Origin of the sequence: Methylobacterium sp. E-025, from assembly GCF_022829705.1 — a bacterium.
In the GTDB taxonomy this organism is placed as follows: domain Bacteria; phylum Pseudomonadota; class Alphaproteobacteria; order Rhizobiales; family Beijerinckiaceae; genus Methylobacterium.
In genome coordinates this window covers 1-53577 of sequence record NZ_JAKSYR010000152.1, presented here as the reverse complement: position 1 = coordinate 53577, position 53577 = coordinate 1, and the positions used below count along the sequence as shown (strand labels likewise).

The following is a 53577-nucleotide window of genomic DNA, read 5'->3' as shown; positions in this document are numbered from 1 at the left end:
AGGATCGCACGGCCCCTCGATCGATCCAATGTGAAAGTCCGCCGCGGCCCCGGCGGCGCGAGACCCGTGTCGCCCGGGCGTATACGATGGCGGCCCGCTGTCCCCAGCACCTTGCGTCGACGCGGGAACCGTTGCGGTCATCCTCGGCTTCCGGGATGGTCGGTGAATCAGCAATGTTGCATCCGTTCATCCTGCACACAGACAGGATATGCGATGTGCGACCACGGCCTCCGTCGCTGGAAAACGAGCTTCCGTGAAGATCGCTCTCATCGCCCACCTGAAGTTCCCCATCGCGCAGCCGTATCCGGGCGGTTTGGAGATGCACACGCATCTCCTCGCCGGCGCCCTGATGCGACGCGGGCACGACGTGACGTTGTTCGCCTCGGAGGGATCGGATCCGACACTTGCGCCGGTCTGCGTCTGCCCGCCGACCGGTGACGGGCTCGGCGATCCACTGCGTCATGCGTCCATCGATCGCGCCGAGAACGCGGCTTATGCGCGGATCATGGAGATGGTGCGGGCCGGCGACTTCGACATCGTGCACAACAACAGTCTTCACGACCTGCCGCTGCGCCGAAGCCGGGACCTCGCGGTGCCGATGGTGACGGCGCTTCACACGCCCCCGTTCGACTCGCTTGAGGCGGGCGTGCGCGCCGCTCCCGCCGGCATGCCGTTCGCCGCCGTCTCGAACCACACGGCCGACGCGTGGCGCGAGATCGTCGCCGAGCCGGTCGTCATCGGCAACGGCGTCGAGCTCACGGTCTTCGTCTACCGCCCGGCGCCGGACCCGGTGCCCTACGTGTTCTGGTCCGGCCGGATCGTGCCGGAGAAGGGGCTGCACCTGGCGATCGACGCCGCGCGCGCCGCCGGCCTCCCGCTGCACTTCGCCGGCCCGCGGCCCAATCCCGCCTACTGGGCGGAGTGGATCGCCCCGCGCCTCGGGGACGACCTCGTCGATCTCGGCCATCTCGGCCATGCCGAGCTCGCGCGTCACCTCGGCGGGGCGCGGGCGGCCCTGGTCACCCCGCGCTGGGAGGAGCCGTTCGGGCTGGTGGTCGCCGAGGCGCTGGCCTGCGGCACGCCGGTCGCCGGCTTCCGCCGCGGCGCGCTCCCCGACATCCTCGACGCCACCTGCGGCGCGCTGGCGGCGCCCGACGACGTCGCGAGTCTGTCGGACGCGATCGTCCGCGCCGTCGCCCTCGACCGCCGCGCCTGCCGGCAGCGTGCCGAGGACCTGTTCGACGCCGACGCGATGACCGCCGGCTACGAGGCGCTCTACGACGCGGCGCTCGCCGCGCACGACCTCTCGCTGCTGCCGGTGCCGCGCCTGCGCCGCGTCGCCGGCGCGCAGGCCTGACCATGCGCCCGTCCGAACAGGCGGTCGTCTGCGTGCCCGCCCGCGACGAGGTGCGCTGCCTGCCGCGCCTCCTCCGCTCGCTGGCCGCTCAGGACGGCCTCTCGGCCGGGACGCCCCTGCGCGTCCTGATCGTGGCCAACAACTGCACCGACGGCACGGTCGCCGCCGTGCGCGCGATGGAGGCGGCGGGCGAGGCGCCCGCGCTCGCGATCCGGGTGATCGAGGCGCATCTCGAGCCGGCGGAGGCCCATGTCGGCACCGCGCGGCGGATGGCGCTCGATGCCGGCGCCGCCTGGCTCGACGCCGACGGGCATCCCGACGGCATCCTGCTCACCACCGACGCCGACGCGCGGGTGCCGCGGACCTGGCTCGCCGCCAACCTCCGGGCGCTGGAGGGCGCCGAGATCGTCGGCGGCCGTCTCGTGATCGACCCGGAACAAGAAACCGATCCGGCGCTCGCCGACCTGCATGACCGGATCGAGCGCTACTGGGCCGCCGTCCGCCGGATCGAGGACGCGCTCGATCCGCCGCCGCACGATCCCGCCCCCCGCCACGGCGACCATACCGGCGCGAGCCTCGCGCTGCGCGCCGCGCTGTATCGCAGCGTCGGCGGCCTGCCGGCCCTGCCGCGCGGCGAGGACAACGCCCTCGTCGCCCGCGTCCGCGAGGCCGGCGGACGCCTGCGCCACTGTCCCGAGGTGTCGGTGATGGTCTCCGACCGCGCCGCCGGCCGGGCGCAAGGCGGCATGGCCACCGAGATGGTCCGGCGCGCCGTCACCGCCCGCGCCGGCCTCCCCTACCGCCTGCCCGCACCGAGCCACTGGGAAGCCGTGATCGCGCGGCGCGCGGCGCTGCGCAGCGTCTTCCGCGGCACGGCCGGACCCGAGCGCCTTGCCGCCCTCGCGGCGTTCGGCCTCACCGCCGCGGACCTCGCATCCATCAGCCCGGATGCCTGCGTCAACGACATCGCCTTCGTCGAGCGGGCGGGCCCGCTGTGCGAGGCCGCTGACGGACCGGCTCCGGAGATGGAGCTCGACGCAGCGCTCGCCGCCTTCGACACGATCCTCCGCCCGAGCGCGGCCGCGTGAAGCGGCCGGTCGGCTACTACGTCCACCATCAGGGCGCCGGCCATTGGCAGCGCGCCTGCGCGATCGCCCGGCACCTCGACCGGCCCTGCACCCTGATCGGCACGCTGGCCGGCCTCGATCGCGACGCGGCGCCGGGCAGCGTGCTCGACCTGCCCGACGACCGCTTGCCCGAGGCCCGTTCGCCCGAGGCCGCTTTCGACGGCCGTGACGGGGCGGCGACGCGCCCCGAGGCCTTCCACTACGCGCCGCTCGGGCTGGCGGGCCTGCGCGACCGCATGGCGGCGATCGCGGCCTGGATCGCGCGGGAGGACCCCGCCCTGATCGTGGTCGACGTCTCGGTCGAGGTCGCGCTGTTCGCGCGCCTGATGTCGGTGCCGGTGCTGATGGTGCGGCTCGCCGGCACCCGGACCGATCCACCCCATCTCGAGGCCTTCCGCAGCGCCGAGCGCCTGATCGCACCGTTCCCGCGCGCCCTCGACGGCGCGTCCGTCCCGGCCTGGGTGCGCGACAGGACCCATTACGCCGGCTTCCTCGGCGCGACCGCCCGCCCCGGCCCCGCCCCGGACCCCGACGGCCCGATCGTCGTGGTGTTCGGCCGCGGCGGCGCGGGCGGCGACGCCACCGAGCTTGCCGCCGCGGCGCGCGCGGTGCCGGATCGCGCCTGGCACGTCCTCGGTCCGGTCGCGGGCATGGTCGCCGATCCGCCCCCGAACCTGCACCTGCACGGATGGGTCGCCGAGATCGGCCCGCATCTCGCCCGCGCCGCCCTGGTCGTCGGGGGCGGCGGCGACGGCGTGGTCGCGGCGGTGGCGGCTGCGGGACGCCGCTTCGTCTGCCTGCCCGAACCGCGGGCCTTCGGCGAGCAGACCGAGAAGGCGGCGGCGCTCGAGCGCCTCGGCGCCGCCGTAGTGCGCCCGTCCTGGCCGGAGGCGTCCGCCTGGCCCGGCGTCGTCGCGGCCGGCCTCGCCCTCGACCCCGCGGCGATGTCCGCCCTGCACGATCCCGACGCCGTGCCGCGGCTGGCCGCGACGATCGAGCGGATCGCCGCCGGCCTCGACGCGCGCTGAGCCCGCGCTCAGAACGGCCGGTCGGCGGGGACCTGCGCCGCGGCGATCTCGGCCTCGGTCGGGGAACGCAGCACGGCGAGGCCGCCGGCGCGGTCGGCCGCCACCAGCCCGAGCCCGGCGAAGGCGTCGAGCCAGCCGTCCATCGGCCAGATCCCGTGGCGTCGGTGGAAGCGCCGGGCGTTGGCGACAATGTCGGTGAAGTGCTGCAGCGGCGGGTCGCAGGACAGGTGGTGCTGGTGGAAGGCGTGCATCCCGCCGGCGAACAGCACCGGCACCCCGGCCTGCGCCGCGCGGAAGGCGAGATCGGTGTCCTCGGCGCCGTAGCCCGTGAAGCCCTCGTCGAAGCCGCCGATGCGGTCGTAGGTGGCGGCCCGCACCGCGAAGGCGAGCGACCAGAACAGGCCCGGTTGCGGCGCCGGGATTACGCCGGCCTCCGGGAAGCGGCGCGCCGGATGGCGGTGGCCGACCCGGTCGAGGCCGGCTTCGGTCCAGCCGTCGGAGACCGCAGCGCCCGGAAGGTAGCGGATCTCGCAGCAGATCAGCCCGTCGTGCTCGGCGACGGATGCGGCGAGCCCGGACACCAGGGTCGCCGACGGGATGCAATCGACGTCGAGGTAGACCAGGACGTCGCCGGACGCCGCGCGGCGTCCGGCGTTGCGGGCCGCGGCGAGGGGCAGGCCGTCGCGCCGCAGATACGTGCGCCGCACCGGGAAGCCGAGATCCGGCAGCGGGCCGTCGTCGCCGCCCATCTCGACGATCACGGCCTCCGCCGGCGGCGCGCCGCGCCCGAGGCCTTCGAGCAGGCGCGCGAGATGGTGCCCGCGGCCCTTGTTCAGGGTGACGACGCTGACGCTCACGCCGAGACCTCGGCCGCGACCCCGTCCACGTGCAGCACGTCGAGGCGGTACTCGGCGGCGCGGATCCGATGCACCGGCCGCGCGAAGCGCGCATCCGCGATCAGGGCCTCGGCCGCGGCGTCGCCCGAGAGCGGATAGTCGGTCTCGCCGAGCCAGTGCACCAGCACGATGTCGCCGCCGGGCAGGATCGACGACCCGATCCGCGCCGCGATCCGCGCGACGTCCGCGCGCGAGAAGAAGTACGCCACCTCCGACAGCACGATCAGGTCGAACCGGCCCGCCGGCCAGGCATCCGGGATCGCGCAGGCCTCGAAGCGCACCCACGGCGTCACGGCGTTGCGGGCGCGGGCGGCGGCGAGCGCGGTCTCGACCACGTCGATGCCGAGCAGCGCCGCGCAGCGCGGCGCGAGCCGGTGGGTGAGGACGCCGATCGAGCAGCCGATCTCGAGGCCCGAGGCGTAGCGCTCGCGCGGCAGGGCTTCGAGCGTCGCGGCGTACTTGGCGGCCTCGTAGGCGCTGGTGGTGAAGCCCCACGGATCGGGGTCGGGGTCGGCGCCGTAGAGCCCGGCGAAGTAATCCGGCGTCAGCGAGTCGGCGCGGCGGCTCATCGCGGCAGCTCCACGAAGCGTTCGTAGGGGCCGCACAGGCGCTCGACCATCGCCTCCGATAGGCGGAAGCCGTCCGGATCGTCGGCGATCAGCCGCGTCGTCTGCGAGGCGTGCGCCGCGACCGCCCGGCGCTTGGCGGGGCGGTGCGCCGCGACGTCGAGCCGGAATCCGGTCGGCGCCGGCCCGACCTCGCGCTCCGGCGGCAGGGTCCAGCCCCAGACCGGGTAGGCGTAGGCGCGGATGCCGGGGATCAGCGGGCGGGCGAGCCCGACGATGTCGGCCGCCGCGGTGTGATCGCAATGCGGGTCGTGGCGCCAGGTGACGAAGACCGCATCGGCCCCGCTCTCGCGCACGGCGTCCGCGATTACTTCGGCCGCGGCCTGCGCCGTCGCGCCGGTGCTCGGCACGTGCGCGTCGGGCAGGCGCAGGAAGGCGACGTGCTCGGGCGCCATCCCGAGCTCGCCGACCGCCCGGCGGGTCTCGTCCTCGCGCAAGTCGCGCAGCCGCTCGGGCGGGTACAGGCGGGAATTCGGATGCGAGCCGCAACCGTCGCTGACGACGACGAGCCGGACGGGCAGGCCGCGCGCCCGCGCCTCGGCGATCAGGCCGCCGCAGCCGAGGCTCTCGTCGTCGGGATGGGGGGCGACCACGACGAGGCCGCGCGTCGCCATCGCCGAGAGGTCGGCAACGGGCAGGGTGTCGAGGAGGGGCAGGAAGGCGTCGGCGCGCATCGGGTCTCGGCGGTTCGCAGGGCTCGGCGCGACGGGGTCGTGCGTCGATGCGGCTGTCAGGTCGGTTCGGGGTCGTGCCAGAGCGCGTGGACCGGGGCGTCGGCCCCGGCGACGTAGGCCGCCGCGCTGACGAGGGCGCCGTCGGGGGCCGGCTGGCGCAGGTAGGTCGCGAGGTCGCGCACCAGCCGCTCGAGCGGGTGGGCTTCGAGGAAGCCGGAGAGGCCGACCGAGCGCTGGGCCAGCTCGATCGCGTCGAGGCCCGCCCGCTCGACCGCGCCGCGGGCGAGGGCGACGTAGGCGACCGCCCGGTCGCCCTCGACGGGCTCCGTCGTCGCCAGCCGGGCGGCGTGCTCCACGAATAGGCGCGCGGTCTCGGCGGCCGTGGCCGCCTGCCCGAGGCGGGCGCGCTGGTGCGGATCGCCGCCGCGGCCGGTCGCGGTCAGGTGGCCGCGATGCGCCTCCAGCACCGCTTCGATGCCGCCGCACTGGACCGCGAGGAAGCGCCACGCCCCGGCGGCGAAGAACGGCTGGCGATAATAGTCGTCCGGGGCGCCGATGCGGTCCAGGGGCTCGACCCGCAGGCCGGAGAAGTCGACGGTGCCGGTGGCGGAGGCGCGCATCCCGTGGGCGCGCCAGTCGGCGAGCTCGGCGCGGGCTTCCGGATCGAGCGGCACCACGAGCATCTGGCGGCGCCCGTCCGGCAGCCGCGCGGTCACCAGCGGGCGCGTGACGTGCCCGGCCCCCGAGGCGTAGGACTTCGCGCCGGTCAGCACCGCCGGATCCGCCTCCGTGCCGAGCGCGAGACCGCCCGGCTCCGCCGGCTCGGTGTTCCACACGCCGAACAGGTGCCCGGCACGGGCATCGGCCGCGAAGCGCGCGCGCACCGGATCGCTGCCGTAGCGCAGCACCAGCGCCAGCGCGTTGACGTGGCCCTCGTAGATCCGCCCGACCGCGAGGTTGCCGCGCCCGATTCCGCGCAGCACGTCGCGCAGGCGGTCGGCGCCGCCGGGCGTGCACAAGCCCGCTCCGCCCAACGCCTCGGGCAGCGGCGCGACGAGCAGCCCGGCGCCGCGCAGCGCCGCGATCGCCTCGACGGGGAAGGTGCCGTGCCGATCGGGCGCCGGCGCGCGCGCCACCGCGGAGGCGGCGAGCTCGGCGATGCCGACGGGGCGCGCGTTCACGAGCGCGATGGGGAGGGGAATCGTCATGTTCGGATCCGCAGAATGACGCGTGCGCGTGAACGCGCCATGTACGGACGCGCGAAGGTTCAATCAGCGGTAGGCGCGGCACGTTCCGGTCGCCCGGAAGGCTTGACCGTCGCACCAGCATGATCCTTGCTCCAGGTCCGAACCGGCCGAAACGAGTCCGGACCGGCCGAAATCCGAGAGGGCTCCTCGTGCTGCTGACGCCTCGCGAAAAAGACAAGCTCCTCGTGGCCATGGCCGCTCAGGTCGCGCGGAACCGCCTTGCCCGCGGCGTCAAGCTCAACCACCCGGAGGCGATCGCGCTGATCACCGACGTCGTGGTCGAGGGCGCCCGCGACGGGCGCTCGGTCGCCGAGCTGATGCAGGCGGGCGCCAACGTGCTCACCACGGACCAGGTGATGCCGGGCATCGCCGAGATGATCCACGACATCCAGGTCGAGGCGACCTTCCCCGACGGCACCAAGCTCGTCACCGTGCACCATCCGGTGCGCGGCGCGCCCTCCCCCGACGTGCCGGGCGCCGTCACCACGCCGCCGGGCGAGATCGTGTTCAACGAAGGCTGCGAGCGCACCGTGGTCGAGGTCGCCAACGTCGGCGACCGGCCGATCCAGGTCGGCTCGCATTACCATTTCTTCGAGGTCAACCCGGGGTTGCGCTTCGACCGGGAGAAGGCCCGCGGCCGGCGCCTCGACATCGCGCCGGGCACGGCGGTGCGGTTCGAGCCCGGCTCGACGCGGGAGGTGGCCCTGGTGCCGCTGTCCGGCGGGCGGACGGTGTACGGCTTCCGCGGCGACGTGATGGGGGCGCTCTAGCATGGCCAACACGCCCCCCCGCGCCGCCCTCCCCCGCGCCGCCTATGCCGACATGTTCGGGCCCACGACCGGCGACCGCATCCGGCTCGCCGACACCTGCCTGGAGATCGAGGTCGAGCGCGACTTCACCACCTACGGCGAGGAGGTGAAGTTCGGCGGCGGCAAGGTGATCCGCGACGGGATGGGGCAGAGCCAGGTCACCAACGCCGACGGCGCGGTGGACACGGTGATCACCAACGCGGTCGTGCTCGACCATTGGGGCGTGGTGAAGTGCGACGTCGGGATCGTGAAGGGGCGGATCGTCCGGCTCGGCAAGGCCGGCAACCCGGACATCCAGCCGGGCGTCGACATCGTCGTCGGCCCGGGCACAGAGGTGATCGCCGGGGAGGGCAAGATCCTCACCGCCGGCGGCTTCGACAGCCACATCCACTTCATCTGCCCGCAGCAGATCGACGAGGCCCTGTGCTCGGGGATCACCACCATGCTCGGCGGCGGCACCGGGCCGGCGCACGGCACCTTCGCCACCACCTGCACGCCGGGCCCCTGGCACATCGCCCGGATGATCGAGGCGGCCGACAGCTTTCCGATGAACCTGGCGTTTGCCGGCAAGGGCAACGCCTCGCGCCCCGACGCTCTCGTCGAGATGGTGCGGGCCGGCGCCTGCGCGCTCAAGCTGCACGAGGATTGGGGCACCACGCCGAAGGCGATCGACACCTGCCTGACGGTCGCCGACCAGCACGACGTGCAGGTGATGATCCACACCGACACGCTGAACGAGTCGGGCTTCGTCGAGGACACGATCGCGGCGTTCGCCGGCCGCACCATCCACGCCTTCCACACCGAGGGCGCCGGCGGCGGGCACGCGCCCGACATCATCAAGGTGGCGGGGCTCGCGCACGTGCTGCCCTCGTCCACCAACCCGACGCGGCCCTACACGAAAAACACCATCGACGAGCATCTCGACATGCTGATGGTGTGCCACCACCTCGACCCGTCGATCCCGGAGGATCTCGCCTTCGCCGAGAGCCGCATCCGCAAGGAGACGATCGCGGCCGAGGACATCCTGCACGACATCGGCGCGCTCTCGATGATGTCGTCGGACAGCCAGGCCATGGGCCGGGTCGGCGAGGTCGCGATCCGCACCTGGCAGACGGCGGACAAGATGAAGCGCCAGCGCGGCGCCCTCCCCGGCGACGCCTCGGGCAACGACAACCTGCGGGCGCGGCGCTACATCGCGAAATACACGATCAACCCGGCGATCGCGCACGGCGTGTCGGCCAATATCGGCTCGGTCGAGCCGGGCAAGCTCGCCGACCTCGTGTTGTGGTCGCCGGCCTTCTTCGGGGTGAAGCCCGACCTCGTGATCAAGGGCGGGATGATCGCGGTGGCGCCGATGGGCGATCCCAACGCCTCGATCCCGACGCCGCAGCCGGTGCATTACCGTCCGATGTTCGGCGCCTACGGCCGCGCGCCGTTCGCGACCGCGCTGACCTTCGTCTCGAAGGCCGCGATCGAGGACGGCCTGCGCGAGCGCCTGGGTGTCCAGAAGCAGCTCGTCGCGGTGGAGAACGTGCGCGGCGGCATCTCGAAGAAGAGCATGATCCTCAACGACGCGACGCCCGAGATCGAGGTCGACCCCGAGACCTACGACGTGCGCGCCGACGGCGAGCTGCTGGTCTGCGAGCCGGCCGACGTTCTGCCGATGGCGCAGCGGTACTTTTTGTTTTGAGGTAGGATCGGCACGTTCGAGGAGAGCCACGATGTCGAACGCCGCGCTGAGACCGCCTCCGGCGGCCGATCCCTATGAGACGGACTTCTATCTCTGGACGCAGGCCCAGGCCGAGCTGCTGCGGGCACGCCGGTTCGACGAGCTCGACCTGAGGAACCTGATCGACGAGGTGAGGAGCGTGGGCGCAAGCGAGAAGCGCGAGATCGGCAATCGCCTCGCCGTTCTGCTGGGGCACCTCCTCAAGTGGAAGTATCAGCCCGGTGCTCGCAAGAACGGATGGATGTCGACGATCGTCGAGCAGCGTACGCAGATCGCCGACATCATGACGGCAAGCCCGAGCTTGAAGCGGCATCCGGCGAGCGTCTTCACGAGATGCTACCTGTCCGGCCGCCTGCTGGCGTCGAAGGAGACTGGCATCGACTTCACGCTGTTTCCCGAGGTGCCGCCGTTCACGGTCGTTCAGGCGCTCGACCTCGACTACCTGCCCAAGGAGCCCGACCTGCTGGATCAGTCCTGACCCCATGATCCGCGCCACCCGCGTCATCCGCGCCGACGTTCTCGCCGGAGCCGAGATCGTCGACCGCATTGTGCTCGACCACGGCGACCGGCATCGCCGCCGCATGGCGATGCGCGGCGTCGGCGGGCTCGCCTTCCTGCTCGACCTGCCCGAGCCCATGGTGCTCGACGACGGCGACGCGCTGGCGCTGGAGGATGGGCGGCTCGTCTGGGTCGAGGCCGCGCCCGAGCGCCTGCTGGAGGTCCGGGCCGGGTCGGACCACGCCCTGAAGCGGCTGATCTGGCATATCGGCAACCGGCACATCCCGGCCGAGATCACTGCGGACGCGGTGTTCATCGCCTTCGACCATGTGCTGGCCGAGATGGTGCGGGGCCTCGGCGGCAGCGCCGAGCCGGTCGAGCGCCCGTTCCGGCCGGAAGGGGGCGCCTATGCCGGCGGCCACGCCCAGGCGCATGGCCATGATACCGGCGACCCTGGCGAGCCCGCGGGCGGCCGCGCCCATCATCACGGCGACGGGCGCTACCACACCCATGATTGAGCGCATCCGGCTGATGGCGTGGCTGTCGCCGACCTACCCGGTCGGCGCCTACGCCTACTCGCACGGGCTCGAATGGGCGGTGGAGGCGGGCGACGTCGCCGACGAGGCGGGCATCTCCGGCTGGCTCGGCGACGTGATGGAGCACGGGGCCGGCCGCAACGACCTGATCCTGGCGGCCCACGCCCACCGCGCCGCGGCGGCGGCGGCTCTGCCGGACCTCGCCGGGATCAACGATCTCGCCCTGGCGCTGGCGCCGTCGCGCGAGCTTCACCTCGAGACGAGCCAGCAGGGCCGCAGCTTCCTCGACGCGACCCTGGCGGCTTGGCCGTGCCCACCCCTCGACGGGGTCGCCGGGGCGCTGCCGGGGGCGGTCGCCTACCCGGTCGCGGTCGGGGCCGCCGCGGGCGCGCACGGCATGGACCGGCCGGGGATGCTGGCCGCCTACGGACTCGCCTTCGTCCAGAGTCTCGTCTCGGCCGCGTTGCGCGCCGCGCCGATCGGGCAGGCCGCGGGCACGCGGATCATCGCCGGCCTGAGCCCGCGCATCGCCGCGCTCGCCGAGCAGGCCGAGGCCTGCAGCCTCGACGACCTCGGCTCGGCGACGCTTCGCCTCGATCTCGGCTCGTTCCGGCACGAGACCCAGTATTCGCGGATCTTCCGCTCGTGATCCTCTGACGGAGCTTGCCCGCATGGCATCGAACAATGGACCCTTGCGCGTCGGCATCGGCGGGCCCGTCGGCTCGGGCAAGACCGCGCTGATGGAGCAGCTCTGCAAGCGCTTCCGCGACACCTACGAGATCTGCGCCATCACCAACGACATCTACACCAAGGAGGATGCCCGCATCCTCACGGTGGCCGGCGCGCTCCCCGAGGAGCGGATCATGGGGGTCGAGACCGGGGGCTGCCCGCATACGGCGATCCGCGAGGACGCCTCGATCAACCTGGCGGCGGTGGCCGAGATGCGCCGGCGCTTCCCGAAGCTCGACCTGATCCTGATCGAGTCGGGCGGCGACAACCTCGCGGCGACCTTCTCGCCGGAGCTCGCCGACATCACCCTCTACGTCATCGACGTGGCGGGCGGCGAGAAGATCCCGCGCAAGGGCGGCCCCGGCATCACCCGCTCGGACCTGCTCATCGTCAACAAGACCGACCTCGCGCCGCTGGTCGGCGCCGATCTCGGGGTGATGGAGGCGGACACCCGGCGCATGCGCGGGCCGCGGCCCTACGTGTTCGCATCCCTGCGGGAGGGCGCGGGAGCCGACGCGGTCGCGCGCTTCGTCGTCGAGGCCGGCGGCCTCGGTGGGATGCCGTCGCGTTAGTGCTCGGCGTTGGCCGAGCGGGAGCGGGCCGTCCCCGGGCTCTGCGGGACGCCGCCCATCAGCGCATCGAGGCGGCTCATGCGGGCGGAGAACTTCTGGGCGGTCTCGAGGGCGGCGCGGTCGCGCGAGCTCAGCGGCTTCGACCGGGTGTCGCCGGCGTGAGCCGAGGCGATCGGCAGGGCGGCGAGGACGAGGGCGGCGATGCGCAGGGACGATGTCATGATCATCACTCCATGCCGGCTCGGCCGTTCACGCGCGAGCACGGGTCGGCCTTCGGCAGGACTTCAACGTAGGGGTGAACGTGCGGCCAAGCTGTGCGCTGTCGCACCGCGGCCGGCGACCGCGCGCATCTCGACAGCCGGATTGATCGATGCAAGGTTTCGTTCGGGATAGCGCCGGCCTGAGGCATCGTGTCCGCCGGCTGTGATGGAGCGGGCATGTCGCCGGAATTGCAGGAATCGCGTGCGGCCCTGATCCTGATCGCCGTCGTGGTCGTATCCGTTCTGATCTTCGGGGCCGTGACCCTCTTCAGCCAGATCGGCTGATCGTCCCCCCTCGTCCGGTCTCGGGCCTCGCCCGAGCGTTGTCGGGAATCGAACGGGGCGACGTCTCGGCCTCGTCGGCCGGGCCTGCGCGCCTGCACTGGGCTCGAACAGCATTCCCAGCATCGGATAGCCCTGCATCCCCCAGGAATCGGTAGAATGCAGCGGTGTCGAGCCTGATCCGAGTGTTGAATTAACGCGTTGTTAATTCCATCTTGGGTTGTATATCGGCGGTTCCCAAGCGAAACTGCAACCGAACCGTGGAGGTCCTCCATGCGCTCAGAAACGATTGATCGGTCCCGCTCGCGGCCCGTCGACCTGACGGCGGCCCTGTCGGCCTCCGGCGTGGTCGGAACCTGGGCCTGGTCGGCCCAACCCGACCGCTGCATTCTGGATGCCGGGGCCGCCGACGTTCTGGCGGGAGACCATGCGATCGCCGGGCTGCCCGTACCGTTCGAGCGGGCCAAGGCCCGCGTCCATCCCGACGACTTGCCGAAGCTGTCGCGCCACTTCAAGCGCCTGCGCCGCAGCGGGGGCCTGTTCGTCGCGGAATACCGCACCGTCTCGACCGCCGGCCGCGTCCGCCGGATCCTCGATCGCGGCCGGCTCGTCCGCAACGAGTCGGGGACCGTGCTGCACGGCCACGGGATCATCATCGACGTCACCGAGGGCGATCTCGACCTCGGCGCCTTCGCCGAGATCGAGCGGAAGGACCCCTCGGCGATCCTCGACACCGCCGCCGCCCACGCCTTGGCCTGCCGCGAGACGATTGATCAACTCGACAACTCGGAGTTGCGTCTTCTCGTCGACGTGCTGCTCCTCAGCCTCGGCCAGCAGATCGCCGCCCTGTCGCGCGGGCCGGGGCGCGGGCACTGATCGTCGAACCGGCCGGTGCGGCGCGCGTGCCGCCGCGCCGCCGGCGAGGCTGGGCTTCGGCACATCGATCGTGCCGGGCCGGGCGTCCGGCAGGCGCCGGGCCGAAGCGGCGGCGTGCTACTGTACCAGCACGGCCTGGTTGCACATCGTGCCGTCGACGGTGACGTCGGCGTAGCCGAGGCGCAGCCCCAGGATGCGCAGCGTCGTGTCGAGCACCATGTCGAGGGCCGGGGTCACCGCCATCAGCGCGGTCGACAGCAGCGGCCCGAGCAGGGGCGGCACGATCAACCCGTTGATCGAGAGCGACAGGCCCTGGACCAGGCTTCCGGTCAGCGATTGCGTCAGGCCGGTGGTGGACACGGTCTTGGTGACCTGCCGCGTGATCTCGTCGTCGGAGAAGGTCAGGGTCTGCGGCGCCGGGCTGGCGATGGTCGTCCGCGCCGTTCCCTGCACCGTCAGCAGCGGCAGCGCGATGAGGTTCGCGAACCGGCTCAGGTCGGGCGTGCCGGCGCCGACCGCGATGCTGCTGCGCGGGACGTTGGCGACGGCGAGGGTCGCGAGGCCGGGCTGCGCATCCACCGTCGCCTGCCGCCGGGTCGAGGCGGTCCAGGGGCAGGCGACCCCGCGCAGGGTCGCCGAGGCCTGCGCCGCCTCGAGATAGATCGGCAGGGTCACGGTTCCGAGGCCGAGCGGCGCGGTCAGCGTCGTCTCGAGCAGCATCCGCACCTGCGCGGTGTGGACCGTCGCGTTCGGCGTGCCCGGCTGGACGTAGCCGGAATCCTGGCGCCGCTCGCCGATCGCCAGCGTCAGCCGCGTGTTGAGCAGGCCCGGGACCGTCGCGCCGAGGTCGAACGCGATCTGGTTCTGGCCGTTGGCGTTGGCGGCGATGTCGGAGATCACGTCCATCAGGCCGACGAGGGGGCCGGCCGCGCCCCGCGCCGGGGACAGGGCGGCCGCATCCCCGAGGTCGACGACCTGCGCCACGGGGATCAGCGCGCCGGCGTTGGGCAGCGCGCCCATCAGCTTCGTCAACGCCGTCACCGCGGCGCCCGCCCCCGACGTGCCCTGTGCCGCGACCTTGAGGGCGGCGGTGAGCTGCCCGACGCTGGCGTTGGCGGCGACGAGGTCGGTGTAGTCCGCCGCCTGGAGGTTCAGGTTGGTCGCCAGCGCGTCGAGGAAGCGGAAGGCGTCGACCTGCATCGACAGCAGCGCGTTGTAGTCGAGGACGGAGAGCGAGAGCTTCGTCCCCAGCATCGCCCCGAGCAGGGCGTTGGCGATGCCGCCATCGAGCGCGGCCACGCCGGAGCCGATCGAGATGGCGGCGAACTGCGCGCTCGCGGCCGTGCCCGTCACCTGGATCGGCACGGTCCTGGGCAGGCCGAGCACCTGGGCGAAATGCACCGGCACCCCCGTCCGCAGCCCGACGCGGACGGCATTGGCGGGGCTGGCGCCGGCCTGGAACCGGCTGGCGGGCGCGATCCTGGCGTTGCCGGCGTAGCTCCCGGGCGAGACCGTCACCGTGGCGGCGGCGTAGCCGTTGTCGGCCAGCGAGCGGCGGGCGAGCGCGTCGGCCCCGCCGCCGCCGGCGGCGGCCAGCATCGCGGCGATGTCGACGGCACCCTGCGCCTTGCGCTTGGCCTGCACCACCATGCCGAGATCAATCCCGACCGCGGCCGCGCCCATCAGCGCGGTGGCCCCGAGCGCCACCAGAACCGCGACCGAGCCGCCCCGGGCCGATCGCAGGTCGCGCGCCCGGCGGCTCACAGCCCGCCCCGGCGCACGCTGACCGTGCTGGTGAAGATGTCCGGCGGCAGCGGGACCAGCTTGCCGAGGGACTTCAGCCCGAGCCCGGAGGAATCGTAGGTGAGCGTGACCGTGTAGACGGTGGCGTCGCTCGGGCTGGTGCCGACCGAGACCCCGACGCTGCCGGCCTTGAACATCGCGCTGGCGGCGAGGCTGCGCTGCACCACCGCCTGGGCGAGGGAGGCGCGCTCGCCGTCGCTGACGCCGGCGACCGAGGCGCGTGCCGCCTCCGCCGCGATCTCGCGCAGGGTGTGCGTGGCGCCGAGATAGATGCCGAAGGCGGAGATGCCGGCGAACAGCAGCAGCAGGAGCGGCGTGACCAGCGCGAACTCGACCGCCGCGTTTCCGCCGCGGCAGGCCGCCAGCCTTCCGCCCCCGCGTCCCGCCCTCGTTCCCATCGCACGCGATCCCATGAGCTTGCATCGCAAACCGGCTATGCAACCTACCGTATGGGTTTCGGCTTAAGGAAAGATGTAAATACAATCCGGAGTTGTATATGCTGGTCTCAGGCTGCGGCGGCTTCGTCGCGCGCGGCCGTCAGCATCGCCGTGATCTCGTCGGCCGTGCGCGGCCGGCTGAACAGGAAGCCCTGCATCTCCTGGCAGCCCTCGGCCCGGACGGCGGCGAGCTGTTCCTCGGTCTCGATGCCCTCGACCAGTGTGGTGATGCCGAGGCTGGTGCCGAGGCTCACCAGGGCGCGGATGATCGCCCCGGCCTCGGTCGCCTTCCCGGCATCCTGGACGAAGGACCGGTCGATCTTGATCTTGTCGAAGGGGAAGCGGCGCAGGTAGGTCAGGCTCGAGTAGCCGGTCCCGAAATCGTCCATCGAGATGCGGATGCCGGTCCGGCGCAGCAGGTGAAGGGTCTCGAGGTTGGCCTCGGTGTCGTCGAGCAGGACGCTCTCGGTGATCTCGAGCTCCAGCCGGTCGGACCGCAACCCGCTCGCGGCCAGGGCGAGCAGCACCGTCTGCGCGAAGGTGCGGTGGCGCAGCTGCACGGCCGAGACGTTGACGGCGACGCTGATCCCGCCCGGCCAGGCGACGGCGTCGCGGCAGGCCCGGTTCAGCACCCATTCCCCGAGGGCGACGATCAGCCCGGTCTCCTCGGCCACCGGGATGAAGGTGGCCGGCGGGATCAGCCCGCGCTCCGGATGGCGCCAGCGGACCAGGGCCTCCAGGCCGGTGACCCGGTTGCTGTCGAGGTTGACCAGCGGCTGGTAATGCACCTCGAACATCCCGTGCTTCAGGGCGTCGGCGAGGTCGCGCTCGATCGCGCGGCGGACCTCGGCGGTCTCGTCCATCGCCGCCTCGAACAGGCAGGCGGTGCCGCGGCCCTTGCCCTTGGCGTGGTAGAGCGCCGTGTCGGCGTTCTTGAGCAGGCGGTCGATGTCGTCGGCCGCCTCGTCGGCGATGGCGATGCCGACGCTCATGCCGATCTCGACGGTGTAGCCGTCGAGATCGTAGGGCGTGCTCACCAGCTCGATCATCCGCTCGGCCAGGGCCAGCGCGCCGGCCGCGTCGGCGACGCGGTGCAGCACCGCGAACTCGTCCCCGCCGAGGCGCGCCACCAGGTCGCCGGTGCGGACCCGCGCGCAGAGCCGTTCGGACACCGCGCGCAGGAGCGCGTCGCCCGCGCCGTGCCCGTGCGTGTCGTTGACCGCCTTGAACCGGTCGAGGTCGAGGCAGAGGATCGCGAGCCGCGTGGTCTCGCCCGCACGCCGCGGCTTGCCGAGCATGCTGAGGCCGTGCTCGCGCAACGCCGTGCGGTTGGGCAGGTCGGTGAGCGCGTCGTGGCGCGCCATGTGCGCGATCCGCGCTTCGTTGCGGCGGCGCTCGGTGATGTCCTCGAAGGTCGAGACCCAGCCGCCGTCCTCGATCGTCCGATAGCACACGGCGAGGATCCGGCCGTCGGCGAGCTCGCGCTGGATCGGCTTCGGGTCCGGGTCGAGCAGGGCCTGGCGCGTGCCCTCGCACAGGGCGTCGACGGTGGTGCCTCCGCGATAGCAGCCGGCCCCCACCAGCATCGCGCAGATCTCGCGCTGGGACATCCCGATCCGCAGGGCCTCCGGTGCCAGGCCGAAGATCTCGCAATAGCGCTGGTTGTAGACGACGAGGCGTGCCGCCTCGTCGAACAGGCACAGGCCCTGGGTCATGTTGCTCAGCGCCGCCTCGAAGCGCTTGTTCTGCTCCACCAGGCTGGCGTGCGAGGTGCGCAGCTCCGCGAGCGCGTCGGCGAGGGCACTGCGCGCCTGGCCCTCGGAGCTGATGTCGGTGCCGGTGCCGCGATAGCCGCAGAAGGTCCCGTCCGGCGCGACGACGGGCTCGCCGCTGATGCGGAACCAGCGCACGTGGCCGTCGGGATGGGCGTAGGGATAGATGAAGCCGGTGAAGGCCTGCCGCCGGTCGAGCGCCGTGAAGTAGGGCTCCCAGAAGCTGCCGTCGCCGCCGTTCGCGGCGATCGTCATCCGCGACGTGCCGGTCAGCGCGCCGGCGGTTCGGCCGAGGAAGCGTTCCACCTCGGGAGACAGATAGGTGAAGTTCTGCGCGGCATCGGTCTGCCAGACCCAGTCGGAGTCGATCCTCGCGAGCTCTTCCAGGGTTTGAACGGGCATTCGGGCACCATCAGTCGTGATGCGACCCTCCACGACAGGGATTAAGATTTTATTCGCATTCCCTGCCGCGCGTGGGCGCATCGCCGCCGGAGCCCGACGCCCCTGAGCGCGTTTGACGCTGGCGCGCGACGCCGCCACCCGCGGGGCGCGATCGGCGAAGGTTGGAGCAAGGCCCATGTCGAGCGGTGGCGACGATCTGTTTCCCGGGTTCGAGGCGCTCTGGACCGAGGCGGCCTGGGGCAAGGCCTTCGCCCGCGTCGGCGGCCCGGCGGATGCGCCGCCGCTCCTGCTGCTCCACGGCTTCCCGCAGAGCCACGCGCTCTGGCACCGCATCGCCCCCGACCTCGCCCGCGACCACCGCGTGATCTGCCTCGACCTGCCGGGCTACGGCTGGTCGGCCGCTCCAGAGGGCGATCCGGCCCACGACGGCTACTCCAAGCGCCGGATCGGCGGGGCCATCGTCGCGCTGATGGAGCGGATCGGCCATGTCCGCTTTGCGCTCGCCGGGCACGATCGCGGCGCGCGGGTGGCCTACCGCCTCGCCCTGGACCAGCCCGCCCGCGTCTCGACGCTCGCGCTGCTCGACGTCGTGCCGACGGCGGTCCAGTGGGAGCGGATCGAGGCCGCGCCGGGCGCCAACCCGCACTGGCCGTTCCTCGCCGAGCCGGCCCCGAACCCGGAGACCGCGATCGGCAGGGATCCCGACGGCTATTTCCGGACGCTGATCGCCGGCTGGACGTCGGCCAAGGACCTCTCGGCGTTCGACCCGCGCGCGCTCGACCTCTATGCCCAGGCCTGGTCCGTGCCCGAGCGCATCCATGCGATGTGCGAGGATTACCGCGCGGGCGCCGGCCCCGACCGCGCGGCCGACCGGGCCGACATCGCCGCCGGGCGGACCTTGGCGATGCCGGTCCTCGTTCTCGCCAGCAGCCGCTACCTGGATCGCGACAAGCCGGAGACGGCGCTCGCGGCGTGGCGGCGGACGCTGGCCCCGAACGCGGTCGGCGCCGAGATCGAGTCCGGCCACTTCCTGGCCGAGGAGAACCCGGCCGCGACCCTCGCGGCGCTCCGCCCCTTCCTCGAGAATGAAGCTCCGCGCAAAGCGTAACACGGAGGGCGACGCCCGCCGTGGTTGCGCGGCCGCCCTTCGCCTAGCATGCGCCCCGGACCGCCCGAACGGCGGCCGATCGACAAGATCACGTCTTCCGGGAGGATACGCATGACCAAGGGACAGGTCCGTCTCGCGCTGGCGGTCGCGCTCGCCGCGCTCGCCGCACCCGCCGCCGCGCAGGGCTTCTCGGACGGCGTCGTGAAGATCGGCATCCTCAACGACCAGTCCGGCACCTACGCCGAGTTCGGCGGCCGCTCCTCGATCGAGGCGGCGCGGAAGGCGGTCGAGGATTTCGGCGGCCCGATGAACGGGACGCCGATCGAGCTCGTCGCCGCCGACCACCAGAACAAGCCCGACATCGCGTCGGGCATCGCGCGGCAATGGTACGACCGCGACAACGTCGACGCGATCATGGAGCTGACGACCTCGTCGGTGGCGCTCGCGGTCCAGGGCCTGTCGAAGGACAAGCGCAAGATCACCATCACCACCGGCGCGGCCACCGCCGACCTCACCGGCAAGGCCTGCACGCCCTACGGCTATCACTGGGCCTACGACACCCACGCGCTCGCGGTCGGCACCGGCGGCGCCCTGGTGCAGCAGGGCGGCGACACCTGGTTCATGCTGACCGCCGACTACGCCTTCGGATACTCGCTGGAAGCCGAGATCGCCCGCTACGTCACCTCGAAGGGCGGCAAGGTGCTGGGCAACGTCCGCCATCCGCTCTCGGCGCAGGACTTCTCCTCGTTCCTGCTCCAGGCGCAGGGCTCCGGCGCCAAGGTGATCGGGCTGGCCAATGCCGGCCTCGACACCTCCAACAGCATCAAGCAGGCCGCCGAGTTCGGCATCGTCGAGGGCGGGCAGCGGCTCGCGGCGCTGCTGTTCACCCTGGCGGAGGTGAAGGGTCTCGGCCTCAAGGTCGCGCAGGGCCTGACGCTCACCGAGGGCTGGTACTGGGACCTCACCGACGAGACCCGCGCCTTCGGGCAGCGCTTCATGAAGCGCACCGGCAAGATGCCCAACATGATCCACGTCGGCACCTATTCGGCGGTGCTGCAATACCTCAAGGCGGTGAAGGCCGCCGGGACCGACGAGACCGAGGCGGTCAACACGCTGCTGCACACGATGCCGGTCGACGACGTCTTCGCCAAGGGCGGCAAGGTGCTGCCGAACGGGCGCATGGTCCACGACATGTACCTGTTCGAGGTCAAGAAGCCCGCCGAATCCAAGGGCGAGTGGGACCTCTACAGGAAGCTCGCCACCGTGCCCGGACCGGAGGCCTTCGCCACCGCCGAGGCCAGCGGCTGCCCGCTGACGACGGCGGCGAAGTAGGACCGGAAAGCAGGGACGAAGCGGCCGACCCGTGGCGGCCGACCCGTGGCGGCCGACTCCCATCCCCCCCCCCTGATCCTGAGGTGCGGCGCGAGCCGCCGCGAAGGAGACCTCGAAGGAGACCTCGAAGGAGACCTTGAGGGATCGCGCGTCGGCGGGAGGCCTCCTTTGAGGGCCGCCGAGGCGGGCGCCTCAGGATGAGGCGGCGGGTGGGAGTGACCCTTGCCGAAGGCGCATCGGGGAGACTGTCGCGACGGCCGCCGCTCAGACGGCCATCAGGCGCAGAACGCCCTCGCCGCGGCGGTGGCCCACGGCGGTGACCGCGACCTCCGACAGGCGGCGATCGGCCACGAGCCCGGCGGCCAGGGCGGCCCCGAACGGCGCCGTCACCTCGAGGCCGTGGCCGATCAGGTCGCCCAGCGCATGGACCGGCCGGTCGGGCGCCAGGGCGGACAGGCGCGCGTGCTCTTCGCCGGTGATCGCCGCGACGCCGGTGGCGCCGGAGACGACCGCTTGCGCCTGCCCGATCCCGGCCTGCCGCCACAGGGCGTCGAGGCTGGTCGAGACGCTGCCGGGCGCGCGCCGGGTGCGGTCGCTCGCGACCGGTCCGAGGCGGGCGAGCGCCCGCGCCCCACGGGCCGCGGCGGTCTCGGCGGCTTCGAGCATCAGGAAGGCCGCGCAGCTGCCCAGGATGAACCCGGGTGCGTCGTCGCGGGCGAAGACCGCCGCGTAGTCGGGCTTGCGCAGGAAGCCGCCCATCTCGTGGACGACCATCACGTCCGGCCGCTCGGCGCTGTAGGACCCGCCGACCAGCATCGCGTCGATCTGGCCGGAGGCGATCCGCGCCTGGCCGATGCGCAGCGCGTCCACGCCGGCCGCCTCCTCGCCCATGAAGGTGCGCGACGCGCCGCTGACGCCGTGGACGATGGCGATGTTGCCGGCGAGCAGGTTCGAGAGCTGCGCCAGGAACAGCGTCGGCCGCAGGTCGTTCTGCAACCGTTCGTTGAGATAGGCGCCGGGATCGGCGGCATCGCGCAGGCCGGTGAGGATCGCCCCGTCGACCGCGTAGTCGCGCTCGCCGCCGCCGGCCGCGACCACGAGGTGGAGCGCCTGCTTGAAGGCGGCGTCGTCCTTCACGCCGGCCGAGTCGAGGGCGAGCCCGGCGGCGTAGACGCCGAGGCGCTGCCACGCCTCCATCTGCCGCTGGTCGGACTTCTTCGGGATCTGACCGTCCCAGGCGAGCGCCGGCGCCGGGTGGACGGGATAGGGCGCGAACGTCGTCGCGTCGGTCCGCGGCGGCGTGCCGGCCGCGAGCGCGTCGAGATGGGCGGCCAGGCCCTCGCCGGCACAGGAGACGAGGCCGATCCCGGTGACGACGACGGCGCGGCTCATGCGGGTTCTCCTGCCGGGGCCTCCGCCGGATCCCCGTCCATCACCAGGCCGATCTTCGCGGTGCGCGCGCGCATCAGCGCGTCGAGCCCGTCCGGGAACGGCATGGTGCGGAAGCGGAGCTCGGCATCGGCCAGGAGCTTGCCGTCGTGGCGGATCGCGGCCTTGGTCACGGCGTAGCCCGAGCCGTCATGCTCCAGGCTCGCGGTGACGCTGAGCGTCGCCCCGGGGCCGACGAAGGAGCGGAAGCGCGCCTTGTCCACCGCCATCAGGAACGGCATCTGCGCGAAGTTCAGGTGCGCGAGCACGAGGTAGCCCGAGGCCTGCGCCATCGTCTCGGTGAGCAGCACGCCCGGCACCAGCGGATGGCCGGGGAAGTGCCCTTCGAAGACCGGGCTCTCCATCGGCACCTGGGCCAGGGCCTCGATCCGGCCGGCGGCGCGGTCGAGGCTCACCACGGAATCGATCATCTCGAAATATTCGAGGCGCATGGGCTGCCGATCCGCAGGCTTTCGGAGGGTCGTTCGGTCCGGGCGTCGCCGCCCGGGTCTTGCCGGTGCCGGTCTCGGTGCCGAGACCCCGGGATCAGACCTTGGCGGCCTTCTCCGCGACCAGCGCGTCGATGCGGGCGCAGAGGTTCTTCAGCACGAAGTACTCCTCGGCCGGGACCTTGCCCTCGTTGACTTCCTGGGTCCAGCGCTCGAGCGGCAGCTTGATCCCGAAGGCCTTGTCGACGGCGAACGCGATGTCGAGGAAGGCGAGGCTGTCGATGCCGAGATCGTCGATCGCGTGGCTCTCGGGCGTGATCTTCTCGCGCGGGATGTCGGCGGTGTCGGCGATGATGTCGGCCACGCGCTCGAAGGTGGCGGTGCCGGTGCTGGGCTGGTCTGACATGCGTTCTCGCCGAATCGGGATTGGTGCGACGGGCCGCCGCCGGTGCTCGACGCGGCGCCCCCATCCGCACGGCCCAGTGGCGGAGGGCGCCGCGCGCCGCCCCGTCATGTGGCCGCGACCTCTACACGAGGGGGTCCGGCCCGGCAACCGTGCCGCCCCCGGGGCCCGGATTCCGCGTATGGCAAAGGTCCCGCGGCGGCCTACATGAGCGCGCGGCGGATCGCGCCGGAGGACCCGCCTGATGGACCAGACGCTTCGCACCGAACACGCGCCGCCGCTTCCGCCGGTGGAGAAGGCCAGGGGCCAGGGCGTCGCCCGCGTCGTGCTGGTGCTGGCGCTCGCCGCCCTCGGGCTCTGGATCCTGTCCGGCTTCCTGCCGGCGCTGGCCTGGGCGGTGGTGCTCGCGATCGCGCTGTGGCCGCTCTACGTGCGCGTCGAGCGGCGCTTCCCGCCGGGCGGACACAACGTCGTGCTTCCGCTCGTCGCGACGCTCCTCGTCGCCCTCGTCTTCCTCGCGCCGCTCGTCGTCCTCGGCATCCAGGCGGCGCGCGAGGCCCACGACGTCCTCGACTTCGTGCGCGCGGCCGAGAAGGACGGCATTCCGGTGCCGGACGTCGTCAACCACCTGCCCTACGGCGCGGCGCAGGCCTCGGCGTGGTGGAGCGCCAACCTCAGCCATCCGGATGCCGGGTCCGACATGCTGCGCAGGCTCGACAACGATTCGGTGATCGGGGTGTCGCGCAACGTCGGCAAGGAGGTGGTGCACCGCATCGTGCTGTTCGGCTTCAGCCTGGTCGCGCTGTTCTTCCTGTTCCGCGACGGCCGCACCATCCGCGATCAGGTCCTCGTCGCCTGCAACCGCCTGTTCGGGCCGCGCGGCGAGCGGGTCGGCCGGCAGATGGTCGCCTCGGTGCACGGCACGGTCGACGGCCTCGTCCTCGTCGGCCTCGGCGAGGGCGTCGTGCTGGGCATCGTCTACTACTTCGCCGGCGTGCCGCACCCGGTGCTGCTCGGCGCGTTCACCGCGGTCGCCGCGATGATCCCGTTCGGCGCCGCGCTCGCCATCGCCATCGCGGCGCTGCTGCTGGTGGCCGCCGGCTCGGTGAAGGCGGCGGTGATCGTGGCCGTGGCCGGCTTCGTCGTGACGTTCGTGGCCGACCACTTCGTGCGCCCGGCGCTCATCGGCGGCACCACCAAGCTGCCGTTCCTGTGGGTGCTGCTCGGCATCCTCGGCGGGGTCGAGACCTTCCACCTGCTCGGCCTGTTCCTCGGCCCGGCGGTGATGGCGGCGCTGATGCTGCTGTGGCGCGAGTTCACGGTCGGCGCGGACGCGAAGGCTCCCTGACATGCGAACGGCCGCGGGATCCGAGATCCCGCGGCCGTTCGGACATGATCAGTCAGGCGCGGCGGCACGGACCCGCGTGCCGCCGGCGCCCCGGGATCACATCGGCGGGGTGAGGCCGTCCTTGCCGACGGCGATCAGCTTGCCCTCGATCTTCGATCCGGCCTTGTCGACCACGGCGAAGATCTTCGATCCGGGCATCAGGATCGCCTTGTCGGCCGGCTCGAAGGCGACGATCGGCGCGGTCGGCGGCACCTCGATGGTCTTGGCCGCACCGTCCTTGCCGTAGCCGACGGTCAGCGTCTTGGTGCCGGAGGCGCCGGCCGTGTCGGCCTTCACCGTGCCGTTGGTCATCGCGCTCTTGACGCGCGGCGTGCCCGACTCGGCCTTGACGGTGCCGTTGGTCATCGAGCTCTTCACCGCCGTGCCGCCCGCGGCGGTGTGGTCGGTGATCGAATCCCAGCCGTAATGGCCCTCGCCGGTGCCGCGCATCGACTCGGGGAACAGCACCACCTCGAGCGCCGTCATCGGGTTCTCGCCCTTGGTCGCGGTGCCGATGAAGACGCCGTCCTTGATCTGGTCGAGGCTCGACTTCACCACCCAGGCGAACTTGGCGCCGCCGACGTCGACGGTCTCGGTCGCGCCGTCGACGGTCCTGATCGTCACCATGCCGCCGTCGGCCTTCTCGATCGTGCCGCGGACGCGCTCCAGCGCCTGGGCCGAGAAGGCGGCGCCGGACAGGGTCATCAGGCCGGCAAGGGCGAGGACATTCAGGGTCTTCATGGGGCATCTCCCGGTTGTGGTCGGGAGGTTATGGGGCGGCGGCGGCCGCAAAACACCCTTGCGCACAATCTATTCGCGGTCGCCGGCTCTTATTTGTGGCTCAGACGCGCATCGCCCGGCCGGCGCGCCCGGCCCGCATCATCCGCGGCGGCCGAGCTCGGCGACGTAGCTGCGCAGCAACGCCACCCGTCGCGGGCGGAAGCTGGTGCCGGCCGGTTCCGCCGCCGCGATGCGGTCGGCGCGGAACATGCGGAACGCCGCGCGCAGGCAGCACCAGGCCAGCACCGTCATCTTGTCGTCGAGGTAGACGATGGAGAGCGGCAGGATCGTCCGCACGGTCGTCGCTCCGTCCTTGTCGGCATAGCGGATGGTCACCGCCTCCTCGCGCCAGCACCCGGTGCGGATCGTCGTCATGTCGAAGGTCGCCGGGTAGCGCGTCCCGAAGCGGCGGACCTGCGACACCGCGTGGAGCAGGTGCTGCTCGCGCCGGTCGGACAGCGTCGCCGCGACCTTCGCCAGCACCGAGGCGGCGGCCTCCGCGAGCGCCGGGTCGCCCATGTGGCGGACCTCACCGAGACCCAGCACCAGGGCCTCGATCTCGATCCGGTCGAAGGTCTGCGGCGGCAGCGCGACGTCCTCGACGAGGCGATAGCCGTAGCCGCGCTCGCCCTCGATCCCGGCGCCGGCCGTGCGCAGGCTGTCGATGTCGCGATAGATCGATCGCAACGACACCCCGGTCTCCTCGGCCAGCCGGGCCGCCGTCACCGGCGCCGGCAGGACGCGCATCGCGTGGAGCAGTCGGAGAAGCCGGTCGGCTCGGGCCATCGTGCAACTGACGGAAACTGGCAGGAGACCTTGGCTAGACCATCCCCTGCCGACCCGCCAGCAGGAGATCGCCGTGATCACGCTCTACCATTCCCCCAACAGCCGCTCGACCCGCATCGTCGCCCTGCTCAAGGAGCTCGACGCCCTCGACGACGTCCGGATCGAGCGGGTGACCATCCCGCGCAGGGACGGGTCGGGGACCCGCGATTCCGGCAACCCGCATCCCGAGGGCAAGGTGCCGCTGCTCGACCACGACGGCACGCTGGTCCGCGAATCGAGCGCCATCGTGCAGTACCTCGCCGAGCTGTTCCCGAAGGCCGGGCTCGCCGTCCCCCACGGGCACAGGCAGCGCGGCGCCTATCTCGGGTGGCTCGCCTGGTACGCGGGCGTGCTGGAGCCGGTTCTGATCGTCGAGGCCGCCGGGCTGGATCACCCGTTCCTGACGCAGACGTTCCGGAACGGCGCGGAGGCCAGGGCACGCCTGGCCTCCGCACTCGCCGGCGGCCCGTTCCTGCTCGGGGACCGCTTCACCGCGGTCGACCTGCTGCTGCACTCGCCCTTCGCGTGGTTCGGCAAGCCCGGCGTGCCGGCCATCGATGCCTGGGTCGATCGTTGCACCGCGCGGCCCGGCGCCGCCTTCGCGGCGGCGTTCGACGCGGCGCAGGCGGCCGCCTGATCCGACCGGCACGCACCACATGAAAAGAGCCGCCGCGGGACGGACCCGCGGCGGCTCGACGACGTGTCGTGAGGCCGGGCGACCCGAGGGCCGCCCGAACCGAGCTTCAGGCTGCGAGCGAGCGCAGCACGTAGGGCAGGATCCCGCCGTTGCGGAAGTATTCCAGCTCGTCCAGCGTATCGATGCGGCAGGTCAGCGGCACCTCCTGCTTGGTGCCGTCGGCCGCGGTGATCTCGGCCGTCAGGGTCTGGCGCGGCTTCAGCTCGCCGGCGAGGCCCTTGATCGTGACGGTCTCGTCGCCCTTGAGCCCGAGCGAGGCCCACGAGGTCTCGCCCTGGAACACCAGCGGCACCACGCCCATGCCGACGAGGTTCGAGCGGTGGATGCGCTCGAAGCTCTCGGCCACGACCGCGCGCACGCCGAGCAGCTTCGTGCCCTTGGCCGCCCAGTCGCGCGACGAGCCGGTGCCGTACTCCTTGCCCGCGAAGACCACGAGCGGGGTGCCGGCTTCGGCGTATCTCTGCGCCGCGTCGTAGATGTACATCTGCTCGCCCGAGGGCTGGAACAGGGTCCAGCCGCCCTCGACCACCTGGCCGGCGGGATCGCGCACCATCTGGTTCTTGATGCGGATGTTGGCGAAGGTGCCGCGCATCATCACCTGGTGGTTGCCGCGGCGGGTGCCGTACTGGTTGAAGTCCTGCACCCGGACCTGATGCTCCTGCAGGTAGGCGCCGGCGGGCGAGGCCGCGCGGATGTTGCCGGCCGGCGAGATGTGGTCGGTGGTGATCGAGTCGAGGAACAGGCCGAGGATGCGGGCGTCCTGGATGTCGGTGATCGGCGCCGGCTCCTTCTGCATCCCCTCGAAGTAGGGCGGGTTCTGCACGTAGGTGGAGCCGCCGTTCCAGGCGAAGGTCTCGGCCTCGGTGACCTCGACCCCCTGCCAGTTCGCGTCGCCGGTGAAGACGTCGGCGTAGCGCGACTTGAACAGCGCCGAGGTGATGTTCGCCTCGATGAACTGCGCCACCTCGGCCGTCGTCGGCCAGATGTCCTTGAGGTAGACCGGCTGGCCGTCCGAGCCGGTGCCGAGCGGCTCGGTGGTGATGTCGATCTGCATCGAGCCGGCGAGGGCGTAGGCGACGACGAGCGGCGGCGAGGCGAGGTAGTTCGCCCGCACGTCGGGGTTCACGCGGCCCTCGAAGTTGCGGTTGCCCGAGAGCACCGCCGCGGCCACCACGTCGTTGTCGTTGATCGCCTTCGAGATCGCGGCCGGCAGCGGGCCGGAATTGCCGATGCAGGTGGTGCAGCCGAAGCCGACGAGGTTGAAGCCCAGCGCATCGAGCGGCTGCTGCAGCCCGGCCTTCTCGAGGTACTCGGCGACGACCTGCGAGCCGGGCGCCAGCGAGGTCTTCACCCAGGGCTTCGAGCGCAGGCCCTTGGCCACCGCGTTGCGGGCCAGCAGCCCGGCGCCGATCATCACCGACGGGTTCGAGGTGTTGGTGCAGCTCGTGATCGCCGCGATCACCACGTCGCCGTGGCCGATGTCGTAGTTCGCGCCCTCCACCGGGTAGCGCTTGGCGATGTCGGCCGCCTTGCGGAACTCGGTCTCCATCGAGCCGGCGAAGCCGGGCTTGGCGGCGTCGAGCAGCACCCGGTCCTGCGGGCGCTTGGGGCCGGCGAGCGAGGGCCGCACGTCGCCCATGTCGAGCGCGAGCGTGTCGGTGAAGACCGGGTCGGGGGTCTGGGCGTCGCGCCACATGCCCTGCGCCTTGGCGTAGGCCTCGACCAGCGCGATGCGCTCGTCGGTGCGGCCGGTGACCTTCAGGAAGTCGATGGTCTTGCTGTCGATCGGGAAGAAGCCGCAGGTCGCGCCGTATTCGGGCGCCATGTTCGAGATCGTGGCGCGGTCGGCGACCGCCATCTCGTCGAGGCCGGGGCCGTAGAACTCCACGAACTTGCCGACCACGCCCTTCTTGCGCAGCATCTGCGTGACGGTGAGCACGAGGTCGGTGGCGGTGGTGCCCTCGGGCAGCTTGCCGGAGAGCTTGAAGCCGACGACCTCGGGGATCAGCATGGACAGCGGCTGGCCGAGCATCGCGGCTTCCGCCTCGATGCCGCCGACGCCCCAGCCGAGCACGGCCATGCCGTTGACCATGGTGGTGTGCGAATCGGTGCCGACGAGCGAGTCGGGATAGGCGATCTCGGAGCCGTCCGAGGCGTCGGGGTCCCGCTTCGTCCACACGGTCTGCGACAGGTACTCGAGGTTGACCTGGTGGCAGATGCCGGTGCCGGGCGGGACCACGGAGAAGTTGTCGAACGCCGACTGGCCCCACTTGAGGAAGGTGTAGCGCTCGCCGTTGCGCTCGTATTCCAGCGCGACGTTGTCGGCCAGCGCCTTCGGCGTGCCGAACTCGTCGACGATCACCGAATGGTCGATCACGAGGTCGACCGGCACCAGCGGGTTGATCTTCTGCGGGTCGCCGCCGAGGGCCACCATCGCGTCGCGCATCGCGGCGAGGTCGACGACGGCGGGCACGCCGGTGAAGTCCTGCATCAGCACGCGGGAGGGGCGGAAGGCGATCTCGGTCTCGGTCTTGCCGCGGTTGTCGACCCAGGCGACCGTCGCCTCGATGTCGCCCTTCCTGACCGAACGGTCGTCCTCGTAGCGCAGGAGGTTCTCGAGGATCACCTTCATCGAGAACGGCAGCGCCGTGGAGTTGGCGAGCCCGTTCTTCTCGGCCTCGGGGATCGAGTAGTAGGTGTAGGTCTTGCCCGCCGCCTGAAGCGTCTGTCGGGACTTGAAGCTGTCGATGGAAGCCACGGCTGGTCTGATCCTCGCTGGCGTTTGTCGAACACGCGCAGGCATAACCCGCGCCACGAAACCGGTGTTCGGCCTGACTGCGCTCGCAGGGAGCGCGCGCCGCCCCGGGGGTGCCCGGGCAGGAGGGTGCGCGAGGAGCGAATTGGACGCTCGAAGGTCGCGCGGCGCAGCCTGGGGACCGTATAGAACGATTCGAATCTGCCCGCTACCGGGTCGCGGGTGACAGTGCCGCGAGGCTGTCCGCCCGTGTCCTCGGTCCCGTCCGGCTCAGGCGGCGGCTTCCGGCGCCGGGCCGCCGAAGCAGCGCCGCACCGCCGCCCAGAACGCGGCCTGCTCGTCCGCGGTGCAGCGCGCGACCCGCGCCTCCACCATCGCGCGGCCGGCGAGCGCGTCGGGATCCCGGGCCATCTCGGCTTCCGTGCGGACCCGCGGGTCGTTCACGCGCAGCTTCGCGGATTGCGACGGCTTGGTCATGGCGACATCCTCCGTGTCGGCGGTGCGTCCCGGCGTCCCACGATCGCGGAACGCCGCTTGCCCGATGACGGTGAGGTTGCGCGGCTCCTTCGTCTTGCGCAATCGGGCAAGGCGGCGAGGGTGCCGTGGGCTCGTCGTGCAAGAGGGCTTGGTGCCGAGAATGGACGGATGCGCGCCGCCATCGTAAGCCTGACGCACCTCGGAGACTTCCATGCTCGCCCTCGACCTGCCGCCGGAGATCGAACGCCGCCTCGACGCCCTGGCCCGACGCACCGGCCGCAGCGCGGACGATCACGTGCGTGAGGCGATCCAGGACCACCTCGACGAGATCGAGGACGTCGAGCTCGCGGAGAGCCGGGTCGCAGCCCTGAAAAGCGGCGAGAGCCGGACCGTCACGCTGCAGGCGGTGATGGATCGGCATGGCTTGCCGGATTGAGTTCGAACGGTCCGCGGAACGCGAACTCGATAGGCTCGATCGTGAGGCCGCCGCGCGGATTCTCGGTTTCCTGCGGGATCGCCTGTCGCCCCTGGACGATCCGAGAAGCCTCGGTGAGGCGCTCAAAGGTTCGCGGCTGGGCGGCCTCTGGAAATATCGGGTCGGCGATTACCGGATCATCGCTGCGATCGACGACGCGACCGTCAGGGTCGTCGTGGTACGGATCGGCCACCGGCGCGCGATCTACCGGTAGATCGAAGCGTTTCATTCTCTGAACAGGCAACCTTCGTGCGGCTGACCGTCGATGCCCTCTGCTGTCGCCGCTCGGGGCGAAAAATCTTCTCCGGGCTGACCTTCGCCATCGGCCCGGGCGAGGCGATCACCGTCACCGGCCGCAACGGCGCGGGCAAGTCGAGCCTGCTCGCGATCCTGTCCGGGCGGCTGCGGCCGGATTCGGGCCGGCTCACCGTCCACGACATGGGCGAGGCGGCCCTGCCCGAGTGCCTGCACGCCGTCGGCCATCGCGACGGGCTGAAGAGCAGCCTGACGGCGGCCGAGAACCTCGCCTTCGCGCAAAGCCTTCTCGGGACGAAGCGGCTGAGCCCGCGGGCGGCGCTCGACCGGCTCGGCCTCGCCCACGCGCTCGACCTGCCGGTCGCCTACCTGTCCGCCGGGCAGCGGCGGCGGGTGGCGCTGGCGCGGCTCCTCGTCTGCGCGCGCCCGCTCTGGCTCCTCGACGAGCCGACGGCCGCCCTCGACACCGCCTCGCAGGGCGTGCTCGCCGGTCTGATGGCCGAGCACCGGGCGGCCGGCGGCCTCGTCATCGCCGCCACCCACCAGGCCCTCGGGCTCGAGGACACGCGCAACCTCCACATCGCGCAGGCCGCCCCGCGGGCGCCCGAGCCGGCGGACGACGCGGAGGAGGCATGGGCGTGATCCGCATCCTCGCAGCCCTCGTCGCCCGCGACCTGACGCTGGCCTCCCGCGTCGGCGGGTCGGGCATGCTGTCGCTGGTCTTCTTCCTGATGATCGTGGCGCTGGTGCCGTTCGCCCTCGGACCGGACCTCAACCTGCTTTCGCGGATTGGCCCGGCCATCCTCTGGCTCTCGGCGGTGCTGGCGACGCTGATCGGCCTCGACCGGCTGTTTCAGGCCGACGAGGAGGACGGCTCGCTGGACCTGATGACCGCCGCGCCGGTGCCGCTCGAGCTCGTGGTGCTGGCCAAGGTGATCGCGCACTGGATCACCACCGGGCTGCCCCTGGCGCTGGCCTCGCCGCTGTTCGGCCTGCTCGTCGCGCTCGACGGGACCGCCATGGCCGCGACCGCCCTGACGCTGCTCGTCGGCACGCCGGCGCTGACCTTCGTCGGCGCGGTCGGCGCGGCGCTCACCGCCTCGATCCGCCGGGGCGGCTTGATCCTCGCCGTGCTGGTGCTGCCCTTGATGATCCCGACGCTGATCTTCGGCGTCTCGGCCGCGCAGTCGGCCCTCGGCGGCACCGTCCCCTTCGCCACCCCGCTGATGATCCTGTCCGGCCTCAGCCTGATCGCCGCGCTGGTCGGCACCTTCGCGGCGGCGGCGGCCCTGCGCTGGTCGGAATAGAGGGCGGGACGCTCGCGCAAGAGATCGGAACGGTCGTGCAATTTCCTTTGCGCCGCACTGCCTTATCAGACGGCTGGCAGCGGCGGCGCGAAGGGTTCGGCCGCCCTGTCAAGCTCGATGGGGACGTAACGATGAAGACCCTGATGTCCGCGCTGCTCCTGGCGCTCCTCGCGACCGCTCCCGCCGCCGCGGCCGGCGCCTTCGCCGTGGACACCGAGGAGGGCCAGAAGGCCGGCGACGAGGGCTACGGCATCGGCTGGGGCGATTCGCGCGAGGCCGCGGGCGCCGCCGCGATGCGCCAATGCGCCAAGATGGGCAACGACAACTGCAAGGTCGTCGCCCGCTTCGACGCCTGCGGCGCCTACGTCTCCAATCGCACCACCTACGGCGTGGGCTGGGGCCGGACCGAGGCCGCCGCCAAGGAGATGGCCTTCGACAAGTGCCCCAGCTGCAAGCTCGTCCTCTCCGAGTGCGAATGACCGTTCCACCCTGCGACGCCGCACGACGGATCGGCGGCTTGCCGAGGTGATCGATCGCCGCGTCCGCCGACCGGGCTCACCGGACGGCGCATGCGGCGACATCGACGCCTGCGCGCGTCGAGGGCTCATGCCGCCGGTGCCCGCGCCGAGCGAGGCTGCGCCAGACGTGCGCATTGCCGCTGCACCGCACCCCGGGCTAAGACATCGCCCATGTCGACGCCCCTGTGGACGCGCCTGTCCAACCCGAGTCACTTCATGCGCTGGTCCGGCACGCTGGTGCCGTGGCTCGCCGCGATCTCGACCGCGATCCTCGCGCTCGGGCTCTACCTGTCCTGGTTCGTCGCCCCGCCCGACTACCAGCAGGGCGAGACCGTGCGGATCATGTTCATCCACGTGCCGGCGGCCTGGCTCGGGGTGTTCTTCTACGCGTCGATGAGCCTGTCGGCGATCGGCACCCTGGTCTGGCGCCATCCGCTCGCCGACGTGGCGCAGCGCGCCGCCGCGCCGATCGGGGCGGCCTTCACCCTGATCTGCCTCGTCACCGGCTCGCTCTGGGGCAAGCCGATGTGGGGCACCTACTGGGTCTGGGACGCGCGGCTCACCTCGATGCTGATCCTGTTCCTGATCTACTGCGGCATCATCGCCCTGTGGCGGACGATGGAGGACCCGAACCGGGCCGCCCGCTCCGTCGCGATCCTGACGCTCGTCGGCGCGATCAACCTGCCGATCATCAAGTTCTCGGTGAACTGGTGGTCGACCCTGCACCAGCCGGCCTCGATCCTGCGCATGGGCGGCTCGACCATCGACCCGTCGATGCTCTACCCGCTGCTGGTGATGATCGGCGCCGCCACCCTCGGCGGCACCACCCTGCACCTCTATGCCATGCGGACCGAGATCATGCGCCGGCGCGTGCGGACCCTGACGATCCGCGAGGCCGAGCGCCTCGATGCCGGTTCGACCGTGACGACCTCGGACGCCGGGCGCGACCTGCCGCTCGGCCAGGCCGTCTGATCGCGAGACGCGTCCGCGTGCGGCGCGCCCCGCATCCCGGAAGGAGACGCGGCCCATGAAGACGGTGAGAACCTGCCTCTGGTTCGGCACCGATGCGGAGGCGGCAATGCGCCGCTATGTCGGGCTCGTGCCCGATTCCCGCATCGACCACATCCAGCGCGCGCCGAGCGCGTGGCCGGGCGGCGCCGCGGGCGACGTGATCCTCGTCGCGTTCACCCTCGGCGGCCAGAGCTTCCAGGCGCTGAACGGCGGCACGCCGGTCGAGTACGGCACGGCGGCGTCGATCTCCGTCTCCTGCGCCGATCAGGCTGAGGTCGACCGGCTCTGGGCGGGCCTGACCGCCGACGGCGGCACCGCGATCATGTGCGGCTGGCTCCGCGACCGCTGGGGCATTCCCTGGCAGGTCGTGCCGGAGGTGCTTCCCCGCCTCCTGGCCGACCCGGACCCCGCCGTGTCGGCCCGGGTCTTCTCGGCCATGCAGGGCATGATCAAGCTGGACGTCGCCGCCCTCGAGCGGGCGGCCCACGCATGAAACCGATCCGGATCGCCTGAACCCATGACCTTCGACCTCGGCAGCCACGGCGGCTTCATCCTCGCCTCCTACGCGTTCACCGCCCTGGTGATGGCGGCCCTCGTCCTCAACGCGATCCGCGACCGGCGGGCGCAGAGGCGGGCGTTGGCCCAGCTCCAGCCGGAGGATCGCCGGTGAGCGTCGAGGCCCCTCCGGAGCCGGTCCGCCGCTCGCTCCTCGTCGTCGTCCCGGTGCTGGCCTTCGCGGTGCTGGCCGGCGTGTTCTTCCTGCGCCTGCGCTCCGGCGTCGATCCGGCCGCCCTCCCCTCCGCGCTGATCGGCAAGCCGGTGCCGAGCTTCGCGCTCCCGGCGGTGCCCGGCCTGACCGCGGACGGCAAGCCGGTGCCGGGCCTGTCGAGCGCCGACCTGAAGGGCGGCGTCACGGTGCTCAACGTCTGGGCCTCGTGGTGCGCGCCGTGCCAGGTCGAGCATCCGATGCTGATGCGGCTGGCGCGCGAGCCCGGCATCCGGCTCGTCGGGATCGACTACAAGGACGCGGCCGAGAACGGGCGCCGCTTCCTCGCCAAGAACGGCGTCCCGTTCCAGGCGGTGGGCCACGACGAAACCGGCCGCGTCGGCATCGATTTCGGGGTCTACGGCGTGCCCGAGACCTTCATCATCGGCCCGGACGGCGTGATCCGCGACAAGCTCGTCGGCATCGTCACGCCGGAGAACCTCGCGGACGTGATCGCCAAGATCCGGGCGGCCGGGAAGGTGGCCGCGAAGTAGGAAGGGACGGTCCTCACCGGCCCGGGCGGGCCGTCCGCCGAGCCGGCGGCGCCGGTTCGGCTTGCGCCCGATTCACGCGTCGGTCTTCTTGCGCTCGTAGCGCGTGAGCAGGGGCGTCTGGGCCAGCGCGAACACCACGGTCAGCGGCATGATGCCGAAGACCTTGAAGTTCACCCAGAAATCCTCGCTTTGGGTCCGCCACACCACCTCGTTGATCAGTGCCAGCGCGAGGAAGAACAGGCCCCAGCGGAAGGTCAGCTTCCGCCATCCCTCCTCGGTGAGCGAGAACACCGAGTCGAGCACCACCGAGAGCAGGGACTTGCCGAAGGCGAGCCCGCCGAGCAGCACCAGGCCGAACAGGGTGTTCACGATGGTGGGCTTCACCATGATGAAGGTCTTGTCCTGCAGATAGAGGGTCAACCCGCCGAACACGACCACCACCACGCCCGAGACCATCGGCATGATCGGCAGCCGGCGCACCAGGGCGAAGTGCACGGCGAGCGCCAGCACCGTCGCCGCGATGAACACCCCGGTCGCCACGAACAGCTTCTGATCGGCGGCGACGCCGAAGCGCTCGGCATAGGCGTTGCCGAGGAAGAAGATCACCAGCGGCCCCATCTCCAGGGCGAGCTTCAGGGCCGGCGGCAGGTGGCGGTGCGGGGGGACGGATTCGATCTGCATGCGTCTGGCCACGGAATCCGAGCGGTCCGTCACGTCCCCGAACGGTCCGTCACGTCAGGGCGTCTCTACCGACGGGGAATGGTGAGGTCTACCGGAGGCGATCGGCCTCAGCCCTTCTCCAGCCCCGCGATCGCCCGCGCGAAGTCCCGTGCCGCGAACGGCTCCAGGTCGTCGACGCCCTCGCCGACGCCGATGAAGTGGACGGGCAGGCCGAACTTCGCGGCGAGCGCGATCAGGATGCCGCCGCGCGCGGTGCCGTCGAGCTTGGTCATCACCAGGCCCGAGACCGGCGCGGCCTTGGAGAACAGCTCGACCTGCGACAGCGCGTTCTGGCCGACGGTGGCGTCGAGCACCAGCAGCGTGGCGTGCGGCGCTTCCGGGTCGCTCTTGCGCAGCACGCGGATGATCTTCTCGAGTTCCGCCATCAGGCCGGCCTTGTTCTGGAGCCGGCCGGCGGTGTCGATCAGGAGCACGTCGGTGCCCTCGGCCTTGGCGCGCTTCAGGGCGTCGAAGGCCAGGCCCGCCGCGTCCGCGCCCTGCGCCCCGCTCACCACCGGCGTGCCGGTGCGCGCACCCCAGACCTTGAGCTGCTCGATCGCGGCCGCGCGGAAGGTGTCGCCCGCCGCAAGCATCACCGAGCGCCCTTCCGCCTTGAGGCTGAGGGAAAGCTTGCCCAGCGTCGTGGTCTTGCCGGCGCCGTTCACGCCGATCATCAGGACCACGAACGGCTTCTTGGCGGCGTCGATCACCAGGGGCTTGGCCACCGGCTCCAGCGCGCGCTCGACCTCGGTCGCCAGGATCGCCCGGACTTCGTCGGGGGAGATGCCCTTCTCGTAGCGGCCCTTGCCGACCGCCTCCGAGATCCGCGTCGCGGTCTCGACGCCGAAATCCGCCTGGATCAGCGCGTCCTCCAGGTCCTCCAGGGTGTTGGCGTCGAGCTTGCGCTTGGTGAACAACCCGGTGACACGGTCGGACAGGGCCGAGGAGGTCCGCTTCATGCCCGAGGTCAGCCGGGTCCACCAGCCGCGCTTCTCCGGCTCCGCCTCGGCCGGCGCCGCGTCGTTGACGGCGTCGTGGGCGAGGGAGGCGGCGACGTCGACCGGCTGGATGTCGGGCGCGCTGGCCGCCGCACCGGTCTCGGTCTCGGTCTCGGTCCCGGTCGCCGGTTCCCGGGCGACGGTGGTGGCGTCGGCCGGCCCCGCGCCGTGGGCCGGGTCGTCGCCCGCGGTGCCCGCCGGCGGCGTCTCGGGCTCGCCCTCGATCGGTTGCAGGTCGGCGCCCTCGGTCGCGTCGGGCACCGCGTTGCGGTCGGGGTCGACCGGCGACGGCTCGGCCGGCGGCAGCGGCACGTGCGCCACGTCGTCGGCGCCGGTGGCGAAGTCCGGCTGGCCCTCCGCCGGCGAGGCGGGCGAGTCCGCCGGCGGCTCGGGGGCTTCGGTCGCGCCCTTGCGCCCGAACAGGCGGCCGAACCAGCCCGGCTTCTCGTCTTGACTCATGTCGTCCTTGCTCCCGCGCCCCGGCACCGTTAGCCGGGAGGCATGTCGTCGCCCGCCGCTATCCACCCTGACATAGGCGCGCGCCTGCTCTACCGCGATGCCCTGGTCCTCGTCATCGACAAGCCTGCGGGTTTGCCGGTGCATCCGGGGCCGAAGGGCGGCGAGACCCTGACCGACCACCTCGACGGGCTGCGCTTCGGCCTGCCGCGGCGCCCGGAGGCCGCGCACCGGCTCGACCGCGACACCTCCGGCTGCCTCGCGCTCGGGCGCCACGCGCAGGCGCTCGCCCGCCTGAACAAGCTGTTCGCCGACGGGCGGGCCCGGAAGGCGTACTGGGCCTTGGTCGAGGGCGGCCCGACGGAGGAGACCGGCAGCGTCGACCTGCCGCTCGCCCGGCGCTCGAGCGATCCGCGCTCGTGGTGGATGAAGGCGGATCCCGCCGGCGATCCGTCGCTGACGCATTGGCGCGTGCTCGGCCGGTCCGGGAGCCAGGCCTGGCTCGAGCTCGTGCCGGTCACCGGCCGCACCCATCAGCTTCGCGTCCACTGCGCCGCATCGGGGTTTCCGATCGTCGGGGACCCGATCTACGGCACCGCGCCGCGCCACGGCGGACCCGGCCTGCAGCTCCATGCCCGGCAGCTCGCCCTGCCGCTCTACCCGAAGAAGCCGCCGGTCGTCGCCGAGGCGCCGGCGCCGGAGCACATGCGGAGCGGGCTCCTCGCCTGCGGCTGGACCGCCTGAGCGGGCGGGGTGCGCAGCCGACGGCCTGCGATCAAGCGGCGAGCAGCGCCCGGCCGTCGTGGCCCAGGATCGCTACCGTCCGGATCGTGCCCGGCTCCGCCGTGAGCCGCACCGGCGTGAAGCCTTCCGTGCGGCCGATGCCGCCGCGCTCGGCTAGCACCCGGTGCGAGCGCCCGACCTCGCCGTCGAGGTGGCGGACGAGGGCCGCCGCGCCCGCCGCGCGCAGGCGGGCGGCGCGCCCCCGGACGATCTCGGGGGCCACGGGCGGCATCCGCGCGGCCGGGGTGCCTGGCCGGGGCGAATACGGGAAGACGTGGAGATGCGTCAGGCCGCATTCCGCGACGAGGTCGAGGGAGCGGGCGAACTGGTCCTCGGTCTCGGTCGGGAAGCCGGCGATCAGGTCGGCGCCGAACACCGCGTCCGGCCGCAACCGCCGCACCTCCCGGCAGAAGCGGATCGCGTCGGACCGCGCATGGCGCCGCTTCATCCGCTTCAGCACGAGGTCGTCGCCGGCCTGCAGCGACAGGTGCAGGTGCGGCATCAGCCGGGGCTCGTCGGCGAGCGCGCGCATCAGGGCGTCGTCGGCCTCGATCGAGTCGATCGAGGACAGGCGCAGGCGCGCGAGGTCCGGCACCGCGGCGAGGATCGCCAGCACCAGCGTGCCGAGGCTTTCGGACGCGCCGGCGAGGTCGCGGCCGTAGGCGGTGAGGTCGACGCCGGTGAGCACGACCTCGCGGCCGCCATGGGCGACGATGCGCGCCACCTGATCGATCACCGCCGCGGGCGCCACCGAGCGCGAGTGCCCGCGCCCGAACGGGATGACGCAGAAGGTGCAGCGGTGGTCGCAGCCGTTCTGCACGGGGACGAAGGCGCGGGTGTGCCCGGCCACGCCCGCGATCCGCGTCGGCGCGGCGTGGCGGGCGGCGAACACGTCGCCCACGGCATCGCGCGGACGGTCGGGGTCCGGCCCCCATGCGGCGGGGGAGAGCTTGTCGCCGTTGCCGACGAGGCGGGCGACCTCGGGCATCGCGGCGTAGGCCGCGGTCTCGATCTGCGCGCCGCAGCCGGTGACGACGATCTCGGCGCCCGGCCGCTCGCGGTGCAGGCGGCGGATCGCCTTGCGCGCCTGCCGCCCGGCTTCCGTGGTGACGGCGCAGGTGTTGACCACGACGAGGTCGCGGTCGCGCGATGCCGCCTCGGCATGGCCGCGCATCACCTCGGCCTCGACGGTGTTCAGCCGGCAGCCGAAGGTCAGCGTCTCGACCGCCATCAGGCGGCGTCCTGCGCGAACAATTCGGGGGCGAAGCGGCCTTCGGCGACGAGGCAGACCGGGCCGGTCATCAGCACGTGGTCGTCGGCGCGCCACTCCACGAACAGCTCGCCGCCGGGCAGGCTCACGGTGGCCTGCCGGCCGATCATCCGCAGGCGCGAGGCGGCGACCACGGCGGCGCAGGCGGCCGTCCCGCAGGCGAGCGTCAGCCCGGCGCCGCGCTCCCAGACCCGGAGCTTGATCGCTTCCCGCCCCCGGACCTGCGCGATCGAGATGTTGGCGCGCTCGGGGAAGATCGGGTGGTTCTCCAGCATCGGGCCGATCTGCCCGAGGTCGAACGTGTCCGGGTCGCGGTCGGTGAAGAACACCGCGTGCGGGTTGCCCATGTTCACCGCGCCCGGCGAATGCAGGATCGGGTCGTCGATCGGCCCGATCTGCAGCTCGATCCGCCGCGTGTCGGGAAAGGGGTCGCGCAGCGGGATCTCGTTCCAGGCGAGCCGGGGGCGGCCCATGTCGACGGTGAAGGAGCGCTCGGCGACGCGCTTCACCTCGACGCGGCCGGCATCGGTCTCCAGGACCAGCCGCCCGGTCTCGACGGGGCGCGCCATGGCCGGGTCGTCGAGCATCGCGTAGGCGACGCAGCGTGTGCCGTTGCCGCAGGCGCCGGATTCCGAGCCGTCGGTGTTGTAGATCCGCATGAACGCGTCGGTGCCGCGGCTTCGCGGATCGTGCAGCACCATCAGCTGGTCGAAGCTCGAGGACGGGTCGGCCGCGATGGCGCGCGCCTCGGCGGCGGCGACGCGGACGCCGCTGCCGCGCAGGTCCAGCACCACGATCGCGTTGCCGGCGCCGTGCATCTTCAGGAAGCGTCTGTGGGCGAGTGCGCTCATGCGGCCATGGTGGTTCGAGCTGCGTCGTCGCGGGATGCGGGGTCGGGCCTCCGAACGGCCCGTCGTCGAGGCCCCGTATATGGCAAGTCCGGCGTCCGACGCGAGGGGCGGCTCCGCGCGCGCCGGAGCGTGGCAGATCCGCCGCGCCCGCCCGCCGCGCTTCAGAACCTGCATCGACGGCCTCGCGAAGACCGGTGTTCGTCACTACGTTCGGGCGTGACGGGACCGTGCCGATTCGGTCCGCGGCGGCCTTCGGTCGTCGCCTCGATGCCTTTGCCGGAGCGCTGCCTTGACCCGCCCTCGCCTCACGCTCGCCGCCGGCCTTCTCGGCGCCGCCGTCCTTCCCGTCCTGGCCTTGCCGGTCCTGGCCGAGCAGCCCCCGCCGCCGGCCTCGACGGCGCCCTCGCCCGCGGTGACGGACCCGCTCCCGACCACGACCGCGCCGAACCCGCCCGCCGATCCGAACAAGTCGTCCGCGCCCGCGCCCGAGAAGGCGATCACGTCGCCGACCCTGCCGTCGGCGCCCGCTTCCGCGCCGGCGCCGCCCCCGGCACCGCCTCAGGCGCAGGCACCGTCCCCGGCTCAGGCCTCCGGGCGGAAGACCCTGGTGGAGACCCCGGCCAACGCCGACGACGTCGACGCGGTGACGCTGCCGGCCAAGCCCGCCGCGATCCTGTCCGGCAAGGCGAAGTGGGAGGAGGCTGTGCCGAGCCTGAAGGAGGCCTTCGCCAAGATCGAGGCGGACCTCGCCAAGGCCGGCATCGCCGCGACCGGGCGCCCGCTCGCGGTCTTCACCCGCACCGACGACGACGGCTTCGTCTACGAGGCGATGATCCCGGTGGCCTCCGCCCCCGAGCCCGCGCCGAGCGCCGCCGACGGCCTGCACTTCGGCACGACGCCCTCCGGCAAGGCCCTGCGCTTCCCGCACAAGGGCTCCTACGACGACATCGACGGCACCTACGAGACCCTGACGACCTACCTCGACGCCAAGGACATCGTCGTCCAGGACCGCTTCATCGAGGAGTACGTCACCGACCTGAACGACAAGGCCGACGACAAGCTCGACGTGAACATCTACGCGCTGACGCGGTAACGTCGACGCGCCGACGCGGGGGACCTGCGACGTCGCGCGGGCGGAACCGGTGGGAATCCTCGCGGATTCCGCCCTCATGCCCAGCGCGAACCGCCACGACCTCTTCGCCGCCGAACGGCCGCCGCGCCCCACCGCCGCGGTCCCGGAGGACGCGCCCGCCGACCTCGCGGCGAAGGCGCTCGAGATTCACCGCAGGCTGTGCCCGGTCTACGGCTGCCCGATCCCGTATTTCCACAGCCTCGACCCGCTCTCGGAGCTGGTGTCGTCGCTGCTCTCGCACCGCACCCGCAACGCCGATTCGGGCCGCGCGTTCAAGGCGCTGCGCGCCCGCTATCCCGACTGGGCGGACATGCTCGTCGCGCCGGTGGAGGCGATCGAGGACACCATCCGCGGCGTGACCTGGCCGGAGCTGAAGGCGCCGCGCATCCAGGCCGTGCTCCGGGCGGTCGAGGCGCGCCGCGGCAGCCTGTCCCTCGCCTTCCTGGCCGACATGCCGGTCGAGGCGGCGCGCACCTGGCTCGAGGCGATCCCCGGGGTCGGGCCGAAGACCAGCGCGGCGGTGCTGTCGTTCTCGGTGCTGCGCATGGCGGCGCTGCCGGTGGACAGCCACCACCACCGCGTCACCCAGCGCCTCGGGCTGATCGGCGCGAAGGTGGATGTCGGCCCCTCGCACCCGATCCTGCGGGCGCAGCTTCCGGCCGACTGGTCGGCGCAGGACCTCTACGACAACCACGAGATCCTGATGCTGCACGGCCAGCAGGTCTGCCACCACCGCAAGCCCGCCTGCGGCCGCTGCGTGCTGCTCGACCTCTGCCCGAGCGCGCAAGGCGCCTATCGCGAGCCCTAGCAGCCCTCGCCTTGACCGGTTCGTCCCCCGGGTGCCAGAAACCCGGCCTTCCAGGGACGCGAGATCGCCTCGGCCCGGCATTCGAGGGACCGCGCCGATGGCCGCGTTCAAGGAACTGGTGTTCTCGGGCGTGCAGCCGACGGGCAACCTGCATCTCGGCAACTACCTCGGCGCGATCAAGCGCTTCGTCGAGATGCAGGCGCGCGAGGCGCAGTGCCTGTACTGCGTCGTCGACCTGCACGCGATCACCCTGTGGCAGGACCCGGAGGCGCTCAAAGGCCAGATCCGCGAGGTCACGGCCGCCTTCCTGGCCGCCGGCATCGATCCGAACCGCTCGATCGTGTTCAACCAGAGCCAGGTGCCGCAGCACGCCGAGCTCGCCTGGGTGTTCAACTGCGTCGCGCGGCTCGGCTGGCTCAACCGGATGACCCAGTTCAAGGACAAGGCCGGCAAGGACCGCGAGGCGGCCTCGATCGGCCTGTACGACTATCCCGTGCTGATGGCGGCCGACATCCTGGCCTACCGCGCGACGCACGTGCCGGTGGGCGAGGACCAGAAGCAGCACCTCGAATTGACCCGCGACATCGCGCAGAAGTTCAACACCGACTTCGCCGGCTCGATCGCCGCGCACGGGCACGATGCGGGCGCCGGGTTCTTCCCGATCACCGAGCCGCTGATCGGGGGACCTGCCGCCCGCGTGATGAGCCTGCGCGACGGCACCAAGAAGATGTCGAAGTCCGATGCCTCGGACAATTCGCGCATCAACCTCACCGACGATGCCGACGCGATCGCCAGCAAGGTGCGCCGGGCCAAGACCGACCCGGACGCCCTCCCCTCGGAGGTCGCGGGCCTCGCCGGCCGGCCGGAGGCCGACAACCTCGTCGGCATCTTCGCCGGGCTCAAGGGCACGACGCGCGACGCGGTGCTGGCCGATCACGGCGGCGCGCAGTTCTCCGCCTTCAAGGGCGCGCTGGTCGAGCTCGCCGTCGAGACGCTGGCGCCGATCGCCACCGAGATGAAGCGCCTGACCGCCGACACCGCCCACATCGACGCGGTGCTGGCCGACGGCGCCGAGCGCGCCGAGGCGATCGCCGCGCCGACCCTCGACGCGGTCAAGGACATCGTCGGCTTCGTCCGCCGCACCCGGCTGCGGAGCGTGTGATGGCGATCCGGGCGCTGGTCTTCGACGTCTTCGGCACGCTCGTCGATTGGCGCTCGGGCGTGGCGCGGGAGGCGGAGCGGCTGCTCGCGCCCTACGCGGCGGCGCTCGACGGCGGCGCCTTCGCCGATGCGTGGCGGGCGCGCTACGGGCCGTCGATGGAGACGGTGCGGTCGGGCGCCCGCGCCTACGTCGACCTCGACGCGCTGCAGGGCGAGTCGCTGCCGGAGGTGCTCGCCGCCTTCGGCATCGCCGGGGTTCCCGAGGCCGTCCGGGCCGAGCTCGTCCAGGCCTGGCACCGGCTTGATGCCTGGCCGGAGGTGCCGGAGGCGCTGGCGCGCCTGCGGCTCGGCCACCTGCTCGCGCCGGTCTCGAACGGGCCTGTCCGGCTGATGGTCGACCTGGCGCGGCGCAACGGGCTGGGGTTCGATGCGATCCTCGGCGCAGGCTATTCCCGCGACTACAAGCCGAAGCCGGCCCTTTATCGCGACGCCGTCGCGGCTTTCGGCTTCGCGGCCTCCGAGACCCTGATGGTCGCGGCGCATTCGAGCGATCTCGCGGCGGCCGCGCAGCACGGGCTGGCGACCGCCCACGTCGCCCGTCCGCGCGAGCACGGGCCGGCCGGCGGCGAGACGGCGCCGAGCGTGCCGGTGACCTTCGCGGCCGCCGACCTCGCCGACCTCGCGCGCCGGCTCGGCGCCTGAGGCCTAAGCCTCGCCGCGGGCGACCAGCGCCTGGTATTCCGGAACCTCCAGGCGGCCTTCCTTGGCGACGCGGGCCTTGTCCGCGTCGGAGATCACGTCGCCGGCGAGATCGAGGCGCTTCCACGCGGCCAGCGGCGTCTCCCTGCCGGGGGTCGGGACGTACTTGTTCTGCGCGACCTTCTCGTACTTGTGGATGTAGCGCGGGCAGTTGACCCAGATCTTCACCACGTCGACGCGCACGAGGTACTTGGCCTCGGTGTAGCGCGCCATCAGCGGGTCGTCGCGCAGCAGCGTGGCGGTGCCCTGAACGCGGATGCGGTGCGGCGTCTCGAAGTCGATGAAGAGCAGCCCGACCTTGGCCTGCCCCTCGATGTTGCCCATCGAGTAGAACATCCCGTTGCCGTCGAAGCCGGGGAACACCAGCGTGTGGTCGTCCGGCACCTTCACGAAGCCGGGGCTGCCGCCCTTGTACGAGACGGTCGGCATGCCGTCGGGATCGACGGTCGACAGGAAGAACATGTCGCGCGAGCCGATGAAGGCCGCCTCGTCGTCCTGGATCGTCTCGTGCACCCATTGGGTGTCGAGGCGGTCGGCGAGCTTGGTGGTCTTGAATTCCTGCTGGAGCGCGCGGTGCGCGTCCGAATAGAGCGAGGCCATGGTTTCCTCCTGAGCCGGCCGAGCCTCCGCGATCCTTGCGTCGCCGAGTTGTCCCGGAATTTCGCGGCGGCACTGTCCCCTCAAACGTCCGCGCGGGCAATTGCCGCGTTTGGCCGGCGCATGAAAAAGGCCGGCCCCGCTTCCACGGGGCCGGCCTTCCTCGTCGACGGTCGTCGGGAACGGCGCGACCGAAGGTCCGAAGAGAATCAGTTCTTGGTCTTGTCGACCAGCGCCTTCTCGGAGATCCACGGCATCATCCCGCGGAGCTTGGCGCCGACCTCCTCGATCGGGTGACGGGCGAGCTTGGCGCGAGTGGCCTTGAACGAGGTCTGGCCGACCTTGTTCTCCAGCATCCAGTTGCGGGTGAAGATGCCCGACTGGATGTCGTCCAGGACGCGCTTCATCTCGGCCTTGGTCTCGGACGTGACGATGCGCGGGCCGGTGACGTACTCGCCGTACTCGGCGGTGTTCGAGATCGAGTAGTTCATGTTGGCGATGCCGCCCTCGTAGATAAGGTCGACGATGAGCTTCACCTCGTGCAGGCACTCGAAATAGGCCATCTCGGGGGCGTAGCCCGCCTCGACCAGGGTCTCGAAGCCGGCCTTGATCAGCTCGACGAGGCCGCCGCACAGCACGGCCTGCTCGCCGAAGAGATCGGTCTCGCACTCTTCCTTGAAGGTGGTCTCGATGATGCCGGCACGTCCTCCGCCGTTGGCCGAGGCGTAGGACAGGCCGAGGTCGTGGGCGTTGCCCGAGGCGTCCTGGGCGATGGCGATCAGGGTCGGCACGCCGCCGCCTTTGAGGTACTCGCCGCGGACCGTGTGGCCGGGGCCCTTCGGGGCGACCATCAGCACGTCGAGGTCGGGACGCGGCTCGATCAGGTTGAAGTGCACGTTGAGGCCGTGGGCGAACAGGAGGGCGGCGCCCTGCTTCATGTTCGGCTCCAGCGACTCCTTGTAGATATCGCCCTGCAGCTCGTCGGGGGTGAGCATCATCACGACGTCGGCCCACTTGGCCGCGTCGGCGACCGACATCACCTTGAAGCCCTGGCCTTCCGCCTTCTTGGCGGTGGCCGAGCCCTCGCGCAGCGCGATGGCGATGTCGTTCACGCCGGAATCGCGCAGGTTGAGCGCGTGGGCATGGCCCTGGCTGCCGTAGCCGACGATGACGACCTTCTTGCCCTTGATCAGGTTCAGGTCGGCGTCGCGATCGTAGTAGACCCGCATGATGTGTGTCCTCTCTCGTGAAGGGGGTGTGGTTAGCGCTTGGGCTGGCCGTAGAGGGCCAGGAACTGCTCCACCGCCCGGGCGGCGTCGCGTCTGATCTCGGCGGCGTCGAAGACGATCGCATCGCCGAGCAGAAGTCTGATCTGCACGTCGCGGCCGACGAGGCCGAAGAAGGTCCGGAAGGCGGTCTCGCTGTCGTCGAAGGCGAGAAGCCCCGCCGCGCGGCCGGCCTCCAGCACCGGCTTCAGGCGGTCGCCGATCGCGAAGCGCCCGTTGGCGAGCACGATGCTGCCGAGGTTGCTCTTCCGAGACGCCGCGTCGCCGATGGCGATGCGGTTCAGGGCGATCGAGGCCCGGCTCGAGATCACGCCGAGCCAGGTCGTCGCGAAATCGCGAAGGCTCTCGCTCAGGGCGGCGACGTCGAGCGCGCGGGCCTCGTACTGCCCGGCACGCACGCGCGAGGCCTGCCATTGCACCGTCGCGGTCAGCAGGCCGTCGCGGTCCCGGAACCACTTGTACAGCGTCTCCTTCGAGCAGCTCGCCCGGCGCGCGACCGCATCCATGGTGAGCTGGTCGCCCTCCTCCACCATCAGGTCCAGGACCGCATCGAGCACGGCCTGCTGGCGGATCGAGGGGGTCGCGTCGTGGATCGCCGAGCCTGCTGCCATCGGGTGCCGAGCCGTACCGTACCGTACGGTTCGCCTGATAGGGCGATTCGGCGGCGGCCGCAAGGTGTCCAGTCGCAGGCGCGCGTCAGGCGGGAAGCGGCAGGCCCTCTCGGGCGAAGACGGCCTGCACGGCCGGCCGCTCGGCCATCGCGCGGGCATGGGCGGTCCAGGACGGGAACCGCGCCGGCATGTCGAACCGCAGCGTCGGGCCGCGGGCCCAGACCCAGAAGACCATCAGGTAGGCGTCGACCACGCTGTAGCGATCCTGCACAGCCCAGCCGCCGTTCGAGAGCCGGACCTCGGTCATCGTGCACAGGTCGCCGAACGTGTCGGCCGCCTTGGCGCGGATGCCGGGCAGCGCCGCCTCGTCGTTGCTGTAGCGCTCCGGCCGGCGGATATGGGCGTAGGCCGGGTGATGGTTGATCGAGAGCCAGCACAGCCACTCGTCGGCCACCGCCTGCGCCTTCAGGTCCTCGGGCCAGAGCCTCGCCTCCGGGTGCGCGCGGGCGACGTGGCGCAGGATCGCCGAATTCTCGGTGAGGACCCAGTCGCCCGCGACCAGGGCCGGCACCCGGCCGCGCTCGTTGATCGCGAGGTATTCCGGCGCGCGCTGGTCGCCGGCGGCGAGGTCGAGGCGCACGGTGTCGTAGGGCGCGCCCGCCTCCTCCAGCGCGATGTGCGCGGCGAGCGAGCAGGCGCCGGGGGCGTAGTAGAGGGTGGTCATGGGCGCGTACCATCGTCTGTCATGAGGCTGAGAAGTGCCGCGAGCCTGCCGCGGACCTCGGCGAGGACGACGTCCGGAACGAAGCCGAGGGATCGCAGGATGCGCGCATCCCGATCGATCGAACGGACCTGATCGACCAGCACCGCTCCCTCCACCGCGAGACCCGCGGGCAACATCACCTTTGTCGGCCAGGCATCGCGGTTGCGCGTGATCGGGCAGATGATCACGCGGCGCGCCAGCAGGTGCATGTCGTCGTTCGAGACCACCAGGGCCGGACGGCGGCCGTTCTGCTCGGTTCCGCGGACGGGCTCCAGATCCACGAGAACCAATTCGCCGGGACGCGTCCGCCGCTCAACGGGGGTCGTCATCGTCGATGATTTCGGACCCGCGGTCCGGTCCCCAGTCGACGGTGGGAGGCTCGAAGGCTGGTCCGAGTCTGCGCGCTTCCGCGACCATCTCGGCCATCGTGAAGACCGGGATCCCGTTCACGTATCGGCGGACCTGAACCGAAGATGTTGCATCGATGGTATTGGGCAGCGGGTCTTTCGCCGTCACCTCCACGGTCTGGCCCTCACTCAAGCCGAGCGAGCGGACATCCTCCGCGGACAACCGAACGGCGAACGCCTCCCCGGATCGCTCCAGCTTCCCTTCCATCGCGACACTCCTTTCGCGGGCCGACACCATCATAGCGTCGGCCGTGCGAAATCACATCGGGTCGGCGCCGCGGCCCATCGCGGCGATGCCGGTGCGGGAGATTTCGACGAGGCCGAGCACGGTCATCAGGCGGATGAAGCGGTCGATCTCCTCGGTCGCGCCGGTCAGCTCGAACACGAAGGAGGTCAGCGTCGCGTCGAGCGTCTTGGCGCCGAAGGCGGCGGCGAGCCGGAGCGCCTCGCCGCGATGCTCGCCCTGCCCCGCCACCTTCACCAGGCAGAGCTCGCGCTCAAGCGCGCTGCCCTGGAGGGTCAGGTCGACGACCCGGTGCACCGGCACGAGGCGGTCGAGCTGCGCCTTGATCTGATCGATCACCGCGTTGGTGCCGGCGGTGACGATGGTGATGCGCGAGAGGTGGCGCGCCTCCTCCGTCTCCGACACCGTCAGGCTCTCGATGTTGTAGCCGCGCCCCGAGAACATCCCGGAGATGCGCGCGAGCACGCCCGGCTCGTTGTCGACGATCACGGCGAGGGTGTGCCGGTTGACGGCCTCGATCCGGCCGGCATCGGGGTAGTGGGTGTTCATGGCGTTCATCGCGGGGCGCGTCCTCGTCGTTCAGTTCGTTCGATCCGCGGTCTCGCACCCCTGGCGCGAGGCAAGCGCGGCTGCGCGTCGCCGCCGAGGCGGCGGACCGCAGCCCGACCCCGGGGTCGGGCTGCCACCAAGGGGCTACACCAGCATCTTGCCTTCCTCGGAGATCACGTCGCCGATCTCCATGCCGGTCTCGCCGAGATAGTCGGAGAGCAGCATCTCGTTGTGCGCCTTGCCCGACGGGATCATCGGGAAGCAGTTCTCCTTCTTGTCGACGATGCAGTCGAACACGACCGGCCCGTCGTAGTCGAGCATCGCGGCGATCGACGCGTCGAGGTCGCCCGGCTTGTCGCAGCGGATGCCCTTGGCGCCGTAGGCCTCCGCCAGCTTGACGAAGTCCGGCAGGCTCTCCGAGTAGCTCTGCGAGTAGCGCGAGCCGTGCAGCAGCTCCTGCCACTGGCGCACCATGCCCATGTACTCGTTGTTCAGGATGAAGATCTTGACCGGCAGGCGGTACTGCACCGCGGTCGAGAGCTCCTGCATGTTCATCAGGATCGAGGCTTCGCCCGCGATGTCGATGACCAGGCCCTTGGGATGGGCCAACTGCGTGCCGATGGCCGCGGGCAGGCCGTAGCCCATGGTGCCGAGGCCGCCCGACGTCATCCAGCGGTTCGGCTCCTCGAACTTGAAGTACTGCGCCGCCCACATCTGGTGCTGGCCGACCTCGGTGGTGATGTAGGTCTCGCGGTCCTTGCACGCCTCGTAGAGGCGCTGCACCGCGTGCTGCGGCTTGATGATCGTGCCCGAGGGCCAGTAGGCGAGGCACTCGCGCGCCCGCCAGGTGCGGATCTTGGCGAACCACCCGTCGAGGTTGGACTTCTCGGGCTGCGACGGCAGGGCGCGCCATGCCTCCAGCATGTCGGCGAGCACGGATCCGCAATCGCCGACGATGCCGACGTCGACCTTGACCACCTTGTTGATGGAGGAGGCGTCGACGTCGATGTGGATCTTCTTCGAGAACGGCGAGAACGCGTCGAGCCGGCCGGTGATGCGGTCGTCGAACCGCGCGCCGACGCAGATCATCACGTCGCACTCGTGCATCGCGAGGTTGGCCTCGTAGGTGCCGTGCATCCCCAGCATCCCGAGGAACCTGTCGTCGGAGGCCGGGAAGGCGCCCAGGCCCATCAGGGTCGAGGTGACCGGATAGCCCGTCTCGGCGACGAGCTCGCGCAGCAGGCGCGAGGCCTCGGGGCCGGAATTGATCACGCCGCCGCCGGTGTAGAAGACCGGGCGGCGCGCCTGCGCCATCAGCTCGACGGCGGCGCGGATCTTGTCCGCATCGCCCTTCACCGCCGGCTTGTAGGTCTTGTGCCCGTCGACCGAGGGACGCTCGTAGAGCCCGCTCGCGAACTGGATGTCCTTCGGCAGGTCGACGACGACGGGGCCGGGGCGGCCGTGAGAGGCGACGTAGAAGGCCTCGTGCAGGATGCGCGGCAGGTCGTCGATCGATTTGACCAGGTAGTTGTGCTTGGTGCAGTGGCGCGTGATGCCGACCGTGTCGCATTCCTGGAACGCGTCGGTGCCGATCAGGTGCGTCGGGACCTGGCCCGTGATGCAGACGAGCGGGATCGAGTCGAGCAGCGCGTCGGTCAACCCGGTGACGATGTTGGTGGCGCCGGGACCCGAGGTGACGAGCACGCAGCCGACCTTGCCCGACGAGCGGGCATAGCCCTCGGCGGCGTGCACGGCGCCCTGCTCGTGGCGGACCAGCACGTGCTTGACCGCGTCCTGGTGAAAGAGCGCATCGTAGATCGGCAGCACCGCGCCGCCGGGATACCCGAACAGCGTGTCGACACCCTGATCCTGGAACGCCCGGATGACCATCTCGGCCCCGGTCATGACCTCGCCGCCCATCGTCTTCCTCCTGCTCGCCTTGCTGGTCTTCGTCGTCTCGATGTCGTCGATCGGCGCGGGCAACAAAAAAGGGCCCCGCGAGGGACCCTGCATGCGCCACCGCCCGGATCGCGGCCCTGAGATCAGGGCCGCCCCGTCGGTGGCGCTTCCGCTACGATAAGGATCGTCGTCATCGGGATCGATCTCTCGCCCAACGCGGGCCGCCCGCATGGCGCTCCGCGTGAAAAGTGACCGGTGTCTTAACGAAGGCCTCGGCGATGGTCAACGGCATTCCGGCGGAGAGCCCGGCCGCCGCGAAGGATCCGGCCTCCGCGAAGCATTTGCCGCAGCCCGGCCCGACGGCGCGCCGCGCGATTGCCCCGCATCGGCGCCCGGCCTATCACCGATCCTCGTCCCCCCTCCCAACGAGCGCAAGAGCACGGAACGCCGGTGGCCCAGCCCGAGACGGCCTCGCTCAGCTACCTGCTCCTCGACGTCGCGGGCACCCCATGCGCGCTGCCGCGATCCGCGGCCGGCGAGGTGCTGCCGCTGCCGGACCTGTTCCGGCCGCCGGCCTGCGGCGGCTGGCTCGCGGGGTTTCTCAACCTCGGCGGAGAGCCGGTTCCGGTGGTCGACCTCGCGCGCCTTCTCGGCCTGCGCGAGGGCGAGCACGACCCGGGCCCCTACGCCCACCTGGTCCTGACGCCGGACGCCGCCGCGGCCTGGCTCGTCGACCGGGTGACCGACCTCGTCGCCGTCGAGGCCGCCGCGATCCGGCCCGTCGCCGCGGGCGCGAGCCTCAACGGCTGCGTCTCCGCCGAGATCGCCCGGGGCGACCGGCTGATCCACGCCCTCGACCCGGCGCGCCTGCTCAGCGCCGAGGAGCGCGCCCGGGTCGGCCACCTGACGCGGGCGGCGAAGGCGCGCCTCGCCGCGCTGCCGGCCGCCTGAGCGGAAGGCGCGGGACCCCATGCGTCGGCCGCCCGGTCCGAGCCCCCACGACGATCCGGGCTACGCGGCCCTCAAGGCGCGGATCATCGCGCGCACCGGCCATCACTACTACGCCGACAAGGACGACCTGCTGTTCGACCGCCTGCGGCGGCGGTTCAAGGCCTGCAACGTGGCCGATGCCGCGGCCTACGACGCGCGCCTGAACGCGGGCGCCGGCGAATGGGCCGCGCTCGAGGCCGAGATCACCATCGGCGAAACCTTCTTCTTCCGCTACGCCGAGCAGTTCACCGCGTTGCGCGAGACCATCCTGCCCGGCCTGATCGCCGGGCGCGCGGCCGAGCGCAGCCTCCGGGTCTGGAGCGCCGGCTGCTCGACGGGGGCCGAGCCCTACTCGGTGGCGATCCTGCTGCATCAGCTGCTCGGCCCGGCCCTGGCGGACTGGCGCGTCGCGATCGTCGGCACCGACATCAGCGTCGCCGCCCTCGCCACCGCCCGGGCGGCCGAGTACGGCCGCTGGGCGCTGCGGACGCTGCCGGTCGAGGAGCGCTTGCGCCACTTCCATCGCATCCCGGCGAGCCCCGGGGCGGCCCGCGAGGGCGGCTACGCCCTGCGGCCGGAGTTTCGCCGCATGGTGCGCTTCGAGCGCCAGAACCTGATGAGCCTCGTCGACGGGACGGCGGCCGAGGGCTTCGACGGGTTCGATCTCATTCTCTGCCGCAACGTGCTGATCTACTTCAGCGCCGAGACCGTCGCCGCGATCGTGCGGGCGCTGGGCCGGCGCCTGCGGCCCGGCGGCTGGCTGCTGATCGGCCATGCGGAACCCCATCCGGCCTTCGCGGGCTGGCTCGATGCGGTGAACCTCCCCGGCACGGTCGCCTATCGCCGTCCGCTCGAATCGGCGTCCCTGCCCGCGCCTCCCGATCCTGCCGAGCCGGCCGGGCTCGAGCGTCCGCCCGCCGCCACTTCCATCGAACCCGGTCCGGCTCTCGAGGCGCTGCTCGCGGTGCCTGCCGGAGACGCCGTCGCCGAAGCGATCCGTCCGGTGCCGGCGGCGAGCGCTCCAACCGTCGTCGACGAGACGGCGGAGGACGTGGCGCGCACGATCCGCATGCTGGCCGATTCCGGCGACACCGGCGCGGCGTGGCGCCTCCTGCGGAACGCGCTCGCCGCGCGGCCGACCGATGCGTCCCTTCGGCTCTACGAGGGCCTGCTCGCGCTCGGGTTCGGCCGCGAGGCCGAAGCCGAGCGGGCCTTCCGCGGTGCGCTCTACCTCGATCGCGGCTACGTGATGGCCCATTACCATCTCGGCCTGCTGCTCGGAGCCCTCGGACGGACCGCCGACGCCCGCCGGGCGCTGGACAATGCGGTCGCCTTGAGCCAAGCGCTGCCGCCGGATGCGGCGTTGCCCGAGGGCGACGGGGCGCGTGCCGGGGAGATCGCCCTGAGCGCGGCGGCGATCCGCGACGGCATCGGAACGGGGGCGGCGTGAACGCAGCGGATCGCCAGATGGAACGGGGCGACGGCCGGCGCGCGCGCGAGGCGGCGCTGCGCGCGGACCGCACGGCCGCCCTCGCCCGGCGCGGGGCGACGGCGCGCGAAGCCGCGCCGGTCGAGGCCCATCTCGTCTGCGCCTGCGGCCCGGAGCGCTTCGGCCTGCCCCTCGCCGACGTCGCGCGGGTGGTGCCCATGCGATCATGCACGCCCGTGCCGGGCGCGCCGCCCGCGATCCTCGGCCTCGTCGCCCTGTCCGGACGGATCGTCAGCGTCGTCGGCCTCGCCCGCGCGCTCGGCCGCCCGGGCGCGGACCGCGTCGAAGGCGGCCATCTCGTCGTCCTTCGCACGGCCGCGACGCCGACCGCGCTCGCCGTCGACCGCGTGCTGGGGCTCGCCCACCTCGCCGAGGCCGCCGCGGCGGAGGGCGGATTCGGCGGCGAAGCGGTTTCGCGCTATGCCGCGGCCGATCCCGGCCCGTCCGGTCTCGGCGACTTCGTCGTCATCGACCTGCCGCAGCTGCTGCGGCGCACCCTGCCTTGAGGCGCGAGACGCGCGCGATCCACGACGCCGCCCGACCCGGAGCATCAGCCGCCTTGTCGATCTCGATCGGAAAACGGATCCTCCTCGGCTTCACGGCCGTGACGGTGGTGCTGATCGCCCTCGGCCTCTACGCGATCGGCCAGATCGGCTCGGTCCGCGACGCCACCGACACCATCGTCGCCCGCGACCTCGCGGTGCTGCGCCAGCTCGACATCCTCGGCAACCAGACGCGCGACCTCGGCATCCTGCGCCGCAACGCGGTGATCGCCACGCTGATGAAGGCGCAAGGGCAGCCCATGCGCGACGAGGACGTCCTCACCACCTGGCGTCGCACGGCCGCATCGACCGACGCGCTCTTCGACGACCTGATCCGCGAGGCCGACGCCTACCGCGCCCGCGCCCTCTCGGTGGATCGGACGACGGCCTGGGACCGCCTGCACGGCGTCCTGAGGCAGGCCGTCGCGATCTATCGTCCGTACCGGGATGCGAGCGAGGCGCAGCTCGTGGCCGCGGTCGGCGGCGACGTCACCGGCGTCGAGGCCCGCAACGCCGAGATCGGCCGCGCCTACGAGGCCACCATCGCCGCCGTCGAGCGCACCCGCGTCGCCCTCGACGAGAGCATCGCCGTGGGCCAGCGCGGGATCGGCGCGATCCACGAGCGCTCGCGGCTCTCGATCCTGCTGACGCTGCTCGCCAGCGTCGTCCTGGCGATCCTCGTCACGATCCTGATCAGCCGCGCGGTGGTGCGGCCGCTGGAGAGCGTGATGGCGTTCGCCGAGACGGTCGGCGGCGGCGACCTATCCCAGACGCTGCAGGTTCGCGGCGGCGACGAGATCGGCCGGCTGTCCCGTGCGCTGAACGGGATGGTCTCGGGGCTTGCGGATCTGGCCCGGACGAACCGTGCGGCGACGTCGGACCTGAACGCGGCTGCGGCCGAGATCCGCGCCTGGGCGCAGCAGCAGGCGTCCTCGGTCGAGGAGCAGCTCTCGGCGGATCACGAGACGGCGACGACGGTTGATGAGATCACCCCTTCGGGCGCGCAGATCACGAATCGGGCCCGGGCAGGGATCACCACCTCCCAGTCTGCGGCCCAGACCTCGCGCCAGGGCCTGCGCGTGGGGCCCGCACCGGCGCGGGGCATGCAATCGAGCCTCGAACAAGCGGTGTCGGG

The 53577-nt window shown here is 71.9% G+C and carries 59 protein-coding genes; 32 read left to right on the top strand and 27 right to left on the bottom strand.

The window, feature by feature from the left end:
* Positions 1-253: 253 nt before the first annotated feature.
* From MKK64_RS22355 to MKK64_RS22345, 3 genes are read left to right on the top strand one after another with little or no spacing between them, the layout of a single operon-like run.
* A complete protein-coding gene (locus tag MKK64_RS22355; protein WP_147843158.1) occupies positions 254-1357 on the top strand; it encodes a glycosyltransferase family 4 protein in 1104 nt (367 codons plus the stop codon).
* 2 nt (positions 1358-1359) lie between these two features.
* On the top strand, positions 1360-2445 hold the full coding sequence (locus tag MKK64_RS22350) for a glycosyltransferase (protein WP_243937492.1): 1086 nt from the start codon (positions 1360-1362) through the stop codon (positions 2443-2445).
* On the top strand, positions 2442-3512 hold the full coding sequence (locus MKK64_RS22345) for a glycosyltransferase (protein WP_243937485.1): 1071 nt from the start codon (positions 2442-2444) through the stop codon (positions 3510-3512). The genes MKK64_RS22350 and MKK64_RS22345 overlap by 4 nt, the downstream gene beginning before the upstream one ends.
* Positions 3513-3520: 8 nt before the next feature.
* Here MKK64_RS22345 and MKK64_RS22340 read toward each other — a convergent pair whose 3' ends face one another.
* The 4 genes from MKK64_RS22340 to MKK64_RS22325 are packed head-to-tail and all read right to left on the bottom strand — an operon-like array spanning position 3521 to position 6916.
* Positions 3521-4369 carry a glycosyltransferase family 2 protein gene (locus tag MKK64_RS22340; RefSeq protein ID WP_243937483.1) on the bottom strand — a complete coding sequence of 283 codons (849 nt, stop codon included), beginning with the start codon at positions 4367-4369 and terminating at the stop codon, positions 3521-3523.
* Entirely contained in the window at positions 4366-4977 is a 612-nt protein-coding gene (locus MKK64_RS22335; protein ID WP_243937476.1) for an SAM-dependent methyltransferase, read from the bottom strand. Before MKK64_RS22335 ends, MKK64_RS22340 begins: the two co-directional genes overlap by 4 nt.
* Entirely contained in the window at positions 4974-5708 is a 735-nt protein-coding gene (locus MKK64_RS22330; RefSeq protein ID WP_243937474.1) for a PIG-L deacetylase family protein, read from the bottom strand. The genes MKK64_RS22335 and MKK64_RS22330 overlap by 4 nt, the downstream gene beginning before the upstream one ends.
* 56 nt (positions 5709-5764) lie before the next feature.
* Complete coding sequence (locus tag MKK64_RS22325) at positions 5765-6916, bottom strand: acyl-CoA dehydrogenase family protein (protein WP_243937465.1); 1152 nt, start codon at positions 6914-6916, stop codon at positions 5765-5767.
* Positions 6917-7104: 188 nt separating this feature from the next.
* Between MKK64_RS22325 and MKK64_RS22320 the strand changes: the two genes are divergently transcribed.
* Genes MKK64_RS22320 through ureG form a run of 6 tightly spaced genes read left to right on the top strand, consistent with a single transcriptional unit; the run spans position 7105 to position 11828 of the window.
* The gene (locus MKK64_RS22320; RefSeq protein ID WP_243937463.1) at positions 7105-7725 is read left to right on the top strand and encodes an urease subunit gamma; all 621 of its coding nucleotides are present in this window, start codon (positions 7105-7107) and stop codon (positions 7723-7725) included.
* A 1-nt stretch (position 7726) separates the two neighbouring features.
* On the top strand, positions 7727-9454 hold the full coding sequence (ureC, locus tag MKK64_RS22315; RefSeq protein ID WP_243937461.1) for an urease subunit alpha: 1728 nt from the start codon (positions 7727-7729) through the stop codon (positions 9452-9454).
* A gap of 31 nt (positions 9455-9485) precedes the next feature.
* Complete coding sequence (locus tag MKK64_RS22310) at positions 9486-9971, top strand: DUF29 domain-containing protein (RefSeq protein ID WP_243937459.1); 486 nt, start codon at positions 9486-9488, stop codon at positions 9969-9971.
* Between the two features lie 4 nt (positions 9972-9975).
* Positions 9976-10509, top strand: coding sequence for an urease accessory protein UreE (locus MKK64_RS22305; RefSeq protein ID WP_243937457.1), 534 nt, complete (start codon positions 9976-9978; stop codon positions 10507-10509).
* A complete protein-coding gene (locus tag MKK64_RS22300; protein WP_243937455.1) occupies positions 10502-11176 on the top strand; it encodes an urease accessory protein UreF in 675 nt (224 codons plus the stop codon). The genes MKK64_RS22305 and MKK64_RS22300 overlap by 8 nt, the downstream gene beginning before the upstream one ends.
* Positions 11177-11198: 22 nt before the next feature.
* Positions 11199-11828, top strand: a complete 630-nt coding sequence (ureG, locus tag MKK64_RS22295) for an urease accessory protein UreG (RefSeq protein WP_147729384.1) — start codon at positions 11199-11201, stop codon at positions 11826-11828.
* Here the strand turns inward: ureG and MKK64_RS22290 are convergent.
* Positions 11825-12049, bottom strand: a complete 225-nt coding sequence (locus MKK64_RS22290) for a hypothetical protein (protein ID WP_243937453.1) — start codon at positions 12047-12049, stop codon at positions 11825-11827. The genes ureG and MKK64_RS22290 overlap by 4 nt on opposite strands.
* Before the next feature lie 594 nt (positions 12050-12643).
* Here MKK64_RS22290 and MKK64_RS22285 point away from each other — a divergent pair.
* Positions 12644-13246 carry a PAS domain-containing protein gene (locus MKK64_RS22285; RefSeq protein ID WP_147729382.1) on the top strand — a complete coding sequence of 201 codons (603 nt, stop codon included), beginning with the start codon at positions 12644-12646 and terminating at the stop codon, positions 13244-13246.
* 117 nt (positions 13247-13363) lie between these two features.
* On the opposite strand, the gene MKK64_RS22280 is transcribed toward MKK64_RS22285, so the two are convergent.
* The 3 genes from MKK64_RS22280 to MKK64_RS22270 form a co-directional block, all read right to left on the bottom strand.
* Complete coding sequence (locus MKK64_RS22280) at positions 13364-15010, bottom strand: TadG family pilus assembly protein (protein WP_243937451.1); 1647 nt, start codon at positions 15008-15010, stop codon at positions 13364-13366.
* Positions 15007-15447 carry a TadE/TadG family type IV pilus assembly protein gene (locus MKK64_RS22275; RefSeq protein WP_243937449.1) on the bottom strand — a complete coding sequence of 147 codons (441 nt, stop codon included), beginning with the start codon at positions 15445-15447 and terminating at the stop codon, positions 15007-15009. Before MKK64_RS22275 ends, MKK64_RS22280 begins: the two co-directional genes overlap by 4 nt.
* A gap of 107 nt (positions 15448-15554) precedes the next feature.
* Positions 15555-17660 (bottom strand): putative bifunctional diguanylate cyclase/phosphodiesterase, encoded by a 2106-nt coding sequence (locus MKK64_RS22270; protein WP_243937442.1) that lies wholly within the window; start codon positions 17658-17660, stop codon positions 15555-15557.
* Positions 17661-17835: 175 nt separating this feature from the next.
* Here MKK64_RS22270 and MKK64_RS22265 point away from each other — a divergent pair, with 175 nt between their 5' ends.
* Both MKK64_RS22265 and MKK64_RS22260 read left to right on the top strand, forming a co-directional pair.
* Positions 17836-18768 (top strand): alpha/beta fold hydrolase, encoded by a 933-nt coding sequence (locus MKK64_RS22265; RefSeq protein WP_147728414.1) that lies wholly within the window; start codon positions 17836-17838, stop codon positions 18766-18768.
* Positions 18769-18879: 111 nt separating this feature from the next.
* A complete protein-coding gene (locus MKK64_RS22260; protein WP_243937428.1) occupies positions 18880-20100 on the top strand; it encodes an ABC transporter substrate-binding protein in 1221 nt (406 codons plus the stop codon).
* Positions 20101-20364: 264 nt separating this feature from the next.
* Here MKK64_RS22260 and MKK64_RS22255 read toward each other — a convergent pair whose 3' ends face one another.
* The 3 genes from MKK64_RS22255 to MKK64_RS22245 all read right to left on the bottom strand — a co-directional run bounded on the left by MKK64_RS22255 (position 20365) and on the right by MKK64_RS22245 (position 22383).
* Positions 20365-21492: a beta-ketoacyl-ACP synthase gene (locus tag MKK64_RS22255; RefSeq protein ID WP_243937427.1), complete on the bottom strand. Its 1128-nt coding sequence runs from the start codon at positions 21490-21492 to the stop codon at positions 20365-20367.
* Positions 21489-21980, bottom strand: a complete 492-nt coding sequence (locus MKK64_RS22250; protein WP_147727327.1) for a 3-hydroxyacyl-ACP dehydratase FabZ family protein — start codon at positions 21978-21980, stop codon at positions 21489-21491. Before MKK64_RS22250 ends, MKK64_RS22255 begins: the two co-directional genes overlap by 4 nt.
* Positions 21981-22074: 94 nt before the next feature.
* Positions 22075-22383 (bottom strand): acyl carrier protein, encoded by a 309-nt coding sequence (locus MKK64_RS22245; RefSeq protein ID WP_147727326.1) that lies wholly within the window; start codon positions 22381-22383, stop codon positions 22075-22077.
* Positions 22384-22624: 241 nt separating this feature from the next.
* Between MKK64_RS22245 and MKK64_RS22240 the strand changes: the two genes are divergently transcribed.
* Positions 22625-23728, top strand: a complete 1104-nt coding sequence (locus MKK64_RS22240) for an AI-2E family transporter (protein WP_147842508.1) — start codon at positions 22625-22627, stop codon at positions 23726-23728.
* Between the two features lie 96 nt (positions 23729-23824).
* On the opposite strand, the gene MKK64_RS22235 is transcribed toward MKK64_RS22240, so the two are convergent.
* Together MKK64_RS22235 and MKK64_RS22230 are read right to left on the bottom strand one after the other, a co-directional pair.
* The gene (locus MKK64_RS22235) at positions 23825-24508 is read right to left on the bottom strand and encodes a metal ABC transporter permease (RefSeq protein WP_243937426.1); all 684 of its coding nucleotides are present in this window, start codon (positions 24506-24508) and stop codon (positions 23825-23827) included.
* A 138-nt stretch (positions 24509-24646) separates the two neighbouring features.
* The gene (locus MKK64_RS22230; protein WP_243937424.1) at positions 24647-25333 is read right to left on the bottom strand and encodes a helix-turn-helix transcriptional regulator; all 687 of its coding nucleotides are present in this window, start codon (positions 25331-25333) and stop codon (positions 24647-24649) included.
* A 73-nt stretch (positions 25334-25406) separates the two neighbouring features.
* On the opposite strand from MKK64_RS22230, the gene MKK64_RS22225 reads away from it, so the two are divergent.
* Positions 25407-26009: a glutathione S-transferase family protein gene (locus MKK64_RS22225; RefSeq protein ID WP_243937422.1), complete on the top strand. Its 603-nt coding sequence runs from the start codon at positions 25407-25409 to the stop codon at positions 26007-26009.
* Positions 26010-26115: 106 nt separating this feature from the next.
* On the opposite strand, the gene acnA is transcribed toward MKK64_RS22225, so the two are convergent.
* Positions 26116-28827, bottom strand: coding sequence for an aconitate hydratase AcnA (acnA, locus tag MKK64_RS22220; protein WP_313898932.1), 2712 nt, complete (start codon positions 28825-28827; stop codon positions 26116-26118).
* A 267-nt stretch (positions 28828-29094) separates the two neighbouring features.
* Positions 29095-29301 carry a hypothetical protein gene (locus MKK64_RS22215; protein ID WP_147727329.1) on the bottom strand — a complete coding sequence of 69 codons (207 nt, stop codon included), beginning with the start codon at positions 29299-29301 and terminating at the stop codon, positions 29095-29097.
* A gap of 211 nt (positions 29302-29512) precedes the next feature.
* On the opposite strand from MKK64_RS22215, the gene MKK64_RS22210 reads away from it, so the two are divergent.
* The 9 genes from MKK64_RS22210 to MKK64_RS22170 all read left to right on the top strand — a co-directional run bounded on the left by MKK64_RS22210 (position 29513) and on the right by MKK64_RS22170 (position 34127).
* Positions 29513-29737 (top strand): TraY domain-containing protein, encoded by a 225-nt coding sequence (locus MKK64_RS22210; RefSeq protein ID WP_243937418.1) that lies wholly within the window; start codon positions 29513-29515, stop codon positions 29735-29737.
* Positions 29721-29990, top strand: a complete 270-nt coding sequence (locus MKK64_RS22205; RefSeq protein WP_243937416.1) for a type II toxin-antitoxin system RelE family toxin — start codon at positions 29721-29723, stop codon at positions 29988-29990. Before MKK64_RS22210 ends, MKK64_RS22205 begins: the two co-directional genes overlap by 17 nt.
* Before the next feature lie 35 nt (positions 29991-30025).
* Positions 30026-30673 (top strand): heme ABC exporter ATP-binding protein CcmA, encoded by a 648-nt coding sequence (gene ccmA / locus MKK64_RS22200; protein ID WP_243937414.1) that lies wholly within the window; start codon positions 30026-30028, stop codon positions 30671-30673.
* Positions 30664-31338: a heme exporter protein CcmB gene (ccmB, locus tag MKK64_RS22195; protein WP_243937411.1), complete on the top strand. Its 675-nt coding sequence runs from the start codon at positions 30664-30666 to the stop codon at positions 31336-31338. Before ccmA ends, ccmB begins: the two co-directional genes overlap by 10 nt.
* Positions 31339-31469: 131 nt before the next feature.
* Entirely contained in the window at positions 31470-31817 is a 348-nt protein-coding gene (locus MKK64_RS22190) for a DUF4189 domain-containing protein (protein ID WP_147728617.1), read from the top strand.
* 210 nt (positions 31818-32027) lie between these two features.
* Positions 32028-32828 carry a heme ABC transporter permease gene (locus MKK64_RS22185; RefSeq protein WP_243937409.1) on the top strand — a complete coding sequence of 267 codons (801 nt, stop codon included), beginning with the start codon at positions 32028-32030 and terminating at the stop codon, positions 32826-32828.
* Positions 32829-32883: 55 nt separating this feature from the next.
* Positions 32884-33360 carry a VOC family protein gene (locus MKK64_RS22180; protein ID WP_243937407.1) on the top strand — a complete coding sequence of 159 codons (477 nt, stop codon included), beginning with the start codon at positions 32884-32886 and terminating at the stop codon, positions 33358-33360.
* A gap of 24 nt (positions 33361-33384) precedes the next feature.
* The gene (gene ccmD, locus MKK64_RS22175) at positions 33385-33537 is read left to right on the top strand and encodes a heme exporter protein CcmD (RefSeq protein ID WP_147728614.1); all 153 of its coding nucleotides are present in this window, start codon (positions 33385-33387) and stop codon (positions 33535-33537) included.
* Entirely contained in the window at positions 33534-34127 is a 594-nt protein-coding gene (locus tag MKK64_RS22170; RefSeq protein ID WP_147728613.1) for a DsbE family thiol:disulfide interchange protein, read from the top strand. The genes ccmD and MKK64_RS22170 overlap by 4 nt, the downstream gene beginning before the upstream one ends.
* Positions 34128-34199: 72 nt before the next feature.
* Here the strand turns inward: MKK64_RS22170 and MKK64_RS22165 are convergent, their stop codons facing one another.
* Both MKK64_RS22165 and ftsY read right to left on the bottom strand, forming a co-directional pair.
* Positions 34200-34808: a septation protein A gene (locus MKK64_RS22165; protein ID WP_147842500.1), complete on the bottom strand. Its 609-nt coding sequence runs from the start codon at positions 34806-34808 to the stop codon at positions 34200-34202.
* Positions 34809-34915: 107 nt separating this feature from the next.
* Positions 34916-36304, bottom strand: coding sequence for a signal recognition particle-docking protein FtsY (gene ftsY, locus MKK64_RS22160; protein WP_243937405.1), 1389 nt, complete (start codon positions 36302-36304; stop codon positions 34916-34918).
* 42 nt (positions 36305-36346) lie between these two features.
* Between ftsY and MKK64_RS22155 the strand changes: the two genes are divergently transcribed.
* Positions 36347-37045 carry an RluA family pseudouridine synthase gene (locus tag MKK64_RS22155; protein ID WP_147844766.1) on the top strand — a complete coding sequence of 233 codons (699 nt, stop codon included), beginning with the start codon at positions 36347-36349 and terminating at the stop codon, positions 37043-37045.
* A gap of 31 nt (positions 37046-37076) precedes the next feature.
* Here the strand turns inward: MKK64_RS22155 and mtaB are convergent, their stop codons facing one another.
* Together mtaB and dapF are read right to left on the bottom strand one after the other, a co-directional pair.
* Positions 37077-38315 (bottom strand): tRNA (N(6)-L-threonylcarbamoyladenosine(37)-C(2))-methylthiotransferase MtaB, encoded by a 1239-nt coding sequence (gene mtaB / locus MKK64_RS22150; RefSeq protein WP_147862866.1) that lies wholly within the window; start codon positions 38313-38315, stop codon positions 37077-37079.
* Positions 38315-39205, bottom strand: coding sequence for a diaminopimelate epimerase (gene dapF / locus MKK64_RS22145; protein WP_147844141.1), 891 nt, complete (start codon positions 39203-39205; stop codon positions 38315-38317). The genes mtaB and dapF overlap by 1 nt, the downstream gene beginning before the upstream one ends.
* 289 nt (positions 39206-39494) lie before the next feature.
* Here dapF and MKK64_RS22140 point away from each other — a divergent pair, with 289 nt between their 5' ends.
* The 4 genes from MKK64_RS22140 (at position 39495) to MKK64_RS22125 (ending at position 43008) form a co-directional block, all read left to right on the top strand.
* Positions 39495-40298, top strand: a complete 804-nt coding sequence (locus MKK64_RS22140; RefSeq protein WP_243937403.1) for a GyrI-like domain-containing protein — start codon at positions 39495-39497, stop codon at positions 40296-40298.
* A gap of 76 nt (positions 40299-40374) precedes the next feature.
* Positions 40375-41145: an endonuclease III domain-containing protein gene (gene nth / locus MKK64_RS22135; RefSeq protein ID WP_243937401.1), complete on the top strand. Its 771-nt coding sequence runs from the start codon at positions 40375-40377 to the stop codon at positions 41143-41145.
* Between the two features lie 97 nt (positions 41146-41242).
* Entirely contained in the window at positions 41243-42307 is a 1065-nt protein-coding gene (gene trpS / locus MKK64_RS22130; RefSeq protein ID WP_147844138.1) for a tryptophan--tRNA ligase, read from the top strand.
* Positions 42307-43008, top strand: coding sequence for a haloacid dehalogenase type II (locus MKK64_RS22125; RefSeq protein ID WP_243937399.1), 702 nt, complete (start codon positions 42307-42309; stop codon positions 43006-43008). The genes trpS and MKK64_RS22125 overlap by 1 nt, the downstream gene beginning before the upstream one ends.
* Positions 43009-43011: 3 nt before the next feature.
* Here MKK64_RS22125 and MKK64_RS22120 read toward each other — a convergent pair whose 3' ends face one another.
* From MKK64_RS22120 to MKK64_RS22085, 8 genes are all read right to left on the bottom strand, one after another.
* Positions 43012-43665, bottom strand: coding sequence for a pyridoxamine 5'-phosphate oxidase family protein (locus tag MKK64_RS22120; RefSeq protein WP_147727986.1), 654 nt, complete (start codon positions 43663-43665; stop codon positions 43012-43014).
* 206 nt (positions 43666-43871) lie between these two features.
* Positions 43872-44891 (bottom strand): ketol-acid reductoisomerase, encoded by a 1020-nt coding sequence (gene ilvC, locus MKK64_RS22115; protein WP_243937397.1) that lies wholly within the window; start codon positions 44889-44891, stop codon positions 43872-43874.
* Positions 44892-44923: 32 nt separating this feature from the next.
* Positions 44924-45559, bottom strand: a complete 636-nt coding sequence (locus tag MKK64_RS22110) for a TetR/AcrR family transcriptional regulator C-terminal domain-containing protein (RefSeq protein WP_243937395.1) — start codon at positions 45557-45559, stop codon at positions 44924-44926.
* 85 nt (positions 45560-45644) lie between these two features.
* A complete protein-coding gene (locus MKK64_RS22105; protein WP_243937393.1) occupies positions 45645-46283 on the bottom strand; it encodes a glutathione S-transferase family protein in 639 nt (212 codons plus the stop codon).
* Entirely contained in the window at positions 46280-46651 is a 372-nt protein-coding gene (locus MKK64_RS22100) for a type II toxin-antitoxin system PemK/MazF family toxin (protein ID WP_243937391.1), read from the bottom strand. The genes MKK64_RS22105 and MKK64_RS22100 overlap by 4 nt, the downstream gene beginning before the upstream one ends.
* On the bottom strand, positions 46635-46937 hold the full coding sequence (locus MKK64_RS22095; RefSeq protein WP_243937389.1) for a MazF family transcriptional regulator: 303 nt from the start codon (positions 46935-46937) through the stop codon (positions 46635-46637). Before MKK64_RS22095 ends, MKK64_RS22100 begins: the two co-directional genes overlap by 17 nt.
* Positions 46938-46988: 51 nt before the next feature.
* Positions 46989-47531 carry an acetolactate synthase small subunit gene (gene ilvN, locus MKK64_RS22090; protein ID WP_147727992.1) on the bottom strand — a complete coding sequence of 181 codons (543 nt, stop codon included), beginning with the start codon at positions 47529-47531 and terminating at the stop codon, positions 46989-46991.
* A gap of 135 nt (positions 47532-47666) precedes the next feature.
* Entirely contained in the window at positions 47667-49442 is a 1776-nt protein-coding gene (locus MKK64_RS22085) for an acetolactate synthase 3 large subunit (RefSeq protein ID WP_243937598.1), read from the bottom strand.
* A 429-nt stretch (positions 49443-49871) separates the two neighbouring features.
* Between MKK64_RS22085 and MKK64_RS22080 the strand changes: the two genes are divergently transcribed.
* The 4 genes from MKK64_RS22080 to MKK64_RS22065 form a co-directional block, all read left to right on the top strand.
* Positions 49872-50372: a chemotaxis protein CheW gene (locus MKK64_RS22080; RefSeq protein ID WP_243937388.1), complete on the top strand. Its 501-nt coding sequence runs from the start codon at positions 49872-49874 to the stop codon at positions 50370-50372.
* A 19-nt stretch (positions 50373-50391) separates the two neighbouring features.
* Positions 50392-51861, top strand: coding sequence for a CheR family methyltransferase (locus MKK64_RS22075; RefSeq protein ID WP_243937380.1), 1470 nt, complete (start codon positions 50392-50394; stop codon positions 51859-51861).
* Positions 51858-52406 carry a chemotaxis protein CheW gene (locus MKK64_RS22070; RefSeq protein ID WP_313898931.1) on the top strand — a complete coding sequence of 183 codons (549 nt, stop codon included), beginning with the start codon at positions 51858-51860 and terminating at the stop codon, positions 52404-52406. The genes MKK64_RS22075 and MKK64_RS22070 overlap by 4 nt, the downstream gene beginning before the upstream one ends.
* A 53-nt stretch (positions 52407-52459) precedes the next feature.
* Positions 52460-53577: HAMP domain-containing protein (locus tag MKK64_RS22065; protein WP_243937372.1), on the top strand; the 1118-nt coding region annotated here is incomplete at its 3' end.

Coding starts and splice junctions, on each gene's coding strand:
- MKK64_RS22120 (WP_147727986.1), bottom strand. CDS start 43,665: ATGGCCTCGCTCTATTCGGACGCGCACCGCGCGCTCCAGCAGGAATTC.
- MKK64_RS22085 (WP_243937598.1), bottom strand. CDS start 49,442: ATGGGCGGCGAGGTCATGACCGGGGCCGAGATGGTCATCCGGGCGTTC.
- MKK64_RS22310 (WP_243937459.1), top strand. CDS start 9,486: ATGTCGAACGCCGCGCTGAGACCGCCTCCGGCGGCCGATCCCTATGAG.
- MKK64_RS22275 (WP_243937449.1), bottom strand. CDS start 15,447: ATGGGAACGAGGGCGGGACGCGGGGGCGGAAGGCTGGCGGCCTGCCGC.
- MKK64_RS22305 (WP_243937457.1), top strand. CDS start 9,976: ATGATCCGCGCCACCCGCGTCATCCGCGCCGACGTTCTCGCCGGAGCC.
- ilvC (WP_243937397.1), bottom strand. CDS start 44,891: ATGCGGGTCTACTACGATCGCGACGCCGACCTGAACCTGATCAAGGGC.
- MKK64_RS22165 (WP_147842500.1), bottom strand. CDS start 34,808: ATGCAGATCGAATCCGTCCCCCCGCACCGCCACCTGCCGCCGGCCCTG.
- MKK64_RS22100 (WP_243937391.1), bottom strand. CDS start 46,651: ATGACGACCCCCGTTGAGCGGCGGACGCGTCCCGGCGAATTGGTTCTC.
- MKK64_RS22260 (WP_243937428.1), top strand. CDS start 18,880: ATGACCAAGGGACAGGTCCGTCTCGCGCTGGCGGTCGCGCTCGCCGCG.
- MKK64_RS22335 (WP_243937476.1), bottom strand. CDS start 4,977: ATGAGCCGCCGCGCCGACTCGCTGACGCCGGATTACTTCGCCGGGCTC.
- ureG (WP_147729384.1), top strand. CDS start 11,199: ATGGCATCGAACAATGGACCCTTGCGCGTCGGCATCGGCGGGCCCGTC.
- MKK64_RS22300 (WP_243937455.1), top strand. CDS start 10,502: ATGATTGAGCGCATCCGGCTGATGGCGTGGCTGTCGCCGACCTACCCG.
- MKK64_RS22350 (WP_243937492.1), top strand. CDS start 1,360: ATGCGCCCGTCCGAACAGGCGGTCGTCTGCGTGCCCGCCCGCGACGAG.
- ccmB (WP_243937411.1), top strand. CDS start 30,664: ATGGGCGTGATCCGCATCCTCGCAGCCCTCGTCGCCCGCGACCTGACG.
- MKK64_RS22250 (WP_147727327.1), bottom strand. CDS start 21,980: ATGCGCCTCGAATATTTCGAGATGATCGATTCCGTGGTGAGCCTCGAC.
- MKK64_RS22285 (WP_147729382.1), top strand. CDS start 12,644: ATGCGCTCAGAAACGATTGATCGGTCCCGCTCGCGGCCCGTCGACCTG.
- MKK64_RS22270 (WP_243937442.1), bottom strand. CDS start 17,660: ATGCCCGTTCAAACCCTGGAAGAGCTCGCGAGGATCGACTCCGACTGG.
- MKK64_RS22265 (WP_147728414.1), top strand. CDS start 17,836: ATGTCGAGCGGTGGCGACGATCTGTTTCCCGGGTTCGAGGCGCTCTGG.
- trpS (WP_147844138.1), top strand. CDS start 41,243: ATGGCCGCGTTCAAGGAACTGGTGTTCTCGGGCGTGCAGCCGACGGGC.
- MKK64_RS22255 (WP_243937427.1), bottom strand. CDS start 21,492: ATGAGCCGCGCCGTCGTCGTCACCGGGATCGGCCTCGTCTCCTGTGCC.
- MKK64_RS22230 (WP_243937424.1), bottom strand. CDS start 25,333: ATGGCCCGAGCCGACCGGCTTCTCCGACTGCTCCACGCGATGCGCGTC.
- MKK64_RS22240 (WP_147842508.1), top strand. CDS start 22,625: ATGGACCAGACGCTTCGCACCGAACACGCGCCGCCGCTTCCGCCGGTG.
- MKK64_RS22075 (WP_243937380.1), top strand. CDS start 50,392: ATGCGTCGGCCGCCCGGTCCGAGCCCCCACGACGATCCGGGCTACGCG.
- MKK64_RS22110 (WP_243937395.1), bottom strand. CDS start 45,559: ATGGCAGCAGGCTCGGCGATCCACGACGCGACCCCCTCGATCCGCCAG.
- MKK64_RS22245 (WP_147727326.1), bottom strand. CDS start 22,383: ATGTCAGACCAGCCCAGCACCGGCACCGCCACCTTCGAGCGCGTGGCC.
- MKK64_RS22205 (WP_243937416.1), top strand. CDS start 29,721: ATGGCTTGCCGGATTGAGTTCGAACGGTCCGCGGAACGCGAACTCGAT.
- ftsY (WP_243937405.1), bottom strand. CDS start 36,304: ATGAGTCAAGACGAGAAGCCGGGCTGGTTCGGCCGCCTGTTCGGGCGC.
- MKK64_RS22215 (WP_147727329.1), bottom strand. CDS start 29,301: ATGACCAAGCCGTCGCAATCCGCGAAGCTGCGCGTGAACGACCCGCGG.
- MKK64_RS22210 (WP_243937418.1), top strand. CDS start 29,513: ATGCTCGCCCTCGACCTGCCGCCGGAGATCGAACGCCGCCTCGACGCC.
- MKK64_RS22155 (WP_147844766.1), top strand. CDS start 36,347: ATGTCGTCGCCCGCCGCTATCCACCCTGACATAGGCGCGCGCCTGCTC.
- MKK64_RS22125 (WP_243937399.1), top strand. CDS start 42,307: ATGGCGATCCGGGCGCTGGTCTTCGACGTCTTCGGCACGCTCGTCGAT.
- mtaB (WP_147862866.1), bottom strand. CDS start 38,315: ATGGCGGTCGAGACGCTGACCTTCGGCTGCCGGCTGAACACCGTCGAG.
- MKK64_RS22105 (WP_243937393.1), bottom strand. CDS start 46,283: ATGACCACCCTCTACTACGCCCCCGGCGCCTGCTCGCTCGCCGCGCAC.
- ccmD (WP_147728614.1), top strand. CDS start 33,385: ATGACCTTCGACCTCGGCAGCCACGGCGGCTTCATCCTCGCCTCCTAC.
- MKK64_RS22185 (WP_243937409.1), top strand. CDS start 32,028: ATGTCGACGCCCCTGTGGACGCGCCTGTCCAACCCGAGTCACTTCATG.
- MKK64_RS22235 (WP_243937426.1), bottom strand. CDS start 24,508: ATGAAGACCCTGAATGTCCTCGCCCTTGCCGGCCTGATGACCCTGTCC.
- dapF (WP_147844141.1), bottom strand. CDS start 39,205: ATGAGCGCACTCGCCCACAGACGCTTCCTGAAGATGCACGGCGCCGGC.
- MKK64_RS22180 (WP_243937407.1), top strand. CDS start 32,884: ATGAAGACGGTGAGAACCTGCCTCTGGTTCGGCACCGATGCGGAGGCG.
- ilvN (WP_147727992.1), bottom strand. CDS start 47,531: ATGAACGCCATGAACACCCACTACCCCGATGCCGGCCGGATCGAGGCC.
- ureC (WP_243937461.1), top strand. CDS start 7,727: ATGGCCAACACGCCCCCCCGCGCCGCCCTCCCCCGCGCCGCCTATGCC.
- MKK64_RS22290 (WP_243937453.1), bottom strand. CDS start 12,049: ATGACATCGTCCCTGCGCATCGCCGCCCTCGTCCTCGCCGCCCTGCCG.
- MKK64_RS22095 (WP_243937389.1), bottom strand. CDS start 46,937: ATGGAAGGGAAGCTGGAGCGATCCGGGGAGGCGTTCGCCGTTCGGTTG.
- MKK64_RS22330 (WP_243937474.1), bottom strand. CDS start 5,708: ATGCGCGCCGACGCCTTCCTGCCCCTCCTCGACACCCTGCCCGTTGCC.
- nth (WP_243937401.1), top strand. CDS start 40,375: ATGCCCAGCGCGAACCGCCACGACCTCTTCGCCGCCGAACGGCCGCCG.
- MKK64_RS22190 (WP_147728617.1), top strand. CDS start 31,470: ATGAAGACCCTGATGTCCGCGCTGCTCCTGGCGCTCCTCGCGACCGCT.
- MKK64_RS22325 (WP_243937465.1), bottom strand. CDS start 6,916: ATGACGATTCCCCTCCCCATCGCGCTCGTGAACGCGCGCCCCGTCGGC.